The following is a 55,833-nucleotide window of genomic DNA, read 5'->3' as shown; positions in this document are numbered from 1 at the left end:
TGACGCTGTCGGACGCGCTCGACGACCTGACCCCGGCCCACCGGGAGGTGCTCGTCGAGACGTACTTCAAAGGGCGTACCGTCAATGAGGCGGCTCAGACCCTGGGGATACCGAGCGGCACAGTGCGCTCCCGGGTGTTCTACGCGCTGCGTTCGATGAAGCTGGCACTGGAGGAGCGGGGGGTGACGGCGTGATGAGTGGATACGGGGGATACGGCGCGGGGGGTCCGGGTATGTCTGGCCCCATGCAGGGATCTCAGGGGCCAGAGGGACCCACGGGCCCGAACGAACACGAGACCGTCGGCGCCTACGCCCTCGGGATTCTCGACGACGCCGAAGCAACCGCTTTCGAGGCCCATCTCGCGAGCTGCGAGTGGTGCGCCCAGCAGCTCGACGAGCTGGCCGGGATGGAGCCGATGCTCGCGGCGCTCGCCGACCTGCCCGGCACCGGCACGCCCGCGATCGGCGAGTCCCTGTCCGCGAAGCCCAGCCCGCGGCTGGCGGAGAGACTGGTCGACGAGGTCGCCGAGCGCCGCGCGCAGAAGCGCCGGCGCGGTTTCTACATGGTCGCGGCGGCGGCCGCGCTGATCGTCGGCGGACCGTTCGTCGCCGTGGCGACCAGCGGGGGCGACGACGGCGGCGGCCGGCCGGTCTCCGCCCACGCCACCAGCCCCGCCAAGGCGTCCTTCGACGAGATCGACGACAAGGTCACCGCCGTCGACCCGGGCACGCAGGTCAGCGCGACCGTGGCACTGGAGAAGAAGGCCTGGGGCACCCACGCCGTCCTGGAGCTGAAGAACGTCAAGGGCCCGCAGAAGTGCTCCCTGATCGCCGTCGGCAAGAACGGCGAACGCGAGACGGTCACCTCCTGGTCGGTCCCGAACTGGGGCTACGGCATCCCGGGCGCCACGACGGAACAGGCCAAGCAGCCGCTGTACGTCCACGGCGGCGCAGCCTTCACCCCCGAGGAGATCGACCACTTCGAGGTCATGACCTTCGACGGGAAGCGTTTGGTGGAGGTGGACGCGTAGGGCCCGCCCCCAGGGCGCCCGCAGGGCGCCTTAGGGGCGCGGGGAACTGCGCGACCAGCCACACCAAACCCGCACCCGCCGACGGACGGAACCCCCACTTCACTGGGCGCCCCCGTAGCCGCCGCAGGCCACTTTCGCGTACGGTGGACGGCTGCCCAGCACGTCAGAAGGGGGCCCGGTGGCCGCACAGGCTCAGCAGACTTCCGCGGTCGACTCGGTTCGGGACACCGGTCACGACTCCGTTCACGACTCCGTACGCGATCGCGAGATCGGCGTCGAACAGGAACACCTCGACAAGGTCTACCGCCGCCTGGAGGAGAAGATCCACGAGGCGGAGTTCCTGATGGAGGACGCGGCCCGCCGCGGCCAGGTCGGCACGCCCGGCGCGCTCGCCGAGCGGGACGCGCAGGTCTTCCGCGCGGGCGTCCACCTGAACCGGCTGAACAACGAGTTCGAGGACTTCCTGTTCGGCCGGATCGACCTGCTGCTCGGCAAGGACGGCAAGAAGGGCCCGGACGGCGCGTACACGGCGGTCGAGCCCGCCGAGGGTGCCGTACGCCCCGACAACACCGCCGACATCGCCGAGACCCTGCACATCGGCCGCATCGGCGTCCTCGACCAGGACTACGCCCCGCTGGTCATCGACTGGCGGGCACCCGCCGCCGCCCCCTTCTACCGCTCGACCCCGGTGGACCCGGGCCGGGTCGTACGCCGCCGGGTCATCCGCTCCAAGGGGCGCAAGGTGCTCGGCGTCGAGGACGACCTGATGCGGCCCGAGCTGAAGGCGTTCCTGGACGGCCGCGAGCTGCCGGTGATCGGCGACGGCGCCCTCATGGCCGCCCTCGGCCGGGCCCGCAGCCACACCATGCGCGACATCGTCGCCTCCATCCAGGCCGAGCAGGACCTCGTCATCCGTGCCCCCGCCGCCTCCGTGACGTACGTCGAGGGCGGGCCCGGCACCGGCAAGACCGCCGTCGCGCTGCACCGCGCCGCCTACCTGCTCTACCAGGACCGGCGCCGGTACGCGGGCGGCATCCTGATCGTCTCGCCGACCCCGCTGCTGGTGGCGTACACCGAGGGCGTGCTGCCCTCGCTCGGCGAGGAGGGCCAGGTCGCGATCCGCGCGATCGGCTCGCTGGTCGACGGCGCCGAGGCCACGCTGTACGACTCGCCGTCGGTGGCCCGCGCCAAGGGCTCGAACCGCATGCTGAAGGTGCTGCGGAAGGCCGCGCGCGGGGCGCTGGAGCTGAACGATTCACCGGACCGCCTCAGGGTCGTCGCCTTCGGCCGCCGGCTCGAACTGGAGGCCGAGGAGCTGGACCGGATCCGGCGCGCCGCGCTGGGCGGCACCGCCCCGGTCAACCTGCTGCGCCCGCGCGCCCGCAAGCTGCTGCTGGACGCCCTGTGGGAGAAGTCCGGCGCCGCCGGCCGGCACACCGACCCCGAGCTGGCCGCCGAGCTGCGCTCCTCCTTCGACGAGGACGTGACGAGCGAGGACTCCTTCACCGGGTTCCTCGACGCCTGGTGGCCGGAGCTGACCCCGGCGGGCGTGCTGGCCGCCATGGCCGACGAGAGGCGGCTCGGCCGCTGGTCCCGGCGGGTGCTCAACCCCGGCGAGGTGCGCAGGGTGGCCCGTTCGCTGAAGCGGGACGGCCATTCCGTGCACGACATCGCGATGCTCGACGAGCTCCAGGCCATCCTCGGCGCCCCCGCCCGGCCCCGGAAGAAGCGCGAGCTGGACCCGCTGGACCAGCTCACCGGCCTGGAGGAGCTGATGCCGGTGCGCGAGGAGTCGCAGCGCGAGCGGGCGGAGCGGCTGGCCGCCGAGCGCACCGAGTACGCCCATGTCATCGTCGACGAGGCCCAGGACCTCACGCCGATGCAGTGGCGCATGATCGGCCGCCGCGGCCGGCACGCCACCTGGACGATCGTCGGCGACCCGGCCCAGTCCTCCTGGTCCGACCCCGACGAGGCGGCCGAGGCCCGCGACGAGGCCCTGGGCACCCGCCCGCGCCGCCGCTTCCGGCTCACCGTGAACTACCGCAACCCGGCCGAGATCGCCGAGCTGGCGTCGAAGGTGCTGGCGCTGGCGATGCCGGGGTCCGAGTCGCCGTCGGCGGTCCGCTCGACCGGCGTGGAGCCGCGTTTCGTGACAACGAACAAGGGACACGGCACGGCCGTGGGGGAGTCGCTGCGGGAGACCGTCCGCGCGGAGGCCGCACGGCTGCTGGAGAGGGTCGACGGCACGATCGGCGTCGTCGTCGCGATGAACCGGCGTGAGGAGGCGCGGCGCTGGCTGGCCGGTCTCGGCGACCGGGTGGTGGCGCTGGGCAGCCTGGAGGCGAAGGGTCTGGAGTACGACGCGACGGTCGTCGTCTCGCCGGCGGAGATCGCCGACGAGTCCCCGGCGGGCCTCAGGGTGCTGTACGTCGCCCTGACCCGGGCCACCCAGCAGCTGACGGTGGTCTCCGGGGAGCGGGACGAGCCGGACGCGGCCGGAGTGCCGGACCTGCTCAGGGACTGACCGGGGGATGTTCTCCCGTACGGGAATGGCCGTCCGGGATCGTTTGTTAGCCTGGGTGTGACACCGGCTCGATCCAAGCCCCCGGGCCCAACCTTCGTCCCTTAGAGGGACCACTTGCCGCGAGGCGAGCATGGCGGGTCGGTGTCATGACCGTACGAAGAGGCCCACGTCCGATGTGACGTGGGCCTCTTTGTTGCCGTTCGACTGGCTGATCGATTCTCGTATCGTGGAAGATGTTTTCCGAAGTCGCGCGCAGCCCTGTGAACAAAACGTCCGCAATCCGGGGCGGCTACCACGTACTGAGGGGTAGGTGCGACGATCGGACGGCACAACTTCGCGACACGGTGAAAGCAGAGGAAGTCGGCCATGGCAACGGCGCCCAGCGTCTCCTACTCGATGACCATCCGGCTGGAGGTGCCCGCGAGCGGAACCGCCGTCTCGCAGCTCACCACCGCCGTGGAGTCCTCCGGAGGCTCGGTGACCGGCCTCGACGTCACCGCGTCCGGTCACGAGAAGCTCCGTATCGACGTGACGATCGCCGCCACGTCGACCGCGCACGCCGACGAGATCGTCGAGAAGCTGCGCGGCATCGAGGGTGTGACGCTCGGCAAGGTCTCCGACCGTACGTTTCTGATGCACCTCGGCGGCAAGATCGAGATGGCGTCGAAACACCCCATCCGCAACCGTGACGACCTCTCCATGGTCTACACGCCGGGCGTGGCCCGCGTCTGCATGGCCATTGCCGAGAACCCCGAGGACGCCCGCCGCCTCACCATCAAGCGCAACTCCGTTGCGGTCGTGACGGACGGCTCCGCCGTGCTCGGCCTGGGCAACATCGGCCCCAAGGCCGCGCTGCCCGTCATGGAGGGCAAGGCGGCCCTCTTCAAGCGGTTCGCCGGTATCGACGCCTGGCCCATCTGCCTCGACACCCAGGACAGCGACGCCATCGTCGAGATCGTCAAGGCGATCGCCCCCGGGTTCGCCGGCATCAACCTCGAGGACATCTCCGCGCCCCGCTGCTTCGAGATCGAGGCCCGGCTGCGCGAGGCCCTCGACATCCCCGTCTTCCACGACGACCAGCACGGCACCGCGATCGTCGTGCTTGCCGCCCTCACCAACGCGCTCCGCGTGGTGAACAAGGGAGTTGGCGACGTCCGCGTCGTCATGTCCGGCGCCGGCGCGGCCGGTACGGCCATCCTCAAGCTGCTGATCGCCGCCGGCGTGAAGCACGCCGTCGTCGCCGACATCCACGGCGTGGTGCACGCCGACCGCGAGGACCTGGTCGACGCCGCCCCCGACTCCCCGCTGCGCTGGATCGCCGACAACACCAACCCCGAGGGCATCACCGGCACCCTCAAGGAGGCCGTGCGCGGCGCCGACGTCTTCATCGGCGTCTCCGCCCCGAACGTCCTCGACGGCGACGACGTGGCCGCCATGGCCGACGACGCCATCGTGTTCGCGCTCGCGAACCCGGACCCCGAGGTCGACCCGGCAATCGCCCGTCAGACGGCCGCAGTTGTGGCCACCGGCCGCTCCGACTTCCCGAACCAGATCAACAACGTGCTGGTCTTCCCGGGCGTCTTCCGCGGCCTGCTGGACGCCCAGTCCCGCACGGTGAACACCGAGATGATGCTCGCCGCCGCCAAGGCCCTCGCGGACGTCGTCACCGAGGACGAGCTGAACCCGAACTACATCATCCCGTCCGTCTTCAACGACAAGGTCGCGGGCGCCGTGGCCGGCGCCGTGCGGGACGCGGCGCGGGCGGCGGGCGCCACGGCGTGACAGCCCCCGGCACCTTGAAAACCCCGGGTCCCCCCGGCACGTGAAAACCCCTCGCGCGGCCGGGCCGGGGCTGTGAGGATCGCCACGATGCGTCGCCGCCACGGCGCGTCGTGGAACCATGCGGGTCCGCCCGGCCTCTAGGGTGGGCGGGCCGTCGGCCGTCCTCGGGTGGACCGGGCCGGTCAGTGGCGCTCTTCGTGTGACTCCCAAGGGTGTTCTCACGACTCCAACGGGTGCCGGATTGGCTTTCCCGCCGCAGGTAGGGGCAGGATGCGTCCCTGGGCGTCGCGAGAGTCCAACGACGGACCCGGGTCCGGGACCCGTCCGAGGGCCCTGGCACCATCGGCCTCGCTGTGCCCGATATGCGGCTCCGCCGCGTGGCACGCCCCAACAGCAAGAAGAACACGGGAGTAACAACATGAACCGCAGTGAGCTGGTGGCCGCGCTGGCCGACCGCGCCGAGGTGACCCGCAAGGACGCCGACGCCGTGCTGGCCGCGTTCGCCGACGTCGTCGGCGACATCGTCTCCAAGGGGGACGAGAAGGTCACCATCCCCGGCTTCCTGACCTTCGAGCGCACCCACCGTGCCGCTCGCACCGCGCGCAACCCGCAGACCGGTGAGCCGATCCAGATCCCGGCCGGGTACAGCGTGAAGGTCTCCGCGGGCTCGAAGCTCAAGGAAGCGGCCAAGGGTAAGTAAGGGCGCGTTTTCGCCGTGCCGGCTTAGCGCCGTGGGCGACTGCGGGCCGTTTGTGGCTGGTCGCGCCCACGCGGCGGAGCCGCATATCGATACGGCCCCGCGCCCCTTTAGGGCGCTGCACTGAACACGGATGGGGCGGTCACCCGGATTCGGGTGGCCGCCCCATCGGCGTACGTACGGGAGCTGCTGTCTAGCCGAGGGCCTTGCCCGGGAGTTCCACCTTCGCGCCCAGCTCCACGAGCTTCTCCATGAAGTTCTCGTAGCCGCGGTTGATCAGGTCGATGCCGTGGACGCGGGACGTGCCCTGGGCCGCCAGGGCCGCGATCAGGTACGAGAAGCCGCCGCGCAGGTCCGGGATGACCAGGTCGGCGCCCTGGAGGCGGGTGGGGCCGGAGACGACCGCGGAGTGCAGGAAGTTGCGCTGGCCGAAGCGGCAGTCGGAGCCGCCGAGACACTCGCGGTAGAGCTGGATGTGCGCGCCCATCTGGTTCAGGGCGGAGGTGAAGCCGAGGCGGGACTCGTAGACCGTCTCGTGGATGATCGACAGGCCGGTCGCCTGGGTGAGGGCGACGACCAGCGGCTGCTGCCAGTCGGTCTGGAAGCCGGGGTGGACGTCCGTCTCCAGGGCGATGGACTTCAACTGCCCGCCCGGGTGCCAGAAACGGATGCCCTCGTCGTCGATCTCGAAGGCGCCGCCCACCTTCCGGTAGGTGTTCAGGAACGTCATCATCGAGCGCTGCTGGGCGCCACGGACGTAGATGTCGCCCTCGGTCGCGAGCGCCGCGGACGCCCAGGAGGCGGCCTCCAGGCGGTCCGGAAGGGCGCGGTGGGTGTAGCCGCCGAGCTTGTCCACACCGGTGATGCGGATCGTGCGGTCGGTGTCCATCGCGATGATGGCGCCCATCTTCTGCAGGACGCAGATCAGGTCCTCGATCTCCGGCTCCACGGCCGCGTTCGAGAGTTCCGTCACGCCCTCGGCGAGCACCGCCGTCAGCAGCACCTGCTCGGTCGCGCCGACCGACGGGTACGGCAGCCGGATCTTGGTGCCGCGCAGCCGCTGCGGGGCCTCCAGGTACTGGCCGTCCGCCCGCTTCTCGATCGTCGCGCCGAACTGCCGCAGCACGTCGAAGTGGAAGTCGATGGGCCGGCCGCCGATGTCACAGCCGCCGAGGCCCGGGATGAAGGCGTGGCCGAGGCGGTGCAGGAGCGGGCCGCAGAACAGGATCGGGATGCGGCTGGAGCCCGCGTGCGCGTCGATGTCCGCCACGTTGGCGCTCTCGACATGCGTCGGGTCGAGCACCAGCTCGCCCGGCTCCTCGCCCGGACGGACCGTCACCCCGTGCAGCTGGAGCAGTCCGCGCACCACGCGTACGTCGCGGATGTCCGGCACGTTGCGCAGCCGGCTCGGAGCGCTGCCCAGCAGGGCGGCGACCATGGCCTTCGGCACGAGGTTCTTCGCGCCGCGGACACGGATCTCGCCCTCCAGCGGGGTTCCGCCGTGGACAAGCAGGACATCGTCGTTGACGGTCATGAATCTCGCGTTCCGTTGGAGTGTTCCGGGCAGGGCAGGAGAGACAGAGTAATCGCCGTGGACCCCCCTCCTGTAAGCCCGATGGCAGCTTGGTCACGTCATAGGTGTGTCACAACACGAACCGTTCCCTATCGGGCACATGGGGTCACGGCCGCCCCCGTGCGCGCGGGGCGCACCGGTGCGCCCTGCCGTGCGTTCGCCCGCGGATCCGGATTGCCTCCCCATGCCGGGGGAAGATGCGGGATCATGTCTGGCATGACCGAGGTGTCCTCGCTCACAGGGCGGCTGCTCGTGGCAACGCCCGCCCTGGCGGACCCGAACTTCGACCGTGCGGTGGTGCTCCTTCTCGACCACGACGAGGAGGGCTCCCTCGGTGTCGTCCTCAACCGTCCGACGCCAGTGGACGTGGGCGACATCCTGGAGGGCTGGGCGGACCTGGCCGGCGAGCCCGGCGTGGTCTTCCAGGGCGGCCCGGTGTCACTGGACTCGGCCCTCGGGGTCGCCGTCGTCCCCGGCGGAGCGTCCGGGGAGGCCGCCCCGCTGGGCTGGCGCCGGGTGCACGGCGCGATCGGTCTCGTCGACCTGGAGGCCCCGCCGGAGCTCCTCGCCTCGGCCCTCGGCTCCCTGCGGATCTTCGCCGGATACGCCGGCTGGGGCCCCGGTCAGCTGGAGGACGAGCTGGTGGACGGCGCCTGGTACGTGGTCGAGTCGGAACCCGGCGACGTCTCCTCCCCGGCCCCGGAGAGACTCTGGCGCGAGGTGCTGCGCCGGCAGCGCAACGAGCTGGCGATGGTGGCGACGTATCCGGACGACCCTTCGCTCAACTGAAGCATGTGAGCTTCAGTACTCTTGGGTTCTATGAGCACTCTCGAGCCCGAGCGCGGGACTGGTACGGGGACCCTCGTAGAGCCGACGCCGCAGGTGTCCCATGGTGACGGCGACCACGAGCGCTTCGCCCACTACGTCCAGAAGGACAAGATCATGGCGAGCGCCCTCGACGGCACCCCCGTCGTGGCGCTGTGCGGCAAGGTCTGGGTGCCGGGCCGCGACCCCAAGAAGTACCCCGTGTGTCCCATGTGCAAGGAGATCTACGAGTCCATGGGCGCCGGCGGTGACGACAAGGGCAAGGGCGACAAGTAACCCTTCCGCTGTGCCCTGCTGATCTTCGCGAGGCCCCCGAGGCGCATTTTGCGCGCCTCGGGGGCCTTTGTGCTGTCCGGGCGTTGCACGGGATGCGTCCGCCGGTCACAGAGTGGTTGAGACCTCTTGTCGGCATGTTCATGCACTTCTAGCCTCCACAGTGTTGTGCACAGCAAAACGCTTATTGCATATGCTGCAACGCTCGGAGGACTGCTCCATGAAGCTCCCCGCCCGACTGGCCGTGCTCCTCGCCGTCATGGCCGCCACCGCCTGCGCCCCACAGACCTCGGACACCTCCGCCTCCGGCGAGGACGACAGAACCGGCACCCTGCGGGTCTGGCTCTTCCAGGAGGTCGACAACCAGCCCAAGGAGCGGGTCGTCGACGCGGTCGTGGACCGCTTCGAGAAGGCCCACGACGGCACCGAGGTGTCCGTCGAGTACATCCCCGTCGAGACCCGCGCCCAGCGCGTCAAGGCCGCCTTCAACGACCCCGCGTCCGCGCCCGACGTCATCGAGTACGGCAACACCGACACCGCCGGCTATGTGAAGGACGGCGGCCTCGCGGACGTCGGCGAGGAGTTCGCCGCCTGGCCCGAGGCCGCCGACACCGACCCGACGGCCCGGCAGGCGGTGACCGTCGACGGCAGGGTCTACGGCGCCCCGTTCTTCGTCGGCGTCCGCGCCCTCTACTACCGCACCGACGTCTTCGACGACCTCGGCCTCGAAGTGCCGAGAACACTGGACGAGTTGACCGATACGGCGCAGCGGATCCGGGCCGCCCGGCCCGACCTGTACGGCCTCGTCGTCGGCGGTGCCTACACCTACGGCGCCCTGCCCTTCGTCTGGGCCCACGGCGGCGAACTCGCCACCGGCGAGGACGGCTCGTACACCGCCGCCGTCGACAGCCCCGCCGCGCGGCGTGGCATCACGGCGTACACCTCCCTCTTCGGCGACGACAACTGCCCCGCCGCCAAGTGCGCCGGCATGACCGGCAACGACACGGTCACCGCCTTCGCGTCCGGCAAGGCGGGCATGGCCATCGCCGGGGACTTCAGCCACGCGGCCGTCGAGGCGGGGGCGGTCAAGGGCAAGTACGCCGTCGTACCGCTCCCTGGGGTGAAACCCGGGGAGATCGCGCCCGCCTTCGCCGGCGGCAACAACATCGGCGTCCTGAAGAGCACCTCGCACCGCACTCTCGCCGTCGACCTGATGAAGCGCCTCGCCTCCAAGGACACCCAGCGCGAACTCTTCGACGCGATGGGCTTCCTGTCGACCTTCACGGACGTACGGCAGGAGGTGGCCGCCGAGGAGCCGTTCGTGCGGCCCTTCGTGCGCACCCTGGCCGCCGGGACGAAGTTCGTGCCCGCCTCGCCCGCGTGGGCGCGGATCGACTCCTCGCTGGTGCTGCCGACGATGTTCCAGGAGATCGTCAGCGGGAGGAAGGACGTGGCGACGGCGTCGAGGGACGCGGCGCGGAAGATGAACGACGCGTTTGGCTCCGCCGGGTGAGCGGGGTGCCTACCGGGGTGGGGGATGCCGTGCGTCGGCGGGTGCGGGTTGTGGGTGGCTCGGCGCGCAGTTCCCCGCGCCCCTATCGGCGTTACTGCACCCCTTGGCTGTACCTTGCCCCCGCTCTCGTCATCCTTGGTGGGCTGCTCGTCTACCCCGTCTATCAGCTTGGGTTGATCTCGCTCTTCGAGTACACCCAGGCCCAGGTCAGCGGCGGAGAGCCGACCTCCTTCCAGGGGTTCGGCAACTACACGGCCCTGTTCCGGGACGAGCAGTTCTGGCAGGTGCTGCTGGCGACCGTGCTGTTCGCCGCCGCCTGTGTGGTGTGCACCCTCGCCGTGGGGTGCGCGCTCGCCGTGCTGCTCACGCGGGTGCGGGCGCTGCCCCGGCTCGCGCTGATGCTGGCCGCGCTGGGCGCGTGGGCGACCCCGGCGGTCACCGGGTCGACGGTGTGGCTGCTGCTGTTCGACCCGGACTTCGGGCCCGTCAACCGGGTGCTCGGGCTCGGCGACCACTCCTGGACGTACGGCCGGTACAGCGCGTTCCTGCTGGTCCTGCTCGAAGTGGTGTGGTGTTCCTTCCCGTTCGTGATGGTGACGGTGTACGCGGGTATCCGCGCGGTGCCGTCCGAGGTGCTGGAGGCCGCCGCGCTGGACGGTGCCTCGCAGTGGCGGATCTGGCGGTCGGTGCTCGCGCCGATGCTCCGCCCGATCCTGGCGATCGTCACCATCCAGTCGGTGATCTGGGACTTCAAGGTCTTCACCCAGATCTACGTCATGACGAACGGCGGTGGAATCGCCGGGCAGAACCTGGTGCTGAACGTCTACGCCTACCAGCGGGCGTTCGCGTCCTCCGAGTACAGCCTCGGCTCGGCGATCGGCGTGGTGATGCTGCTGATCCTGCTCGCGGTGACGCTCGTCCACTTGCGGCTGCTGCGCGGGCAGGGGGAGAAGCTGTGAATTCCGTACGCGCTCTCGTACGGCGTCCCTGGCGGCTGGCCGCCGAGGCGTCCGCGCTGCTGGTGGCCGCCGTGGTGGCGTTCCCGCTGTACTGGATGGTGCTGAGCGCCGTCCGGCCGGCCGGGGAGATCGAGTCGAGCGAGCCGCGGCCCTGGACGCTCGCGCCCTCGCTGGATTCCTTCCGGAGGGTCTTCGGGCAGCAGGAATTCGGCCGTTACTTCCTCAACAGTCTGCTCGTCGCGGGCACCGTGGTGATCGCCTCCGGGCTCATCGCGTTTCTCGCGGCGACCGCCGTGACGCGATTCCGGTTCCGCTTCCGCACCACTTTGCTGATCATGTTTCTGGTGGCCCAGATGGTGCCGGTCGAGGCGCTCACGATCCCGCTGTTCTTCCTCATGCGGGACGCCGGCCAACTCAACACCCTGGGCTCGCTGATCCTGCCGCACATCGCCTTCTCGCTGCCGTTCGCGATCTGGATGCTGCGGGGGTTCGTGAAGGCGGTTCCGGAGGCGCTGGAGGAGGCCGCGTACATCGACGGGGCGAGCCGGTCGCGATTCCTCTGGCAGATCCTTTTCCCGCTCGTCTTCCCGGGCCTGGTGGCCACCAGTGTGTTCTCCTTCATCTCGGCCTGGAACGACTTCCTGTTCGCCAAGTCGTTCATCATCAGCGACACCTCCCAGTCCACGCTTCCGATGGCCCTGCTGGTCTTCTACAAGCCGGAGGATCCGGACTGGGGCGGGGTGATGGCGGCGTCCACGGTGATGACGATTCCGGTGCTGGTGTTCTTCGTACTCGTACAGCGACGGCTGGTCTCGGGGCTGGGCGGAGCGGTAAAGGACTGACGACATGGGATTCGAGGATCTGATTCCGGCTCCGCGGAAGGCGTGGTGGGTGCCGCCCGCGCGGGGGGCGTTTCCGCTGGACGAGGAGACCGTGCTCCACGCGGAGCCCGGCACCGAGCGGGTGGCGCTCTGGCTGCGCAGCACCCTGGGTGCCGCCACCGGACTGCCGTTCGCCGAGGGCCGCGACGACAACGGCATCGTGCTGCGCGTGGACCCGGAGCTGGCGCCGGAGGCGTACCGCGTCGTCGTCGACGGGTATGCGATCCGCGTCGACGGCGGGAGCGCGGCCGGCGTCTTCTGGGGCGCGCAGACCTTCCGCCAGCTGCTGGGTCCCGACGCCTTTCGGCGGGCGCCGATCGATCCGGCGCGCCGGGAGTGGGACGTGCCGATGGTCGTGATCGAGGACTCACCCCGCTTCCGCTGGCGCGGCCTCCTGCTCGACGTCGCCCGGCACTTCATGCCCAAGGACGGAGTCCTGCGCTACCTCGACCTGATGGCCGCGCACAAACTCAATGTCCTCCACTTCCACTTGACCGACGACCAGGGCTGGCGCGTCGAGATCAGGAAGTATCCCCGGCTGACCGAGGTCGGCTCCTGGCGGGCGCGGACGAAATTCGGTCACCGTGCCTCGCAGCTGTGGGAGGAGAAGCCACACGGTGGCCACTACACCCAGGACGACATCCGGGAGATCGTCGCCTACGCCGCCGAGCGGCATATCACCGTCGTCCCGGAAATCGACATACCGGGCCACTCGCAGGCCGCCATCGCGGCGTATCCGGAACTCGGGAACACCGACGTCATCGACACCACCGCCCTCTCCGTCTGGGACAACTGGGGAATCTCTCCCAACGTACTCGCCCCCACTGACAACACCCTGCGCTTCTACGAGGACGTCTTCGAGGAAGTGCTGGAGCTGTTCCCCTCGCGCTTCGTTCATGTCGGAGGCGACGAATGTCCCAAGGACCAGTGGAAGCGCTCGGCGGTGGCGCAGGCGCGTATCCGGGAACTCGGGCTCGCCGACGAGGACGGGCTGCAGTCGTGGTTCATCGGCCACTTCGACCGGTGGCTGGCCGCGCGGGGGCGCCGGCTCATCGGCTGGGACGAGATCCTGGAGGGCGGTCTCGCGCCGGGGGCGGCGGTGTCGTCGTGGCGCGGGTACGCGGGCGGGGTGACGGCCGCGCGCGCGGGGCACGACGTCGTCATGTGCCCGGAGCAGCAGGTCTATCTGGACCACCGGCAGGACGCGGGTGCGGACGAGCCGGTCCCCATCGGCTACGTCCGCACCCTGGAGGACGTCTTCCGGTTCGAGCCGGTTCCCCCGGAGTTGACGCCCGAGGAGGCCGGGCATGTGCTCGGCACGCAGGCCAATGTGTGGACCGAGGTGATGGAGGACCCCGCGCGGGTGGACTACCAGGTCTTCCCCCGGCTCGCCGCCTTCGCCGAGGTCGCCTGGAGCGCGCTGCCCGCCCCGCACGAGCGGGACTTCGCCGGCTTCGAGCGGCGGATGGCCGCCCACTACCGGCGACTTGACGCCCTCGGGGTGGCCTACCGGCCGCCGACCGGACCGCGGCCGTGGCAGCGGCGGCCGGGGGTGCTCGGGCGTCCGCTCGACGGGCCGCCCCCGAGGCGGTAGACCGGCGGCCCCTCCGAACACGTAAGTGGAAAAATTCCGGCAGCTTCACCGAAGTGGGGCAATTCGCGCGCATCGGAGCGGCCGTGCGAAAACGGACCATCTCCCTGGTGAGGTGGGCGAATGCCTCCTAGCGGACCCCCGCGTTCGGGCCCTGCGAAGATGTGCCAGAGTTGCCACGTCCGCCCTGTCAGCACGTACCGTACGGCAGCACAGGCGGGACCAGGTGGGGCAGCGGGAAGGGGCAGCCGGTTTGACCACGCACGCACCGCAGGCGGCGCAGGCCGTCACCCTGCCCGCCACGCTCGACGAGGCCGTGGCGGCGCTCACCGCGATGCCCGCCGCGGTCCCGGTGGCGGGCGGCACCGACCTGATGACCGCCGTCAACTCCGGTCAGCTCAGGCCCGCCGGACTGGTGGGACTCGGCCGTATCAGCGAGATCCGCGGCTGGCAGTACCAGGACGGTCACGCTCTGCTCGGCGCCGGCCTCACGCACGCGCGGATGGGCCGCCCGGACTTCGCCGCCCTCATCCCCGCGCTCGCCGCCGCCGCGCGCGCCGCGGGCCCGCCGCACATCCGCAACGCCGGCACCCTGGGCGGCAACATCGCCTCCGCCGCCCCCACCGGCGACGCGCTGCCGGTGCTGGCCGCCCTGGAGGCGACGCTGATCGTCGCCGGTCCGGGCGGGGCGCGTCGGGAGGTTCCGGTGTCGCATCTGCTGGCCGGCATGGAGATGCTGCGCGGCGGCGAACTCATCGGCTACGTGCGCGTGCCCCTACTGCACGCGCCGCAGGTGTTCCTGAAGGCCACCGGCCGCACCGGCCCCGGGCGGGCCGTCGCCTCCGTCGCCCTGGTCCTCGACCCCGCGCGGCGCGGTGTCCGGTGCGCCGTGGGCGCCATAGCGCCGATGCCGCTGCGGCCCCTGGAGGCCGAGCAGTGGGTCGCCCAGCTCATCGACTGGGACAACGACCGCGCGATCGTGCCGGAGGCGCTGCACGCCTTCGGCGAGTACGTCGCCGCGGCCTGCATCCCCGACCCGGCCCCGGCCGAGGACGGCTCCGTGCCGTCGTTGCCGCCCGCCGTACTGCACCTGCGGCGCACCGTCGCCGCGCTGGCCCGACGAGCACTGGGGAGGGCGCTGTCGTGACCGACGACCAGCACGGAGACCGGCACGGAGAGGGCACGCCCCAGGGCGGCGGCCGCTGGGACCCGCTGCCCCAGGGCGACTACGACGACGGCGCCACCGCGTTCGTGAAGCTGCCCGAAGGGGGCATCGACGCGCTCCTCGCCTCCTCCGAGAGCCCGCTCGCCGCGCCCGGCCACGGCTATGTGCCCCCGCCCATAACGGTCGCCCCGGCCACCACCGCGGGCACCGACCCGGCGGCGACCGGCACCTGGGCCATGCCCGCCGACGGCGTCCAGTGGCCCGACCCGAACGCGGCCCCGCAGCAGGACGCCGGGCACGACCAGTTCACCTACGACCCCGGGGCGACCGGGCAGTGGACGTACGAGACCTACGAGTCGTACGAGTCGTACGACGAGACCGCCGAGGCGCCGCCCGCGCCCGGCCATGACGTGACCGGGCAGTGGTCGATCCCCGTCGCCGGGGGCGATCTCCCGGACGAGTCGGGCGAGTTCACCACGTCGGCCCTGGTCGAGCAGTGGGGCGGCACCCCGCCCGCCACCCTGCCCGGCGGCGCGCCCGCGCCCTGGGCGACGGAGGGCGCGGGACAGAACTGGGCGCAGCAGGCGACGGCCGGGGACGGCGGTACGCCCGCGGAGCAGCCCGCCGAGCCCACGCCCCCGCATGGCACGTACGCCGGGCACGTCCCGGAGACCGGGGCGCCGGGGGAGCCGCAGCCGTCGGCGCCCGGCGCGGGCGCTGTGGAGGCGGTGGAGACGGCACCGGACGCGGCGCCCGCCGGGGAGGCCGTTTCCGGGGCCGCTGAGGCTCCTGGGGGAGCCGAGGGTGCCGAGGGGGCCGAGGAGGCCTCCAGGGGCGCCGAGAGCCCCGCTGAGGGCCCAGGCGAGGCGTCTCCGGAGGGCGGGCACGCCGCGCACGACCCGGAGGCCGAGAGCCGGCCGGGCGACGCCGAGTCCGCCGCGGCCGCTCAGCGCCCGTCGGCCGGGGACCCGCCGCCATCCGCTGCCTCGGAAGCCGCCTCTCCGTCGGCGTCGGCCGACGGGACGGAAGCAGCCGCCGAGTCCGACCAGGCGCCCGACGCCGCCGGACCCGCCGAGGCGGCTCCCGCGCCCCCGGGCGAGGAACACCCCCTCGCCTCCTACGTGCTGCGCGTCAACGGCAGCGACCGTCCCGTCACCGACGCGTGGATCGGCGAGTCGCTGCTGTACGTGCTGCGGGAACGGCTCGGGCTCGCGGGCGCCAAGGACGGCTGCTCGCAGGGCGAGTGCGGGGCGTGCAACGTGCAGGTCGACGGGCGGCTCGTGGCCTCCTGCCTGGTCCCGGCCGTGACCGCCGCGGGCAGCGAGGTCCGCACCGTCGAGGGCCTGGCCGTCGACGGGCAGCCCTCGGACGTGCAGCGGGCGCTCGCCCGGTGCGGCGCGGTGCAGTGCGGGTTCTGCGTGCCCGGCATGGCGATGACCGTGCACGACCTGCTGGAGGGCAACCCGGCGCCGACCGAGCTGGAGACCCGCCAGGCGCTGTGCGGCAACCTGTGCCGCTGCTCCGGCTACCGGGCCGTCGTCGAGGCCGTCAAGGAGGTCGTCGCCGAGCGCGACGCGCACTCGGCGGCGGAGGCGGCCGAACACGGCCCCGAGGACGCCCGTATTCCGCACCAGGCGGGTCCGGGCGCCGGGGGCGTCAACCCGTCGGCGTTCGAGGCGTTCGAGCCGCGCGACCAGTCGTTCGGGCAGGCACACGGACAGGGACACGGACAGGGACAGGACGGAGGCCAGGCGTGAGCAACGAAGCCGCCACCGCGACCACCGCCACCGCGGCCGGCACCGCGGAGGCCGGCCCCGCCCCGGAGCCGATCCCGCACGGCCTCGGCTCCTCGCTGCCCGCCGCCGACGCGCGCGCCAAGACGGAGGGCACCTTCCCGTACGCGGCCGACCTGTGGGCCGAGGGCCTGCTGTGGGCGGCCGTACTGCGCGCGCCGCACGCGCACGCGCGCATCACGTCGATCGACACCACCCACGCGCGCGCGATGCCCGGCGTCCGGGCCGTCGTCACCCACGAGGACGTGCCCGGCAGCCCGCTGTACGGCCGGGGCAAGACCGACCGCCCGGTCTTCGCCTCCGACGTCGTACGCCACCACGGCGAGCCGATCGCCGCCGTCGCCGCCGACCACCCGGACACCGCGCGGATGGCCGCCGCGGCCGTCATCGTCGAGTACGAGGTACTCGACCCGGTGACCGACCCGGAGCAGGCCTTCGAGGCCGAGCCGCTGCACCCCGACGGCAATCTGATCCGGCACATCCCGCTGCGCCACGGCGACCCCGAGGCGGCCGGCGAGGTCGTCGTCGAGGGCCTGTACCGCATCGGCCGCCAGGACCCGGCCCCCATCGGCGCCGAGGCCGGCCTCGCCGTACCGCGCCCCGACGGCGGCGTGGAGCTGTACCTGGCCTCCACCGACCCGCACGCCGACCGCGACACGGCCGCCGCCTGCTACGGCCTGGAGCCCGAGCGCGTCAAGATCGTCGTCACCGGCGTCCCCGGCGCCACCGCCGACCGCGAGGACCAGGGCTTCCAGCTGCCGCTCGGCCTGCTCGCCCTGAAGACCGGCTGCCCGGTGAAACTCACCGCCACGCGGGAGGAGTCCTTCCTGGGCCACGCCCACCGCCACCCCACCCTCCTGCGCTACCGCCACCACGCGGACGCCGAGGGCCGGCTGGTGAAGGTCGAGGCCCAGATCCTGTTGGACGCGGGCGCGTACGCGGACACCTCGTCGGACGCCCTGGCGGCGGCGGTGTCGTTCGCCTGCGGCCCGTACGTCGTCCCGAACGCCTTCATCGAGGGCTGGGCCGTACGCACCAACAACCCGCCCTCCGGCCATGTGCGCGGCGAGGGCGCGATGCAGGTCTGCGCCGCCTACGAGGCGCAGATGGACAAGCTGGCGAAGAAGCTCGGCATCGAACCGGCGGAGCTGCGCCTGCGCAACGTCATGGCGACGGGTGACATCCTGCCCACCGGCCAGACGGTGACCTGCCCGGCGCCGGTCGCCGAACTCCTCCAGGCGGTACGGGACTTCCCGCTCCCGCCGCTGCCCAAGGACACCCCCGAGGAGGAGTGGCTGCTGCCCGGCGGCCCCGAGGGCGCGGGCGAGCCGGGCGCGGTGCGCCGGGGCGTGGGCTACGGCCTGGGCATGGTGCACATGCTCGGCGCGGAGGGCGCCGACGAGGTCTCCACGGCCACGGTGAAGGTCCAGGACGGGGTGGCGACGGTGCTGTGCGCGGCCGTCGAGACCGGCCAGGGCTTCACCACGCTGGCCCGGCAGATCGTCCAGGAGGTCCTGGGCGTCGACGAGGTCCACGTGGCACCGGTGGACACCGACCAGCCGCCGGCCGGGGCGGGCTGCCGAGGCCGACACACCTGGGTCTCGGGCGGCGCGGTGGAACGTGCGGCGAAGATGGTCCGTACGCAGCTTCTCCAGCCGCTGGCGCAGAAGTTCGGCATGTCCACCGAGCTGCTGCAGATCGCCGACGGCAAGATCACCTCCTACGACGGAGTCCTGTCGACCACCGTCGCCGAGGCGCTGGACGGCAAGGAGCTGTGGGCGACCGCGCAGTGCCGCCCGCACCCGACGGAGCCGCTGGACGACGCCGGTCAGGGCGACGCCTTCGTGGGCATGGCCTTCTGCGCGATCCGCGCGGTGGTCGACGTCGACATCGAGCTGGGCTCGGTACGGGTCGTGGAGCTGGCGGTCGCGCAGGACGTGGGCCGGGTGCTGAACCCCGCCCAGCTGGCGGCCCGGATCGAGGCGGGCGTCACCCAGGGCGTCGGCATCGCCCTCACCGAGAACCTGCGCACCCCGCGCGGAGTGATACGGCACCCCGACCTCACCGGCTACGCCCTGCCGACGGCCCTGGACGCGCCGGACATCCGGATCGTCAAGCTGGTCGAGGAGCGGGACGTGGTCGCGCCGTTCGGCGCCAAGGCGGTCAGCGCGGTGCCGGTGGTGGCGTCGCCGGCGGCGATCGCGTCGGCGGTACGGGCGGCGACGGGCCGCGCGGTGAACCGCCTCCCGATCCGCCCGCAGGCGGCGGTGGTGACGGCTCAGTAGCCCCCGGATCCACCCCGGATCCACCCCGGATCCACCCCGGACCCATCCCGGATCCGGCGGATTTGGGCTGGTCGGGCCGATTGTCAGTGGCGCCGCGTAGTGTTCTTCCCATGAGCACGACCGGCGCCGTCATCACGGCGATCAGCACTCCGGCCACCGAATCGGGCCTTGCCCTCGACCTGCCCTCGCGCCTGCTCGACCAGGAGTTCGGGCGGGGTCGCGTGGCCCGTTTCGAGGACGTCGACTTCCCCGCGACGCTCACCCACGAACCGACCCGCCGCTTCCTCCGCGAGACGGGTCTCCCCGAGGACGAGGTCCTGTTCTCCCTCGACACGGACCTGCCCCTGCCGACCCTCACCGAGTACTACACCGACGAGGAGTACACGGGAGACTTCCCCCTCGACCGACTCCCCGACGACGCCGACCAGTTGATACGCCTCGGCCGCATCGTCGGCGACGCGGGCCTGGTGGTCGACGGCGCCTCCGGCGAAATCCTCCGCTGGACGGAACCGGAGGCCCGCCTGGACCCCCTGAACCGGGACGTCTCCGAACTGGTCCTCGCCCTGTGCCTGTTGCGCGCGGGCGGCGTCGAGACGGTGGGAGGAATAGAGGCCGTGGCGGGAATCGAACCCGCGTAACCTGCTTTGCAGGCAGGTCCCTGAACCACTCGGGCACACGGCCAACGTGTTGACCTGACCGTATGGGCGGGACATCGGCGGTCTCAAGGGATTCCCGGGCGCCGCAACGGGACTGCCATACGCCGTTCACGAACCGGGGGCGTAGGACCAACGGCCGAGGAGATCACCGTCTCCCGACAGGAGCCAACCGGTGGTGTGCCCCTTACTCTGACCTGCATGGCCGCCCTGGATCCCCGCGACGCCGATGTCGCAGACACCGCAGCAGACCCCGCAGACACAGCCGAGCCGCCGAGCGACGGCGTCCTCGGCCGGCCGTACCGGGCGCTCAGCATCGGGATCGTCTCCGTCGTTCTGCTCATCGCCTTCGAGGCGACCGCCGTCGGGACCGCGATGCCGGTCGCGGCGCGGGAGCTGGACGGGGTGTCGCTGTACGCGTTCGCGTTCTCGGCGTACTTCACGACCAGTCTGTTCGGGATGGTGCTCGCCGGGCAGTGGTCCGATCGGCGTGGGCCGTTGGGTCCGTTGACCTGTGGGATCGCCGCCTTCGCCGCCGGGCTGCTGCTGTCCGGGACGGCCGGGGCGATGTGGCTGTTCATTCTCGGGCGGGCCGTGCAGGGCTTCGGCGGGGGACTCGTCATCGTCGCGCTGTACGTCGTCGTCGGGCGGGCCTACCCCGAGCGGCTGCGGCCCGCGATCATGGCCGCGTTCGCCGCGAGCTGGGTCGTGCCGTCGATCGTCGGTCCGCTGGCCGCGGGCGCGGTCACCGAGCACCTCGGCTGGCGCTGGGTGTTCGTCGGGATCCCGGTGCTCGTCGTGTTCCCGCTGGCGCTCGCGCTGCCGCAGATCCGCAGCCGGGCGTCCGGGCCGGTGGACGGTGCCGACGGCTCCGGCCCGGGCGCCTCCTTCGACGGCCGCCGCATCTGTCTCGCGCTCGGCATCTCGCTGGGCGCCGGACTGCTCCAGTACGCCGCCCAGGACCTGCGCTGGCTCTCCCTGCTGCCCGGGGTGGCGGGTGCCGCGCTGCTGGTGCCCGCCGTGCTCGGGCTGCTCCCGCGCGGCACCTACCGGGCGGCGCGCGGGCTGCCGTCGGTGGTGCTGCTGCGCGGCGTGGCGGCGGGCTCGTTCATCGCGGCCGAGTCCTTCGTGCCGTTGATGCTGGTCACCCAGCGGGGGCTGTCGCCGACGCTCGCCGGGTTCTCGCTGGCGGCCGGCGGCGGGACCTGGGCGCTCGGCTCCTGGGTGCAGTCGCGGCCCCGCCTGGAGCAGTACCGGGAGCGGCTGATGACGCTGGGCATGGTGCTGGTGGCGGCCGCCATCGCGACCGCGCCGAGCGTGCTGATCGACGCCGTGCCGGTGTGGACGGTGGCCGTCGCCTGGGGCTTCGGCTGCTTCGGCATGGGCCTGGTGATCTCCTCCACCAGCGTGCTGCTGCTCCACCTCTCCGCCCCCGAGGAGGCGGGCACCAACTCCGCCGCCCTCCAGATCTCCGACGGCCTGTCCAATGTGATCCTCCTCGCGGCCGGCGGCGCCGCCTTCGCCGCGCTCGGCGGCGGAACGGTGGCCCACGCCACCACCGAGGCCGCCGGCGCGGCCTCCCACCCGGCCGCCTTCGCCGCCGTCTTCCTGCCCATGGCGGCGGTCGCGCTGGTGGGCGCCTGGGTGACGACACGGCTGCGGGAGCGGTGAGTAACAGGGGGTGTCACCGAGGGTGTTGTGACGTGGGTCCCACCCTTGGGCGACCCGGCCTCGTTCGCGCGTTGACGGTGCCGGGCCGCCGGTAGGGTGGCCCGGTTGTCATACGTAGCCGAGCCGTTCTACCCCCCGTACGGAGACCGTGACTACCACCGCCGCTACCTCCTCCCACCACCTCTCGCCCGCCTTCCCCGGCCGCGCCCCCTGGGGCACCGCCAGCAAGCTGCGTGCCTGGCAGCAGGGTGCGATGGAGAAGTACGTCCAGGAGCAGCCGCGTGACTTCCTGGCGGTCGCCACCCCAGGCGCCGGCAAGACGACCTTCGCGCTGACGCTGGCGTCCTGGCTGCTGCACCACCACGTCGTGCAGCAGGTGACCGTGGTGGCCCCCACCGAGCACTTGAAGAAGCAGTGGGCCGAGGCCGCCGCGCGGATAGGGATCAAGCTGGACCCGGAGTACAGCGCGGGACCGCTCGGCCGGGAGTACCACGGCGTCGCCGTGACGTATGCTGGCGTGGGTGTGCGGCCCATGCTGCACCGCAACCGCGTCGAGCAGCGCAAGACACTCGTCATCCTCGACGAGATCCACCACGCCGGTGACAGCAAGTCCTGGGGCGAGGCCTGCCTGGAGGCCTTCGAGCCCGCGACCCGGCGGCTCGCGCTGACCGGTACGCCGTTCCGCTCCGACACCAACCCCATCCCCTTCGTGACGTACGAGGAGGGGCAGGACGGGATCCGGCGCTCGGCCGCCGACTACACCTACGGCTACGGCTCCGCGCTCGCCGACGGCGTCGTCCGCCCGGTCATCTTTCTGAGCTACAGCGGCAACATGCGCTGGCGGACCAAGGCCGGCGACGAGATCGAGGCGCGGCTCGGCGAGCCGATGACCAAGGACGCCATCAGCCAGGCCTGGCGTACCGCCCTCGATCCGCGCGGCGACTGGATGCCCGCCGTGCTGCGCGCCGCCGACCAGCGGCTGACCGAGGTCCGCAAGGCGATCCCGGACGCGGGCGCGCTGATCATCGCCTCCGACCAGGAATCGGCCCGCGCCTACGCCAAGCTCATCCGGGACATCACCGGACACAAGGCGACCCTCGTGCTCTCCGACGACGCGGGCGCGTCCAACCGGATCGACGAGTTCAGCAACAACACCGACCGGTGGATGGTCGCCGTCCGGATGGTGTCCGAGGGCGTCGACGTGCCGCGCCTCGCGGTCGGCGTGTACGCGACGACGATCTCCACGCCGCTGTTCTTCGCGCAGGCCGTGGGTCGTTTCGTACGGTCGCGGCGCCGCGGCGAGACCGCGTCGGTGTTCCTGCCGACCGTGCCGGACCTGCTCGGGTTCGCCAACGAGATGGAGCGCGAGCGGGACCACGTCCTCGACAAGCCGAAGAAGGACGGCGAGGAGGACCCGTACGCCGAGGAGGAGAAGCTCCTCCAGGAGGCGGAGAAGCAGCAGGACGAGGACACCGGGGAGCAGGACATGCTGCCCTTCGAGGCGCTGGAGTCCGACGCCGTCTTCGACCGGGTCATGTACAACGGCGCCGAGTTCGGCATGCAGGCGCACCCGGGGAGTGAGGAGGAGCAGGACTACCTCGGCATTCCGGGGCTCCTCGAACCCGAGCAGGTGCAGCTGCTCCTCCAGAAGCGGCAGGCGCGGCAGATCGCGCACAGCAAGAAGAAGCCGGACGCCGAGGCGGACCTGCTGGAGCTGCCCGCCGAGCGGCGGCCGGTGGTCTCCCACAAGGAGATGATGGAGCTGCGGCGGCAGCTCAACACGATGGTCGGCGCGTACGTCCACCAGAGCGGCAAGCCGCACGGGGTCATCCACACCGAGCTGCGCCGGGTCTGCGGCGGGCCGCCGGCGGCGGAGGCCACGGCCGGGCAGCTGCGGCAGCGGATCGCCAAGGTGCAGGAGTGGGCCACGCGGATGCGGTAGCCCTGCCGGGGGCTTGAGGGGTCTCTCGCGCGCCGTACGTATCAGGACAAATCGCGGCAGGTCATATCGGCCACTGCCCGGATTCTGGACGGAGCCTTCCGCTGAGCGGACCGGCTCGCTACTGTCCCGCTACGCACACGCCCCGTGGCAGCGCCGCCGCGGAGCGCAGCCGTGAAGCGACGCGGCCCGGACAGGCCGGGCCGCCGGCCGATCGGCAGCCTCTGAAGCGCGTCGTTGACGGGACTCGGCGACGCATCCGCCGCGAGGGGGCTGCCGACCTCACCACTGAAGGAGTGGGCGTCGTGACCGCGGAGACCTCTCAGACGCTCGACCGGGGACTGCGGGTCCTCAAGCTGCTGGCCGACACGGACCACGGGCTGACCGTCACCGAGCTATCCACCAAACTGGGCGTGAACCGGACTGTGGTGTACCGGTTGCTGGCCACGCTGGAGCAGCACGCACTCGTACGCCGTGACCTGGGCGGGCGTGCCCGCGTGGGGCTCGGGGTGCTGGGTCTTGGCCGGCAGGTGCATCCGCTGGTACGGGAGGCGGCGTTGCCGGCGCTGCGGGCGCTGGCGGAGGACATCGGGGCGACGGCGCATCTGACGTTGGTCGACGGGGCGGAGGCGTTGGCCGTCGCGGTCGTCGAGCCGACGTGGACGGACTATCACGTGGCGTATCGGGCGGGATTTCGGCATCCGCTGGACCGGGGGGCCGCGGGGAAGGCGATTCTCGCTGCGCGGGCCAGGCCGTCGGGGGACCCCGGGTACACGTTGACGCACGGGGAGTTGGAGGCGGGGGCCAGTGGGGCCGCGGCGCCGTTGCTCGGGGTGACGGGCGTGGAGGGCAGTGTGGGTGTCGTGATGCTGGCCGATGCGGTGCCGGAGCGGGTGGGGGCTCGGGTGGTGGAGGCGGCGCGGGAGGTTGCGGAAGCCCTGCGCTGAGAGGCGTCACGCATGCCCGCAGGCTGGGCGGGTTGCGCTCGCCCGCGGGCTGCGCCGGAGACCCCTCGCGTTAGATTGGCCCCGTGCTCACTCGTCTCACGCGTCCCCAGGCCCTCGCTGTCTGTGTTGCCCCCGTTGTGGCGCTTGTCGCCACCGCGGTGTTCGCGCCGTTGCCGTTCTCGGTGGCGCAGCCGGGGATGACGGCGGATGTGCTGGGGGAGGACAAGGGGACGCCGGTGATCACCATCCAGGGGGCGCGCACCCGGGACACCCGGGGTGAGCTGCGGATGACGACCATCGAGGCGACCGGGCCGGAGGCACGGGTGTCGCTCGGGGATGTGGTCGACGGGTGGTTCCGGAGCGATCAGGCCGTGATGCCGCGGGACGCGGTGTACCCCACCGGGGACAGCGTGAAGGAGATCGAGGAGTACAACGCGGAGCAGATGAGGCGGTCGCAGGACGCGGCGACCGATGCCGCGCTGAACTATCTCGACCGCTCCGGCGACGACATCAAGGTCGAGCTGGAGCTGGAGGACGTCGGCGGGCCCAGCGCCGGCCTGCTGTTCTCGCTCGGCATCATCGACAAGCTGGACGGAAACGGCCGGGGCGGCGACCTCACCGGCGGCCGGACCATCGCCGGGACCGGCACCATCACCGCCAAGGGCGAGGTCGGCGCCGTGGGCGGTGTGGCCCTCAAGACGCAGGCCGCCCGCCGCGACGGCGCGACCGTCTTCCTGGTGCCGGAGGCCGAGTGCTCTGACGCGAAGGCCGAGCTGCCGAAGGGGCTGCGTCTCATCCCGGTGAGCACGCTCAAGGGTGCCGTGCAGTCCCTCGTCGCCCTCGACACCGGCAAGCCGGTCCCGGCCTGCTAGGCCGTGTCCGCAAAGTGCCTCCCCCAGAGGGGGACCCCCAGCCCCGCGACGCCTGGCACGCTCCCCCGAGCTCTTCGAGCAGGGGCCCCCACTCGCCGCACCGAGCGAAATCCCAAGTACGTCCAGTACGAGGGCTTCCGCCCGGCACGCCGAGAGCACGCACCAGACGCCGCGGGGCCCGCCCTCCGGGCGGACGACGGGACTTTGCGGACACGACCTAGGCCCTCTCGTTTGGATCATCCCGGCGTCGCGGGACTAGCCCTCCTTCACGAACCCCTCCTGCACCAGCCAGTCCAGCGCCACCTGGTGCGGATCCTCGCCGTCCACGTCCACCTTGGCGTTGAGTGTCTGCGCCACGTCGTTGTTCAGCTTCTTCGTGATCGGGTCGAGGATGTCCGTGATCGCCGGCCACTCCTTCAGTGTGCTGGTGTTGATCACCGGCGCCGCGTTGTAGTTGGGGAAGAATTTTCTGTCGTCCTCCATCACCACCAGGTTCATGGACTTGACCCGGCCGTCGGTCGTGAAGACCTCCCCGTACGTGCAACTGCCCTTCGCCGCCTGGGTGTAGATGATCCCGGTGTCCATCTGGGTGATGCGGCCCGCCGGGATGTTCATCCCGTACTCCTTCTGCATCCCCGGCAGCCCGTCCGCCCGGTTGGCGAACTCGCCCTCCACGCACAGCGTGACCGCGCCGGGGTCCTTCCCGGCCAGCTCGGCGACGTCCGAGAGCGTCCTCGTGCCGTATTTCTCGAAGTTGGCCTGGTTCATCGCCAGCGCGTAGGTGTTGTTCAGGGCCGACGGCTCCAGCCAGGTCAGGCCGTTCCTCACGTCGGCGTCGCGCACCGCCTGCCACTGCCGCCGCGGGTCGGGGATGGGCTCCTTGTTGCCGAGGTACGTGATCCAGGCCGTGCCGGTGTACTCGTACACGGCGTCCGCGTCGCCCTTCTGGACGGCCTCGCGGGAGCCGATGGAGCCCTGGATGCCCGTCCGGTCGAGGACCTCCGCGCCGGCCGCCTCGAAGGCGATGCCCATGATCGCTCCGAGGATGAGCTGCTCGGTGAACGACTTGGACGTCACGGTGAGATCGGCGCCCTTGAGGGGTTCGCCCTGCCCGATCGAGCCCGGCCGTACGTCGTCGACCATCGGGGAGCCGCTGGTCAGGCCGCAGCCGGAGGCTGCCGTCAGCAGCCCGCCCGCCAGCAGCAGACACATCCGCCGTCTCATGTCCCCGCCTCCAGTCCCCGGGGCCGCAGCAGCGTTTCCGCCAGCGAGGCCAGCCAGTCCACCAGCAGGGCGAGGACGATGGTGAGGATCGAGCCCAGGATCAGCACCGGCATCCGCTGGTTGGTGATGCCCGTGGTGATCAGCACGCCCAGGCCGCCGCCTCCGCCGAAGGTCGCCAGGGTGGCCGTGCCCACGTTCAGCACCAGCGCCGTCCGTACGCCCGCGAGGATCAGCGGTACCGCCAGCGGCAGTTCCACCCGGGTGAGCACGCCCAGCGGTGACATGCCGATGCCGCGGGCCGCCTCCAGCAGGGTCGGGTCGTTCGCCTTCAGACCGGCGATGGTGTTCGACAGCACCGGCAGGACGGCGTAGACGATGATGCCGATCAGGGCCGACCGGCGGCCGATGCCCAGCCAGATCACCAGCAGCGCGAGCAGACCGATCGCGGGGGTCGCCTGGCCCACGTTGGCCAGCGCCATCGCCACCGGGGTCGCCTTCCGGAACGCCTTCCTGGTCAGCAGGACGCCCAGCGGGATGGCGATGATCAGCACGAAGAAGGTGGAGATCACGGTCAGCTGGACGTGCTGCCACAGCGCCTTGGAGACCTGACCGCCCGACAGCGCGTTCTCGGAGATGGTGTCCAGGTCCGCCCGGTCGAACCAGAGCCAGGTGGCCAGCAGCACCGCGATCAGGAAGGCGGGCAGGACGGTCAGCTTCCGCCAGCCGACCCGGCGGGGCTGCGGGCGCCGCAGATGCGGGACGGGCTCCAGCTCGGCCTCGCCGTCGTCCCGGAAGGGCAGCCCCTTGACCTCGTGCTCGCCCTCGGGGCGGCGTCCGCGGTCGGGTGCGGTCGTCACGCCTTCGCCTCCCCTCCGCGGCCCTCCCGCTCGGCGTGCGTCAGCTCCTCGCGGGCCTCCTCCAGCTCGTGCCGGTGCTCCATCGCGTCCAGCCGGTCCGCCTCCAGCAGCTCGTGCACGGAGTTCATCAGCGTCTCCATGTCGACGACGCCGGTGTACTCGCCGCGCCGCCCGGTCACCGCGACCCGCCCGGCGTTGTCCGTGAGCACCGCCTCCAGGGCGTCGCGCAGGGTGGCGTCCCGGGTCACCGTGTCGTGTACCAGGGTGCCCGCGCGGGCCAGCGAGCCCTTGGCACGCATCAGGTCGCCGCGCCGCAGCCACTTGTAGGGGCGGCCCCGCTTGTCCAGCAGCAGGATCTCGTTCGTACCGCTGCGACGGAGCTTGTCGAAGATGTCCTGGAGCGGGTCGTCGACGGTCACCGTCGGATAGTCGGTGATCTCCACATCGCCCACCCGGGTGAGGTTGAGCCGCTTCAGCGCCGCTCCCGCGCCGACGAAACCGGAGACGAAGTCGTCCGCCGGGTTGGTGAGGATCGCCTCGGGGGTGTCGAACTGGGCGATGTGCGAGCGTTCCCGCAGCACCGCGATCCGGTCGCCCAGCTTGATCGCCTCGTCGAAGTCGTGGGTGACGAACACGATCGTCTTGTGCAGCTCGTGCTGGAGCCGGATCAGCTCGTCCTGGAGGTGGTCACGGGTGATCGGGTCGACCGCGCCGAACGGCTCGTCCATCAGCAGCACCGGCGGGTCGGCGGCCAGCGCCCGGGCCACGCCCACGCGCTGCTGCTGCCCGCCGGAGAGCTGGCGCGGATAGCGGCCGTGGAACTCGCCGGGGTCCAGGCCCACGAGGTCGAGCAGCTCCTCGACCCGGTCGCGGATCCGGGACTTCGACCAGCCGATCATCTTCGGGACCAGGCCGATGTTCTGCGCGACGGTCATGTGCGGGAAGAGGCCGGCGGACTGGATGGCGTAGCCGACCTTGCGGCGCAGCTTCACCGGGTCGATGTCGGTGACGTCCTCGCCGTTGATGCGGATCCGGCCGCTGGTCGGCTCGATCAGCCGGTTGATCATCTTCAGCGTGGTCGACTTGCCGCAGCCGGACGGCCCCACGAAGATCACCGTCTCGCCCGCGCCGATCTCCATGCTGACGTTGTCCACGGAGGGGGCGGGGTTGCCGGGGTAGCGCTTGGTCAGGTTCTCCAGCTCGATGGTCGCGCCGCCGGTCGCGGTGTTCTCAGGCACGGATCCCCCTCGGGATGGTCAGCCGTCCGATCAGGACGTACGCGGCGTCGAACAGCAGGGCGAGGACGATGATCCCGAGGGTGCCCGCGAGCACCTGGTTCAGCGCGTTCTTGCTGCCCAGGGAGGCGATCCCGCGGAAGATCAGGTTGCCGAGGCCCGGCCCGGAGGCGTAGGCGGCGATGGCGGCGATGCCCATCAGCATCTGGGTGGAGATCCGGATGCCGGTCAGGATCGGCGGCCAGGCCAGCGGCAGCTCCACCCGCGCCAGCCGCATCAGCGGGGACATCCCGATGCCGCGCGCGGCGTCCACCAGCGCGGGGTCCACGCCCCGCAGTCCGACGATCGAGTTCCGCACGATCGGCAGCAGCCCGTACAGGGTCAGCGCGATGACCGTCGGGGGCACGCCCAGGCCGACGATCGGGATGAGCAGACCGATCATGGCCAGCGACGGGATGGTGAGGATGGTGGAGGTCGCGGTGGTGGCCAGGTTGCCGGCCCACTCGGTGCGGTAGGTGACCACGCCGATCAGCACACCGAGCACGGTCGCCACGACCATGCACTGGAAGACGGCGCTGGCGTGCTGCCCGGCGTCGGCGAGCAGCTGCTGGTGGCGATTGCCCAGGTACTCCCAGAAGTTCACATCGCTCACCCCACGGCTAGGACGTCTCGCGCCGGTCCTCCGCCGCCTGTTCCACCAGCGGGATGATCCGCAGCGGAACGGGGTTCTCCATGACGATCGCGGTGGAGGCCCGGACGATGCCATCAAAACCGACAACCCGGTCGATCACCCGCTGGAGATCGGCGTTGGAGCGGGCCACCAGCCGGCACAGCATGTCCCCGGTGCCGGTGGTGGTGTGCAGCTCCAGCACCTCCGGGACGGTCGCCAAGTGGGCCCGTACATCGGCTCCTTGGCCCTGCCGGATCTGGAGCGTGGCGAAGGCCGTCACCGGGTAGCCGAGGGCGGCGGGATCCACCTGCGGACCGAATCCGCGGATGACTCCGTTCGACTGAAGCCGGTCGAGCCGCGCCTGCACGGTGCCGCGCGCGACCCCCAGCCGCCGGGACATCTCCAGCACCCCGATCCTCGGCTCCCGCGCGAGCAGCACGATGATCCGCCCGTCCAGATGATCGATCGCCACGGCAGTCCCCTCCAGTGGTCATCCTGTACAGACAGCCCGTGGAAACCGGGCTCGCACTGGTCAGATTGCCCAGTGGGGACGCAAACTATTGCGCACCTTGCGGGGTGGGGGAGACGCTGCGCTTATGACGCAGACCACACACCACACTCCCGACACCGCCCGGCAGGCCGACCCCTTCCCGGTCAAGGGAATGGACGCGGTCGTCTTCGCCGTGGGCAACGCCAAGCAGGCGGCGCACTACTACTCCACCGCCTTCGGCATGAAGCTGGTCGCGTACTCCGGACCGGAGAACGGCAGCCGCGAGACCGCCAGTTACGTGCTCGAGAACGGCTCCGCGCGGTTCGTCCTCACGTCCGTCATCAAGCCCGCCACCACCTGGGGCCACTTCCTCGCCCAGCACGTGGCCGAGCACGGCGACGGCGTCATCGACCTCGCCATCGAGGTGCCGGACGCGCGGGCCGCGTACGCCTACGCCATCGAGCACGGCGCGCGCTCGGTCGCCGAGCCGTACGAGCTGAAGGACGAGCACGGCACGGTCGTCCTCGCCGCGATCGCCACCTACGGCGAGACCCGCCACACCCTCGTCGAGCGCACCGGCTACGACGGCCCCTACCTGCCCGGCTACGTCGCCGCCGACCCGCTCGTCGAGCCGCCCGCCCAGCGCACCTTCCAGGCCATCGACCACTGCGTGGGCAATGTCGAGCTGGGCCGGATGAACGAATGGGTCGGCTTCTACAACAAGGTCATGGGCTTCACGAACATGAAGGAGTTCGTGGGCGACGACATCGCGACCGAGTACAGCGCGCTGATGTCGAAGGTCGTGGCCGACGGGACCCTGAAGGTCAAGTTCCCGATCAACGAGCCCGCGATCGCCAAGAAGAAGTCGCAGATCGACGAGTACCTGGAGTTCTACGGCGGCGCGGGCGTCCAGCACATCGCGCTGAACACGAACGACATCGTGGCGACCGTGCGCACCATGCGCGCGGCCGGCGTGCAGTTCCTGGACACCCCGGACTCGTACTACGACACGCTCGGCGAGTGGGTCGGCGACACCCGGGTCCCGGTGGAGACCCTGCGCGAGCTGAAGATCCTCGCCGACCGCGACGAGGACGGCTATCTGCTGCAGATCTTCACCAAGCCGGTCCAGGACCGCCCGACCGTGTTCTTCGAACTCATCGAACGCCATGGCTCGATGGGCTTCGGCAAGGGCAACTTCAAGGCCCTGTTCGAGGCGATCGAACGCGAGCAGGCCAAGCGCGGCAACCTCTAGGACCCGCCTCCGGGACTCACCGCTGGTCCGCTGCCATCACATCCGGTGGCAGCGGACCGACGGGCGGCTCGCCCAGCGCGCGCAGGGCCGCCCGCGCGCTCGGCGCGTGCAGCGGGGAGAACCAGGGGTTGAGGCGCAGCGCCTCCTCGAGGTGCCGTCGGGCGGGGCCGTACTCTCCCAGCTCCCGCTCGATCATCCCTCGGTGGTACGCGTACAGGGCGCTGCGCACCCCGCCGCCGTTCCCCTTCTCCTTGTCCGTCGCACGCTTCGCGAACCACAGCGCCTCCTCCTCGTCCTCGCCCGCCTTGTGCAGTGCCCACCCCAGGGCGTCGGCGACGGCGATCGACGGCTGCCGCCGCCACTCGGCGCGCAACCGGCGTACGGCGGACTCCGGGTCGCCGTGGTCCGCCTCGAAGCGGCCCAGCACCAGCTCCTCGTCCGCGCCGCCCGCGGCCGCCGCCCGCACCCGCTCCCGCAGCAGGTCGTACTGCACCCGGGCCGCCTGCCCCAGCCCCAGCGACTGGTACAGCTCGCCCAGCTCCAGCGCGTACTCCGGCGCCGGCTGCATGGCCAGCGCCTCCCGGTACGCCTCCAGCGCCTCCGAGATCTGCCCCAGCGCCGCCAGCGCCCTGCCCTGCCCGGCCTGCGCGGCCCGGTGGTCGGGGTCGAGGCGCACCGCCTCCCGGAAGTGCCGCAGGGCCGCCTCCCGGTCCCCACGCTCCCATGCCAGCTGCCCGGCCCGCTCCAGCCAGGCCGCCCGTTCGGCGGGCGACCGGGCGGCCGCCGCCGCGTCCGACAGCTGGGCGGCGGCGTCCTCGCGCCAGCCCCGGTCCCAGTACACGGCCGCCGCGCGGGCCATGACCGGCGGCCCGGTCCGCAGCTTCTGCAGCCGGTCCAGGGTGCGCTGGGCCGCCTTGTGGTCGCCGAGCCCGGTGTACGCCTCGATCAGCAGCGGATACGTCGTCCACCGCTTGCGGTCCGCCGCCAGCGCGGCCTCGGCCCAGTCCCGCGCCGCCGAGAAGTCCCGCCGCGCGTTGGCCAGCGCCGCCAGCCCGTCCATCGCCTGGGCGTTGCCGTGCGGCCGCACCTTCAGCGAGGTGCGCAGCGCCCCCTCCGCCCTCGGGTAGTTCTGGGCGTCGGCGGTCCGCCGCCCCTGCTCCACATACGCCGTACCCAGTACCGCCCACGACTCGGCGTCCCGCGGATGCTTCCGCAGATGCTCCTCCCGGTCGCCGATCAGCGCCGCCAGGTCGGGCAGCGCGGCCGGCATCCCGGCGGTCACCGCGGTCCGCGCGGCGGCCGGCCCGGGCGCGGGCGGTGGCGGGCTCGGGGCCTCGGGCTGCTCCGGCGGCAGCATCATCAGCACCCCGCCGAGCACCATGCACCCGGCGAGCCCGCCGACCAGCACGTTGACGATCCGGGCCCGGCGCGAAAGCCCGCGCGGCGGGTACCCCTCGGTCTTCAGCTCGGTCCTCTCCCGCGTCCTCATGCCGCTCACTGTGCGTCAATATGACGAGCACATCCGGTCAGCCGAAGGGTGCGGCCGACGGGGTTCACACCGATGGCCCCCGGTGCGACGCTGTGATCATGAGCCGTAGCCACCTCACCGACCGGCTGCTCGCGGGACTGCCGGCCGAGGCCGTTCTGACGGACCCCGACGTCACCGCCTCCTACGCCCACGACATGGCGAGCTTCTGCCCGGCCGGCACCCCGGCCGTGGTGGTGCTGCCGCGCACCGTCGAACAGGTCCAGCACGTGATGCGCACCGCGACCGAGCTGCGCGTCCCGGTCGTCCCGCAGGGCGCCCGCACCGGCCTGTCGGGCGGGGCCAACGCCGCCGAGGGCTGCATCGTGCTGTCCCTGACCAAGATGGACCGCATCCTGGAGATCAACCCGGTCGACCGCGTCGCCGTCGTCGAACCGGGCGTCATCAACGCCGCCCTCTCCCGCGCGGTCGGCGAACACGGCCTCTACTACCCGCCCGACCCCTCCAGCTGGGAGATGTGCACGATCGGCGGGAACATCGGCACGGCCTCCGGCGGGCTGTGCTGTGTGAAGTACGGCGTGACGGCCGAGTACGTGCTCGGCCTGGACGTCGTGCTCGCCGACGGACGGCTGATGTCCACCGGCCGCCGCACCGCCAAGGGCGTCGCCGGATACGACCTGACCCGGCTGTTCGTCGGCTCCGAGGGCTCGCTCGGCGTCGTCGTACGGGCGATCCTCGGCCTGCGGCCCAAGCCGCCCGAGCAGCTGGTGCTGGCCGCCGAGTTCGCCTCCACCGCGGCGGCCTGCGACGCCGTGTGCCGGATCATGGCGGGCGGGCACGTTCCCTCACTCCTCGAACTGATGGACCGTACGACGGTCAGGGCCGTCAACGACCTGGGGAACATGGGCCTGCCGGAGAGCACCGAGGCCCTCCTGCTGGCCGCCTTCGACACCACGGACCCCGCCGCCGACCTGGCCGCCGTCGGCGCCCTGTGCGAGGCGGCCGGCGCCACCGAGGTCGTCCCCGCCGACGACGCCGCCGAGTCCGAGATGCTGCTCCAGGCGCGGAGGTCGTCCCTGGTCGCGCTGGAGGCCGTGAAGGGCACCACGATGATCGACGACGTGTGCGTGCCCCGCTCCCGGCTCGGCGACCTGTTCGACGGCGTACAGAAGATCGCGGACAAGCAGGGCCTGACCATCGGGGTCGTCGCCCACGCCGGCGACGGCAACACGCACCCGACGGTCTGCTTCGACGCCCAGGACCCCGACGAGTGCCGGCGCGCCCGCGAGTCCTTCGACGAGATCATGGCCCTCGGCCTGGAACTCGGCGGCACCATCACCGGCGAACACGGCGTCGGCGTGCTGAAGAAGGAGTGGCTGGCCCGGGAACTCGGCCCGGTGGGCCTGGAGATGCAGCGGGCGGTCAAACAGGTCTTCGACCCGCTGGGCATCCTCAACCCGGGCAAGCTGTTCTGACCCCCGCGCACTCACTGGGCGAGCAGCTCGGCGAGCCCGTCGTCGATGCCCAGCTGCTCGCCCTCCGTGCCCGGCGGCACCGCCCGCAGCGTCCGCTCCAGCCACGCCGACACCTGCGCCGCCGGCGCCTCGAGCAGCGCGTCCCCGTCCGGTGAACTCAGCGCCATCAGCACGACGCTGCGCCCCTCCGCCTTCGTCGGCCACACCCGCACGTCCCCCTGCCCGCACGGCCGGAACACCCCCTCCACCAGCAGGTCCCGGGCGAACGTCCAGTACACGGGGCAGTCCGAGTTGATGTGGAAGGCGATGTGCACGGCGTACGGGTCGTCGGTGCGGTAGCTCAGCAGGGCCGGGACGGCGATGGCGCGCTCGGGGGACAGGACGAGCCGCAGCTCGAGTTCGCGCTCCACGACGGTGTACATGGCGGTCTTCCTCTCTGTCGTACGGACCCGGCGGTGGGCCCGTACGAGGAGAGAGCGGCCAGGCGCTCGGGCATTACGCGGGTTCGCCGAACTTTTTCCGCGACTGTGGCGCCGGGGTAGCACAACCGTGCTCGAAAGGGGTGGGTACGGCGGGACAGGCGCTGAGGGTTGCGCCCGTCTGATAGATGTGGAGGCCCCCATTACACCCCCGAGCAGATACGGGACGACGGACATGAGCGCCCCAACCCCGGCCCCTGGCGACGACAGGCCCCGCGAAGGGTATTACCCGGACCCCTCCATCCCCGGATATGTCCGGTACTGGAACGGTGCCGCGTGGGTACCGGGCACCAGCCGTCCGGCACCGGCCGACGGCGAACCGCTCGCCCCGCCGCCCGGGGTGCGCCCGGCGCAGCCCGCGACTCCGTCCGTGGAGGAGACCGGGCCGCACTTCTTCGACGAGGACCCGGTCGACGAGCCCGCCCCGGCCGCGCAGGAACCCGCGGAACCCGCGCCCGCCTGGGGCGCCGACCGTTCCCACCAGTCCGGCTTCGGCGGCGACCAGGACCGCCGGGTCTCCTGGGGCTCCCCGCAGGGCGCCGACCCGCGCGTCCCGGACCCCCGCGCGGACGGCACCCCGCCGGCCGAGTCCGACGCGGAACCGGCCGCGGCGGCCGCCGGCGGCACCTTCGTCTTCCGCCGTCCGACGGCGGACGACGGGGGAGCGGACGACTCGGCGGCGGGCGGGACGCGGCAGGGCACCGGGCCGGGCTTCGGCCCGGTGACGGGTTCCGGCGCCGCCGGTCGTGCGGGCGCCGGTCGCGACGAGGGCACCATGACGTTCCGCGCGGTGGGCCCGCGCGCGACCGCCTCCGGCAAGGCGACATCGCCTCCGGCGAGCCCGGGTACGCCGGGTACGCCTGGCACTCCGGACGCGCCTGGCACTCCGGGGACGCCAGGCACCCCGGGCACTCCAGGCACCCCCACCGACCCTGCCCCCACCGGCCCCGGCTTCGGCGCCGGCAAGGCGGCGGCGGCCCGCGCCGCGGCGGCCCAGGCGGCCTCGGCTCCGGCGGCCTCCCCGCCCGCGGCGCAGGGCCCCTCGGCCTCCGCGGCCTCCTCGCCCGCCGCCCAGTCCGTTCCCGCCGCCCGCCCCGCCCCCGCCGGTCCGCAGCAGCAGCCCGCCGGTTTCCCCCAGCGCACGCCCCAGGTGCCCCAGCAGGCCGCCGCCGCCACCCCGGTGACGACCGGCGTCGGCGGCGGGCAGTCCTCCTGGGCCCAGCAGGTCCACCAGCTCGCCGGGTCCTCCGCGACCGCCGCCGACGACCAGCCGGTCGCCCCGTGGAAGCCCCCCGTCGAGGACCTGTTCCAGGCGGCCGCCCGGCGGCAGGCGGCGGCCCGCCCCGCCGGGTTCGGCAAGCGGTTGGCGGCGCGGCTGATCGACACGGTCGTCGTCGCGGGCGTCACCGCAGTCGCCGCCGTGCCTCTCGGCGGCAAGGCGCTGGACCACATCCAGGACAAGGTCGACCAGGCCAAGCTCTCCGGGCAGACGGTCACGGTGTGGCTGCTGGACGGCACCACGTCGGCGTATCTCGGCATCATCCTGGCCGTCCTGCTGGTGACCGGCGTCCTCTACGAGGCCCTGCCGATCGCCAAGTGGGGCCGCACGCTGGGCAAGAAGCTGCTCGGCCTGGAGGTGCGGGACATCGAGTCCCACGAGCCCCCGTCCTTCGGCGCCGCCCTGCGCCGCTGGCTGGTGTACAGCGTGCCCGGACTGCTCGGTGTCGGACTCGTCGGCGTGCTGTGGTGCCTGTTCGACAAGCCGTGGCGCCAGTGCTGGCACGACAAGGCGGCGCGGACGTTCGTGGCGGGCTGACACCCGGCCGGGTGTCCTCCGGCTGGGTGTCCCCCCGACGGGTGTCCTCCCGATGGGCGTACTCCCGACGGGCGTACTCCGGACGGCGGCCCGTCGGATGCGCCGCGGGAGCCGTCGGGGTCCACTCGGGCCATGAGCACCGAACCGCCCCCCGGCTCCGGCGGACAGCCCCCGGAAGACGACCCGTTCAGGAAGCAGCCCCCGTCCGGCGAGGGCTCGGGCTCGCCGTACGACACTCCGCCCGGCGGCGGCACCCCGCCCGGCGGCGGCCCTCCGCCCGGCGGCGGGTCCCCGTACGGCGGTCCGCCGCCACCGCCGTACGAGGGCGGCCCGTACGGGGGCGGCTACGGCGGCGGTTACCCCGAGGACCCGCTCGCCGGGATGCCCCCGCTCGCCGACAGCGCCAAGCGCACGCTCGCCCGGCTGATCGACATGATCCTGGTGGGCGTGGTCGTCGTGCTGCTCGGCTGGCTCTTCGACGTCGACGAGTACGACGTGGCCGGCGAGGACATCGATACGGCGAGGTCCGTCTGGCAGTCCACGATCGCGGCCGTGCTCTACATCGCGTACGACACCTTCATGATCGCCAAGTGGGGGCAGACGCTCGGCAAGAAATGGCTGAATATGCGCGTGGCCAATCTGGACAACGGCGCCACGCCCTCCGTCCAGACCGCACTGCTGCGCGCTGCGGTCCTGTGGCTCCCGTTCGCCTACTGCTGCGCCTGCATCTGGACGGCGATCTCGGGCGGCGTGAGCTACTTCGACAAGCCCTACAAGCAGGGCCTGCACGACAAGGCGGCCAAGACGGTGGTGGTCAGCACCGAGTGACCGCGCGAGCCGTCGTCAGTTGTCGGTGACCGAGGCCGCCGCCACCGGCTCCTGCGCGGCGGGCCGGGCCGCGGGGGAGGCCGGCGTGGGCTGCGGGGCCCTGCGCACCGGGACCGTCAGGGCGACCAGCAGCCCGAGGGTCAGCGCGGCGACGGCGATGAGGGCGATCCCGGCGGCCGAACTCGTCTGCGACAGCAGCAGCATGGCGAGCGTCGAGAGGATCACGGTGCAGGAACCGTAGGCGAGCTGTGCGGCGGTCGGACGAGGCATGGCAATCGTGTCCTCGGAGAAGGGGGTCTCCCCCCGTGCCTCTCGCCGTGGGGGAGGTGCGGACAGGCATATGTGTTCGGCAGTGTTCGTCAATCTATTCGCCTGCATGCCCGAGGGGAACGAAGCGTAAGCGTGAGATGACCAACAGTGCCGGAGCATGGGGGCGCATCGAGTCATGTCGTCCGCCAAGTCGAGGGTGGCACGCGCCCGTTGAACGGTCGTCCGGTGTTCGCTGAGCGAAAGCGGAACACCGCATAGTGCACTTGACCTGTCCAAGTCAAGGTCTGTCTTTTCCTCCCAACCTCTAGTCCAATGTCGTCACTTGACTACACGCGTTGATCACGCGCGCGCGGACCCTCCATGACCAGGACCCTTCCTTCCGCGCGCCCGGACGCGGGGGAGGATCTCAAGTGACCAGCAGACCCTGGACGTTCCGAGCGGCCGCGACCGCGGTCGCGCTCGCGGCGGCCACCGCCGGCTTCTCCACCTACGGTGTGGCCCAGGCCGACCCGGCCGACCCGGCCGGGAAGCCCGCCGCCATCGACCGACACGACCCGGCCTCCGTCAAGGCCCACGAGGAGCACGACCTCGAAGGCCCGTTCAGCAAGACCCAGGAGGCCCAGCGCGAAGAGGCCCTGAAGCAGGTCATATCGGGCGAGGCCGAGATAGAGAAGCGCGACGGCTCCCAGGTCGTCGAGCTGGAAAGCCGCAAGGGCGACAGCAAGTACGTCGAGCTGGGCCGGGAGAAGACGGACAAGATCTTCACCATCCTGGTCGAGTTCGGGGACAAGACCGACCCCCGCTACGGCGGCACCCCCGGCCCGCTGCACAACCAGATCGCCGCGCCGGACCGCACCAAGGACAACAGCACCGCCTGGCAGGCGGACTACGACCGCGCGCACTACCAGAACCTCTACTTCGGCGACGGCGCCGACTCGATGAAGACCTACTACGAGAAGCAGTCCTCGGGCCGCTACTCCATCGAGGGCGAGGTCCAGGACTGGGTCAAGGTCCCCTACAACGAGGCCCGTTACGGCTCCAACAAGTGCGACCCGGACAACTGCGCCTGGTACGCGGTGCAGGACGGCGTCACCGCCTGGGCCGAGCAGCAGAAGGCGGCCGGCAAGACCGACGCCGAGATCAAGGCCAAGCTCGCCGAGTACGACCAGTGGGACCGCTACGACTTCGACGGCGACGGCGACTTCAACGAGCGCGACGGCTACATCGACCACTTCCAGATCGTGCACGCCGGCGAGGACGAGTCCGCGGGCGGCGGCGCGCAGGGCGAGGACGCGATCTGGGCCCACCGCTGGTACGCGTTCAGCAGCGACCAGGGCGCCACCGGCCCCGACTTCAACAAGCTCGGCGGCACCCAGATCGGCTCCACCGGCATCTGGGTCGGCGACTACACCATCCAGCCGGAGAACGGCGGACTCGGCGTCTTCGCCCACGAGTACGGCCACGACCTCGGTCTGCCGGACCACTACGACACCCAGGGCGGCGAGAACTCCACCGGGTTCTGGACCCTGATGTCCTCCGGCTCCTGGCTCGGCCGGGGCCAGGGCACCATCGGTGACATGCCCGGCGACATGACCGCCTGGGACAAGCTCCAGCTGGGCTGGCTCGACTACGACACGGCGAAGGCCGCGACGAAGTCGAAGCACAAGCTGGGCGTCGCCGAGTACAACACCAAGAACGCCCAGGCCCTCATCGTCACCCTGCCGAAGAAGGCGGTCACCACCGAGATCGTCACCCCGGCCGAGGGCGCCAAGCAGTGGTGGAGCGGCAGCGGCGACGACCTGCGCAACACCCTGACCCGCTCGGTCGACCTGACCGGCAGGACGTCGGCAGCGCTGACCCTCGACGGCTGGTACGAGATCGAGAAGGACTTCGACTACCTCTACACCGAGGTGTCCACCGACGGCGGCGCCACCTGGACCGCCCTGGACGGCACGGTGGGCGGTCAGCCGATCCCGCGCGACGGCAGCGGCAAGCCGGCCCTGACCGGCACGGTCGACGGCTACCAGAAGCTGTCGTACTCCCTCGACGCCTACGCGGGCAAGAAGTTCGACCTGCGCTTCCGCTACCAGAGCGACGGCGGCGTGGCCCTGAAGGGCTTCGCGGCCGACAACGTCTCCGTCGTGGCCGACGGCACCGCGCTGTTCAGCGACAACGCCGAGGGCGACGACGCCGGCTGGACGAAGAAGGGCTTCGAGCGCATCGGCGCGTCGTTCACCGCGGAGTACGACCAGTTCTACATCGCCGAGAACCGGCAGTACGTGTCGTACGACAAGACCCTGAAGGTCGGTCCGTACAACTTCGGCTTCGCAAGCCGTCCGGACTGGGTGGAGCACTACCCGTACCAGAACGGCCTGTTGATCTGGAAGTGGGACACCTCCCAGAAGGACAACAACACCAGCGAGCACGAGGGCGTCGGCCTGCTGCTCCCGGTGGACTCCCACCCGGCGCCGCTGAAGTGGGCCGACGGCACGCTGATGCGCAACCGGATCCAGTCGTACGACGCGCCGTTCAGCCTGTACCGCACGGACGCCCTCACCCTGCACAAGGCGGACGTCGCGACCCGGATCCCGTCGTCGAAGGGCGTGCCGGTCTTCAACGACCACACGAACAGCTACTACGACGAGTCGACCCCGACCGCCGGCGTCAAGATCACTGACACCAACACCAAGATCAAGATCGTCAAGGAGGCCCTGAACGGCTCCACGATCACGGTCCAGGTCGGCCCCGCGGTGAAGTAGTCGGCATTTCCGCAGGTCAGGAGCGTATCGGCGGCAACCCCTTGGCGGGTTGCCGCCGATCGTGTTCAGATGCGTCCTGTGGTTCTCTTATTGACACCGGCTGACACGGGGATGTGACTGCATGGCCGCAGGAGGTTTCTGCAAGCTGCCGAACGGCACGGTGGTGGTGGCGCTGAACCTGCCCAGCCCCGCCGCCCAGAGCCCCGGTAGCGTCCGGGTCCTCGTCCACGCCCAGAACCGGGCGCGCGCCCTGACCAGGCTGCGCAACCTGGGCCTGCGCGCGGTCTACCTGCGGGGCAACGCGGCCCCGCCGACCCCGGACGAGATCACCGCCGTCCTGCACCACCCCGACGGCCTGATATGGCGTACGGCCCCTGACAACGGTGTCGTGATCACGGAGCTGTGGCGCCCGATCCGGTCGCTGCTGCGGCAGCCCGCGGCACAGACCTGACGCCGGCCGCCGCGCGACGGCGGGCTACTGGACGACCGGCTTCCCGGTCAGCTCCACGCCCGCCTCGCGCAGCTCCTCCAGCGCCCGCTCGGTGGTCTCCTGGGCCACCCCGGCGGTCAGGTCGAGGAGCACGTGCGTACGGAAGCCCTCCCGCGCCGCGTCCAGCGCGGTCGCCCGCACACAGTGGTCGGTCGCGATGCCGACCACGTCGACCTCGTCGATCTCCCGGGCCCGCAGCCACTCGGCGAGCGGCACCCCGTTCTCGTCGACGCCCTCGAACCCGCTGTACGCCGCCGCGTACGCGCCCTTGTCGAAGACGGCGTCGATCGCCCCGGAGGCGACGGCGGGCGCGAAGTTCGGATGGAAGCCGACGCCCTCGGTGCCCGCCACACAGTGCGCGGGCCAGGAGTGGACGAAGTCGGGGTCGTCCGCGAAATGGCCGCCGGGCGCGATGTGATGGTCGCGGGTGGCCACCACATGCCGGTATCCGGCGGGGGCCTGCCCGATCAGCTCGGTGATCGCGGCGGCCACATCGGCGCCTCCGGCCACCGGGAGGCTGCCCCCCTCGCAGAAGTCGTTCTGCACGTCGACGACGATCAAGGCGCGGCGCATGGTCGGTGTCCTTCGGCTATGGAGTCTCGGAGGTCCACAGGATGAACTTCCGAGCCTAGAGACTTCGGTCGCGGTGCGGGAGGGGGCATCGGGGGGCGTACGGAGCGGCCTTCGATCAGCTGCCCTTCTCGCCGTGCAGGTATTCCGTCGGAATGACGGGTTCCCCACGGGAGAGCTGGGTAGCGGACAGCGGCAGATTGGCTCGTGCGGAGGCATGGCGCCGGCGCGGGACGTCCAGCGGCTCCCGTGCGACCACCTGTCCGCCCTTGACCAGCTCCACCAGCAGCTGCCGGCCGGCCAGCGCGTCCGGGACCGGTCCGGTACCGACCACCTCGGCCTCGGCGACGCCCTGCTCGTCCAGCCGCCGCGCGGCCCACTTGCGGCCGCCGATGGAGGTCTTGCCGCCGGTGGACTTCTTCGCCACCGGCACCAGCGGCGCCGCCGGGTCGGCGGAGTCGGCGCGGGCGACGAGCTTGTAGACCATCGAGCAGGTCGGGTGCCCGGACCCGGTGACCAGCTGGGTGCCGACGCCGTACGCGTCGACCGGCGCCGCCGCGAGCGAGGCGATGGCGTACTCGTCGAGGTCCGAGGTCACGATGATCCTGGTGTTCGTGGCGCCCAGCTCGTCCAGCTGCTGCCGCACCCGGTGCGCGACCAGCAGCAGGTCGCCGGAGTCGATGCGTACGGCGCCCAGCTCGGGACCGGCGATCTCCACCGCCGTACGGACGGCCTCGGCGACGTCGTAGGTGTCCACCAGCAGGGTCGTGCCGCGGCCCATGGAGTTCACCTGGGCCTGGAAGGCGTCGCGCTCGCGGTCGTGCAGCAGGGTGAAGGCGTGCGCGGAGGTGCCGACGGTCGGGATGCCGTAGCGGAAGCCGGCCGCCAGGTCGGAGGTGGAGGCGAAGCCGCCGACGTACGCGGCGCGGGCGGCGGCGACGGCGGACAGCTCGTGGGTGCGCCGGGCGCCCATCTCGATCAGCGGGCGGTCACCGGCCGCGGAGGACATCCGGGAGGCCGCCGCGGCGATCGCCGAGTCGTGGTTGAGGATGGAGAGGATCACCGTCTCCAGCAGCACGCACTCGCCGAAGCTGCCCTCGACCCGCAGGATCGGCGAGCCCGGGAAGTACACCTCGCCCTCGGGGTAGCCCCAGATGTCCCCGCTGAAGCGGTAGCCGGCGAGCCAGTCCAGGGTCTCCTCGCCGACGATGCCGCGCTCGCGCAGAAAGCCGAGGACGCCCTCGTCGAAGCGGAAGTTCTCGACGGCGTCCAGCACCCGTCCGGTGCCCGCGACCACGCCGTACCGGCGCCCTTCCGGCAGCCGCCGGGTGAAGACCTCGAACACGCTCCGCCGCCCGGCGGTGCCCGCCTGCAGGGCGGCCTGGAGCATCGTCAGCTCGTACTGGTCCGTGAAGAGCGCCGTCGAGGGAACCTCCACCGGCAGCCCAAGGTCCGCTGTGTTCATGGCAACCGATGCTACTCCCATTTCGTCAGTGTGACGATTTCTGGTGCCCGTGGCAGCATGGTCGTGTGACGTCAGCCGCTCCCATCGAGATCGAACGCACCGAATCGTCGGAAGAGGTCTCCGCTGTTCCCGAGCCGGACGTCCCCTGGGTCACGATCGTCCACAACGACCCGGTCAATCTGATGAGCTATGTGACGTATGTCTTCCAGACGTACTTCGGCTACTCCAAGGACAAGGCCACCAAGCTCATGCTCGACGTCCACCACAAGGGCCGGGCGGTCGTCTCCAGCGGGAGCCGCGAGGAGATGGAACGCGACGTGCAGGCCATGCACGGCTACGGTCTGTGGGCCACCCTCCAGCAGGACCGCAAGTAGCCGGTCGGAAGCAGCGAATCCCTCCATGCCAGGAACCTTCGAACCGCTCCCCGGCGGCGGCGCGGCCGTCGCCCTCGACGACGTCGAGATCTCCATCATCCGCTCGCTGGCCGTCCAGCTGCTCGAGCTCATCGGGCCCGGTCCCGCCGAGGACGCCCCCGCCGACCCGCTCGCCGAACTGTTCGCCGAGGGCCCGAGCGAGCCGCCCGCCGACCCGGTGCTGCAACGCCTCTTCCCGGACGCCTACAGCGACCCGGAGGGCACCCTCGACCCCAAGGCCGCCGAGGAGCAGAAGGCGTACTCCGCCGAGTTCCGCCGCTACACCGAGAACGACCTCAGGGCCGGCAAGCGGGAGAACGCCCTCGCGGTCATCCGCTCCCTGGACGCGCTGACGTCCGCCGGTGACGGCGGGGCGGTGCTGCAGCTGTCCCCCGATCAGTCCCGGCAGTGGCTCGGCGCCCTCAACGATCTGCGCCTCGCCATCGGCTCCCGGCTGGAGATCACCGACGAGGACGACACCGATCTGCTCTACCGGCTGCCGGACGAGGACCCGCGCAAGCCGATGGTCATGGCCTATCTGTGGCTGGGCGGGCTCCAGGAGACCCTGGTCTCGACGCTGATGCCCTGATTGATCCGGTTTGGGTGTCATGAGTGTCCGCTCAGCGGACGCTCAAATCCGGATAACGATCCTGTCACCTCAGCGGCGGCTTATGCCCCGCTGAGGTGTCCTTTGTCCACTTCTTCCTATGGCGTGCGCCACATGCCACCTGGGCGATCATTGTTGCGGCCGTGATAAATCTTCACGACCGCCCGGCGAACACCACCCATGTCCCGCCGGGTGCGCCACCGAGCCGACAACCGTCGGCCAGGCAGGAGCGGCCCCGGGGAGGGACCGCTCAGCTCCATCAATCCGGGGGGATCGTGACCCGATCCGAGGCCGACGAGAGGCCCGGGTCGGTATGGAGAAAGGCGCACCACACATGACCTCTGTGCAGGTCGACAAGGAGAACACCTCCGAAGAGGGGTACGAGCGCGGGCTCGGCAGCCGACAGGTCCAGATGATCGCCATCGGCGGTGCCATCGGCGTCGGCCTCTTCCTGGGTGCCGGGGCGAACATCGCCAAGGCCGGCCCCAGCCTGATCTTCATGTACGCCCTCGCGGGCGTCATCATCTTCTTCATCATGCGGGCGCTCGGCGAGCTGCTGCTCTACCGGCCCGTCTCCGGCTCCTTCGCGGAGTACTCCCGCGAGTTCCTCGGCCCGTTCTTCGGCTACTTCACCGGCTGGACGTACTGGCTGATGTGGGTCGTCACCGGCATGGCCGAGCTGACGGCCGCCGCGATCTACGTCAACTACTGGTTCCCGGAGATCCCGCGGTGGGTCACGGCGCTGGTCTTCCTGGTGATCCTGTTCGGGGTCAACCTGATCTCCGTCAAGCTCTTCGGCGAGCTGGAGTTCTGGTTCTCGATGGTCAAGGTCACGGCCCTGATCGGCATGATCGTGATCGGTCTCGGCGTGCTCACCTTCGGCTTCAGCGCCGCCGGTGACACCGCCGCCGTCTCCAACCTGTGGGCCTTCGACGGCTTCTTCCCCAAGGGCATCGGCTCGTCCCTGATGACCCTGCAGGGCGTCATGTTCGCCTACCTCGCGGTCGAGCTGGTCGGTGTCGCGGCCGGTGAGTCGGAGAACCCGGAGAAGACCCTCCCCAAGGCGATCAACACCCTGCCCTGGCGCATCGCGCTGTTCTACGTCGGTGCCCTCACCGTCATCCTGTGCGTGGTGAAGTGGACCGAGTTCGCGGCGGGCGTCAGCCCGTTCGTGAAGGCCTTCGCGGTGATCGGCATCCCGGCCGCCGCCGGCATCGTCAACTTCGTCGTGCTGACCGCCGCGCTGTCCTCCTGCAACTCCGGCATGTACTCCACGGGCCGCATGCTGCGGAACCTGGCCGAGAGCGGCGAAGCGCCCAAGGCCTTCCAGAAGCTGTCCTCGACCAAGACGCCCGCCCTCGGCATCTTCGTCTCCGTGGTCTTCATGGGCATCGGCGTGATCCTGAACTACATCGTCCCGGAGAAGGCCTTCGGCTACGTCGTCTCCGTCGCCACCGGCGCCGGCATCTGGACCTGGCTCATGATCCTCATCAGCCACGTCCTGTACCGCCGCGCGGTCGACGCCGGCCGGCTGCCCGCCTCCTCCTTCCCGGCGCCGGGCGGCGCGGTGTGCTCGTACATCGCCATCGCGTTCCTGCTCTTCGTCACGGCGCTGATCGCGATCGACGCCGACTCCCGGGTCAGCCTCTACGTCATGGCGGTCTGGGCCGCCGCCCTGGCCATCGGCTGGTTCGTGCTCAAGGCACGCAACCCGCAGGTCGCCGAGCGCCGCGAGCCGCAGCTCGACAAGGTCGGCTGACCTCCCAGGCGTTCGCCTCGCGGACGTCCAGCCGCCGGGGACACTCGTGGCGTCCCCGGTGGCTGCCGCTCAGGACGTCCGGCATGTGGGCCGTTCCGTACCAACCCTCGGTACGGAACGGCCCTTCTGCTTATCCTGACGGACATGCTGACCATCACCCAGGCCCTCGTCGACCAGATCGTCGCCCACGCGCGCAAGGACCACCCCGACGAGGCGTGCGGCGTCGTGGCGGGCCCGGCGGGCTCGGACCGCCCCGAGCGCTTCATCCCCATGCTGAACGCGGCCATGTCGCCCACCTTCTACGAGTTCGACTCGGGCGACCTGCTCAAGCTCTACCGCGAGATGGACGACCGCGACGAGGAGCCGGTGGTCATCTACCACTCCCACACCGCGACCGAGGCCTACCCGTCCCGCACCGACATCTCCTACGCCAACGAGCCGGGCGCCCACTACGTCCTGGTCTCCACCGCCGACACCGACGGCATGGGCGAGTTCCAGTTCCGCTCGTTCCGGATCGTGGAGGGCGAGGTCACGGAGGAAGAGGTCAAGGTCGTAGAGGCGTACTGATCTCAGGTCTGATCTCAGAATTCGGCCGATATTCGTCCGGCATATGGGATCACACTCCGGGAGCCGGTCCGGGAATCGATACGATGAGCCCATGGTTCTGTACGACGTGAGCGAGAAGGCGCCGAGCATCCTGCTCGTGGCGCGGCTGCACGTCGATCTGTGCAGGCTGAACAGCGCCATCTGTTGACACACCCTGCCGCCGTACGGCCGTGCGCCGCGGCGCGCCACTGCGCGCCCACACACCCGACGACACCTTCCGACAGGAGCCCTGAGCCATGGCCATCGAGGTCCGCATCCCCACCATCCTCCGCCAGTACACCGACGGCCAGAAGGCGGTGGAGGGCAGCGGTGACACCCTCGCCGAGCTGTTCGCCGACCTCGAGACCCGGCATGCGGGCATCCACGCCCGGATCGTGGACGGTGACCAGCTGCGCCGGTTCGTCAACGTCTACCTGAACGACGAGGACGTCCGCTTCCTGGACGGCATCAACACCAAGCTCGCCGACGGCGACAACGTCACGATCCTGCCGGCCGTGGCCGGCGGTATGGCCTGATCACCGATGCGCTACGACTCCCCGCTGGCCGCGGTGGGCAACACCCCCCTGGTGCGCCTGCCGCGGCTGTCGCTGTCCGCCGACGTCCGGATCTGGGCCAAGCTGGAGGACCGCAACCCCACCGGCTCGGTCAAGGACCGCCCCGCCCTGCACATGATCGAGCAGGCGGAGAAGGACGGCCGGCTGACCCCGGGCTGCACCATCCTGGAGCCCACCTCCGGCAACACCGGCATCTCCCTCGCCATGGCGGCCAAGCTCAAGGGCTACCGCATGGTGTGCGTGATGCCGGAGAACACCTCCCAGGAGCGCCGGGACCTGCTCGGCATGTGGGGCGCCGAGATCATCTCGTCGCCCGCCGCGGGCGGCTCCAACACCGCCGTACGCGTCGCCAAGGAACTGGCCGCCGAGCACCCCGACTGGGTGATGCTCTACCAGTACGGCAACCCGGACAACGCGGGCGCGCACTACGCGACGACGGGCCCGGAGATCCTCGCGGACCTCCCCTCGATCACCCACTTCGTCGCGGGCCTGGGCACCACGGGCACGCTCATGGGCGTCGGCCGCTACCTGCGCGAGCACAAGCCGGACGTCAAGATCGTCGCGGCGGAACCGCGCTACGACGACCTCGTCTACGGCCTGCGCAACCTCGACGAGGGCTTTGTCCCCGAGCTGTACGACGCCTCCGTCCTGACCACCCGCTTCTCGGTCGGCTCCGCCGACGCGGTCACCCGCACCCGGGAACTCCTCCAGCAGGAGGGCATCTTCGCCGGCGTCTCCACCGGCGCGGCCCTGCACGCCGCGATCGGCGTCGGCAAGAAGGCGCTGAAGGCGGGCGAGAGCGCGGACATCGTGTTCATCGTGGCCGACGGCGGCTGGAAGTACCTGTCGACGGGCGTCTACACGGCGGCGACGACGGAGGAAGCGATCGAAACCTTGCAGGGCCAACTCTGGGCGTAGGGGCGGCTAGGCCAGGTGACGGACCTGGTCCCACAAGACCGGGTCCACCACCCCCACCCGGCGACGAAAGTCGCACACCGGCACCTCACGAAGCTCGTCCGTCTCCAGGAAGCTCGCCCGCCCCCGGGTATCGCCGACGGCACCGGGCGGCAGCGGGATCACCCCGGCGCGCTCGTCCCGGTACTTGCTGGTGATCTTCGCGACGGTCGCCCGCCGTCCCCGCACCGACAACACCAGACAGGGCCGGTCCTTCATACCGGGCCCGTCCTCGAAGGGCACGTCGGCCCACCAGATCTCCGCCGGCTGCGGCCGGACACCGTCCCGGCCCGGCGGCCGTACCCGGAGGCCGGGGCGCCGCCGGCCCCAGCCGTCCACGAGCGCGGCGACGAGCGCGAGCAGTACCACCGCCGCGAGCGCCAGCCACCAGGACGTGTCCATACCGACGACGTTACCGGCGCACGTTCCAGACCGCGCGCCCTCCACAGCGCCGTGCGAGCCCCGCGTCCAGCCGAACCGGTGACAACACAGGTGAGTTCGCCCACAACGGCGACTGCCGGAGGAGCGACCGGAGGTTTTGCGCCTTACGCTCGACGGACCGCACGACCCCCGTTTCTCACCACCCGCCAGCGGAGGTTTCTGCTTCATGAAGCTCACCGTCGTCGGCTGCTCGGGGTCGTTCCCGTCCGCGGAATCGGCCTGCTCGAGCTACCTCGTCGAGGCCGACGGCTTCCGGCTGCTTCTCGACATGGGCAATGGCGCCCTGGGCGAGTTGCAGCGCCACTGCGGTCTCTACGACCTCGACGCGATCTTCCTCAGCCATCTGCACGCCGACCACTGCATCGACATGTGCGCGTACTTCGTGGCGCGCTACTACCGGCACGACGGCGGACGCTGCGACCCGCTCCCCGTCTACGGCCCCGAGGGCACGGAACACCGGCTGACCGTCGCGTACGCCGACACCCCGTCCGCCTCCTCGATGAGCGAGGTCTTCGACTTCCACACGGTCAAGCCGTCGACGTTCGAGATCGGCCCGTTCACCGTGCACACCGAGCGGGTGGCCCACCCGGTGGAGGCGTACGGCATCCGCATCGAGCACGGCGGCCGCTCCCTCACCTACTCGGGCGACACCGGCGTGACCCCGGCCCTGGACGAACTCGCCCGCGACACGGACCTGTTCCTGTGCGAGGCCGCCTTCACGCACGGCAAGGAGAACATCCCCGACCTTCACCTCAACGGCCGCGAGGCAGGCGAAACCGCGGCCCGCGCAGGCGCCCGCCGCCTGGTCCTCACCCACATCCCCCCGTGGACCGACCCCCAGGTCAACCTGACCGACGCACGGGCGGTGTACGACGGGCCGGTGGAACTGGCGGTGCCCAGGAGGTCGTACGAGATCTAGCACCCGCATACGCGAAGGGCCCCGGAACCTTGTCGGTTCCGGGGCCTTCAGGTGTTCAGGCGGGACTCACGCCTTCGTGAGGTCCTCGACCTCCTCCTCGGGCTCGCGGCCCGGCGTGGTGAGGTTGAACTTGATGATCGCGAAGCGGAAGGTCACGTAGTAGATCGCGGCGAAGACCAAGCCGATCGGAATGATCATCCATGGCTTGGTGGCCAGGTTCCAGTTGAGGAAGTAGTCGATCGCGCCGGCCGAGAAGCTGAAGCCGTGGTGCACGCCCAGCGCCCAGGTGACGGCCATGGAGATGGCGGTCAGGGCCGCGTGGATGACGTACAGCACCGGAGCGATGAACATGAACGCGAACTCGATCGGCTCGGTGATGCCGGTGACGAACGAGGTCAGTGCGAGGGAGACCATCATGCCGCCGACAGCCTTGCGGCGCTCGGGGCGGGCACAGTGCGTGATGGCGAGGGCGGCGGCCGGCAGGGCGAACATCATGATCGGGAAGAAGCCCGTCATGAACTGACCGGCGGTCGGGTCGCCGTGGAAGAAGCGCGGCAGGTCACCGTGCCAGACGGCGCCGGTGGAGTCCGTGAAGGAGCCGATCTCCTGCCAGGCCACCGTGTTGACGAACTGGTGCATGCCCACGGGGAGAAGCGCCCGGTTGATCGCGCCGAAGACGCCCGCGCCGGCCGCGCCGAGCCCGGTCATCCACTCGCCGAAGTCGGTGATGACGCCGCCGATGGGCTCCCACACCAGGCCGAAGACGACACCGACGGCGGTGCCGATGAAGGCCATCAGGATGGGCACGAGCCGGCGGCCGTTGAAGAAGCCCAGCCAGTCGGGGAGCTTGGTGCGGTGGAACCGCTGCCAGACGACCGCGGCTATCAGGCCCATGATGATGCCGCCGAAGACCTTCGGGTCGTTGTAGGTGGCGGCGATGTCCGCACCCTTGGTGACCTTCGCCTCGGTGATCGGGAACGCGGTCAGCACGTTCTTGTAGACGAGGAAGCCCACCAGCGCGGCCAGAGCGGTGGAGCCGTCGGCCTTCTTGGCGAATCCGATGGCGATGCCGACGCAGAACAGCAGGGGCAGGTTCGCGAAGACGGCGTCGCCGGCCGTGGCGAACACGTCCGCCACCTTGCCCCAGCCCAGGCCGTCCTTGCCGAAGACGTCCGGCTGGCCGAGTCGCAGCAGGATGCCCGCTGCCGGCAGAACGGCGATCGGGAGCTGAAGACTGCGGCCGACCTTCTGAAGGCCCTGGAAAAGGCCGGATCCCCACTTCTTCGTGGGGGCCGCCGTTGAGGTGGCGGTGCTCATAGACTTCCTCCATCGGGTGGTGGTCTACACCACTCAGTGGTGTAGACCTGTTGTAGCACGATGAAGGACGGATAAGGAACCCGTGATTCCTGCTACGGGTCCGCTACCCCCAGTGCCGGTGACCAGGCCTTTGCGGCGCGTGGTTCAGACCTTTGTGACGTCCTCGACTTCCTCCTCCGGCTCCCGCCCCGGAGTCTTCAGATCGAATTTCGTGATCGCGAAACGGAAGATCGCGTAATAGACGACGGCGAAAACCAGGCCGATCGGAATGATCAGCCAGGGTTTCGTCGCGAGATTCCAGTTGATGATGTAGTCGATCAGGCCCGCGGAGAAGCTGAAGCCGTCCTTGACGCCCAGCCCCCAGGTCACCGCCATCGAGACACCGGTGAGCAGCGCGTGGATCGCGTACAGGACCGGCGCGATGAACAGGAACGAGTACTCGATGGGCTCGGTGATGCCGGTCACGAAGGACGTCAGCGCCACCGAGAGCATCAGACCGGAGACCTCCTTGCGGCGACCGGGCTTCGCGCAGTGCGCGATCGCCAGGGCCGCGGCCGGCAGGGCGAACATCATGATCGGGAAGAAGCCGGAGGTGAACTGCCCGGCGGTCGGGTCGCCCTCCAGGAACATGGTGATGTCGCCGTGCACCACCTTGCCCTCGGGTGTCGTGTACGTGCCGAACTGGAACCAGATCGGCACGTTGAGGAACTGGTGCAGGCCGACCACCAGCAGCGCCCGGTTGGCCACGCCGAAGACACCCGCGCCCCAGGCGCCCAGGGCCTCCAGCCAGTCGCTGAAACTCTCCAGCCCCCGGCCGATCGGCGGCCAGATCCACAGGCACAGCGCGGCGAACACGATCGCCACGAACGCCATGATGATCGGCACCAGCCGGCGCCCGTTGAAGAAGCCCAGCCAGTCGACCAGCCTGGTGCGGTGGTACCGCTGCCAGAAGAACGCCGACAGCAGGCCCATGATGATGCCGCCGAACACGCCGGGGTTCTGGTACTCGGCCGGTGTCGGGGGATCGCCGGCCGTGGTCGCGCACACACCGCTCAGCGGGCCCGCGCTGACGAAGGTGCCGGTCGCGCAGTCCATCGGGAACTGGCGCAGGACGAAGTAGTAGACGAGGAAACCCGCCACCGCCGCCAGTGCCGTCGAGCCGTCCGCCTTCTTCGCCATGCCGATGGCCACGCCGATGCAGAACAGCAACGGCAGCCCGAGCGAGGGGTCCAGCAGGGCGCCGCCCGCACCGTCCATCACCTTGGCCGCAACGGTCCAGCCGAGCCCCTCGTCGCCGAACACATCCGGCCGTCCCAGCCGCTTGAGGATGCCCGCGGCCGGCAGCACGGCGATCGGAAGCTGGAGGCTGCGGCCCATCTTCTGCAGGCCCTGGAACAGGGAATTCCAGCGGGCGCGGGCAGGACTGACGGCGTCGGCACTCATGAATGTCCTTCCGAGCGGTTTGGCGACCGTCTGTCAGGTGGTGTAGACCAGTCATGGACGATTGTGTTGCCGTGACGTCATCCTGCGGTCGAGGTGGCCTGAACGCTCGCGAAGCTGGGCCGACTGTGGGTTACTACGGCACAGCGGACGAATCGGCGCACATCCTGTCGGATCAGGGAGAAAGAACATGGCCAGCAAGGCTGAGAAGATCGTTGCCGGGCTCGGCGGCATCGACAACATCGAGGAGATCGAGGGCTGCATCACCCGGCTCCGGGTCGAGGTCGGCGACAGCTCGCTGGTCGACGAGACGGCCCTCAAGGGCGCCGGCGCCCACGGTGTCGTCAAGATGGGCACCGCCATCCAGGTCGTCATCGGCACCGACGCCGACCCGATCGCCGCGGAGATCGAAGACATGATGTGAGCCGAGGCTCACGGTCTGAGGGGCCCTCCGGGGCCCCTTTCGCATGCGGGGGAAGGGCGCCTTCCCCATACGACTAGGCTCGACCCATGTCTCGAATCGACGGCCGCACCCCCGAACAGCTCCGCCCGGTCACCATCGAGCGCGGCTGGAGCAAGCACGCCGAGGGCTCCGTCCTCGTCTCCTTCGGCGACACCAAGGTGCTCTGCACCGCCTCCTTCACCGAGGGCGTCCCGCGCTGGCGCAAGGGCAGCGGCGAGGGCTGGGTCACCGCGGAGTACGCGATGCTGCCCCGCTCCACCAACACCCGCGGTGACCGGGAGTCCGTCAAGGGCAAGATCGGCGGCCGTACGCACGAGATCTCCCGCCTCATCGGCCGCTCCCTGCGCGCCGTCATCGACTACAAGGCGCTCGGCGAGAACACCATCGTCCTCGACTGCGACGTCCTCCAGGCCGACGGCGGCACCCGCACCGCGGCCATCACCGGCGCGTACGTGGCACTCGCGGACGCCGTCGCCTGGGCCCGCGGCAAGAAGCTGATCAGGCCGGCCCGGCAGCCGCTGACGGGCACCGTCTCCGCCGTCTCGGTCGGCATCGTCGCCGGCGTCCCGCTGCTCGACCTCTGCTACGAGGAGGACGTGCGCGCCGAGACCGACATGAACGTCGTCTGCACCGGCGACGGACGCTTCGTCGAGGTCCAGGGCACCGCGGAGGCGGAGCCCTTCGCCCGCGACGAGCTGAACGCGCTGCTGGATCTCGCGGTCGCCGGCTGCACCGAACTGGCGGCGGCGCAGCGCGCGGCGCTTGATACGGTCGCCGAAAAGTAAAGGGCACACCAAATCCGGTGCTCGGCGTGGGCAACCGCGCCGGGCGCCACCGCGTCTTGAGCAGTACGGGCGCACGGATTCAACCCCGTGCGCCCGGCCAGTCCGGGGCCCCGTGGGCCTGCGCCAGGGAGGGAACGAAAAAATGGCCGTGAGCCGTCGCCGTCGTAGCCGTACCGCCATCGCCGCCACCGTGGCTGCCGTCGGACTGACGCTCGGGCTGACCACCGGCTGCGAGGCCGTGAGCAAGGCGATGGACTGCGTCCAGACCGCCGACGCCATCGCCGACAGCGTCACCGATCTCCAGCAGGCCGTCGACAACGCGGCCAACGACCCGACCCAGATCGACGAATCCCTCGACTCGATCGAGAAGAACCTGGGCGAGATCGGCGACAAGACCGACAACGCCGACGTCAACAAGGCCGTCGACGACCTCCAGAAGGCCGTGGACAACGTCCGCACCTCCGTCGACAACGGCGACGCGACCCCCGACATCACCCCGATCACGGACGCGGCCGGCGAACTGACGAAGGTCTGCACCCCGTAAGGCGACCACGGCGGGTCATGGCGCCTCGGTGATACTGAACGCCATGACCCGCTTGATCCTCGCCACCCGCAACGCCGGAAAGATCACCGAACTGAAGGCGATCCTCGCCGACGCCGGACTGCCCCACGAACTCGTCGGCGCGGACGCCTACCCCGACGTCCCCGACGTCAAGGAAACGGGCGTGACGTTCGCCGAGAACGCGTTGCTGAAGGCCCACGCCCTCGCCCAAGCCACCGGCCTCCCGGCGGTCGCCGACGACTCCGGCCTCTGCGTGGACGTCCTGAACGGCGCGCCGGGCATCTTCTCCGCCCGCTGGTCCGGCCGCCACGGCGACGACAAGGCGAACCTGGACCTCCTCCTCGCCCAGCTCGCCGACATCCCCGACAACCACCGCGGCGCCCACTTCGCCTGCGCGGCGGCCCTCGCCCTCCCCGACGGCACGGAACGCGTCGTGGAAGGCCAACTCCGCGGCACCCTCCGCCACACCCCCGCCGGCACCGGCGGCTTCGGCTACGACCCGATCCTCCAGCCCGAGGGCGAGACCCGCACCTGCGCGGAACTGACTCCGGAGGAGAAGAACGCGATCAGCCACCGGGGGAAGGCGTTCCGGGCACTCGTACCGGTGGTCCGGGAGCTGCTCGGGGCCTGAGTCAGCCGAAGGGGGGCGTTGGGTGGGCCCGGTGGGACTCGAACCCACGACACACCGGACCTAAACCGGCGCCCTCTAGGCCAGCTGGGGTACGGGCCCAACGCCGCTACTTTACTGGTCGCGCGGGGCCTTCATGCGACGTGGTCGGGAGTAGGTCCGCGTCTGGCTGTGACAGGACGGGCACAAGTACCTCAGGTTCTCCCGCCGGTTGTCGAGTCGATCGCCGTTGACGTGGTCGATCTCCAGCACGAGCCGTTTTCCCTGTCAGGTGTCACCGAGGCCGCACTCGGCGCAGACGTGCGGTACACGGAGGTCGTCGAGGGCGCGTCGCAGGAGGGTGGTCTTCGTCCTGGGCGACCCCGTCGGCATCCGCCGAAGGATGTCGTCGGCGGATTGGCGACGGGGCGAGGCGACTCCTCTGCGATGGCCCTGGCCGGTGAAGTGGGCAGTGGAGATGCGATGTTTCTCCAGGCTCTGCTTCACCCGTCGGCGGTTGCCGCCGTTGTCCGACAGACCGAGCGCGCCGAGGATTCCGGCCAGGCTGCGGGAACCGGCCGCGGCGGCCTTGAGCGGCTCTGCCGCGATGAGCCGTGTGCTCTGTCCCCGGCCCGCGGTGAAGTGGCTGATGTCGATCTCCCAGTGAGCGAGCTTTTTCCGGAGGTGGCCGTAAAGGCTGTCGCCGGGCGGCACGCCCAAGTGGTCGAACATCTCGCGCATGCTGGTCGAGCGGGCCGCCGCCTCCGTGAGCGTCTCGCGCGTGTACGAAGTCCGCTTCCGGGCGGGTAGAGGCTCGTGGACGAAGTGCGAGGTCTCGATCCCGTAGTGCTCGATCCGTTTGCGTACATAGCGAAGCGTCTGGCTGCCCAAGGGTGCGTTCAGACGGCGCAGCAGGTCGACGAGGCTGGTGGAAACAGCCGCCGCGGCGGCCAGGGTCTCCTGGGGGAAGCGCGCCCGGCTCATGGCCGCCTCCGCTTGCGTCCGCGGTAGGTGTCTGTGACCGCATGGCAGTTGGGGCACAGCAGACGCAGATTCTCCGGCCGGTTGTCCCATCACTCCCCGTTGACGTGATCGACCTCCAGGGTGAGGGGCCTGCCGTTCCACTCAGGGCCGGTGCCGCACGTGGCGCAGCACTCGTCACGCCCGATCCGCAGCAGCTCCCGGCGCAGTCGTTCTCCGGAGATCCTTCCAGCGTCGGGGGTGCCCAGGGAGAGGCGGGCGCCGCGCGAGCCGCCGCTTGGGAGAGCCCGGACCGGCGCGAAGTGCGATGTGTCGATGCCGAGCGCCGCGACCCTGCGTGCGATGTGGGCCTGGTTGCCGCCGACCTGGTTGAGGCCCAGGTGGCGTACGACGTCCCGCATGCTGTTCGAAGCGGCCACCGCAGCGCGCAGGCGCTCTTCGGTGTGGCGTACATGGTTCGTCGCGAGGTGGGCGATGTCGATGCAGGCCTCGGCCATCTTCCGGCGCAGGTATCTGCGTGTACCGGGTGTCGGACGCCCTCCGCACCACCGGACCGCGTCGTCGATGTGTCGCGTCTCGCGGGCCGCCTCTTCGAGCAGCTCGCGGGTGTACCTGGCGCCCATTGCCCCCTCCGGCTGGATCAAGCGTTCCCCTCTCGCACGGATCAACGATCCGGTCGGAGGGTGGTCACGCCCGTGCAGACGCAGGGCCGGAGGGGGTGAGTCGGGGCTGTCAGATCCCCAGATCCTTGATGATCTTTGCCACGTGGCCGGTGGCCTTCACGTTGTACAGGGCCCGTTCGACCTTGCCCTCCTCGTCGATGACGACCGTGGAGCGGATGACGCCGACGACCGTCTTGCCGTAGAGCTTCTTCTCGCCGTAGGCGCCGTAGGACTCCAGGACCTGCTTGTCGGGGTCGGCGAGGAGGGTGACCCGCAGGGATTCCTTGTCGCGGAACTTGGCGAGCTTCTCGGGCTTGTCGGGGGAGACGCCGATCACGTCGTAGCCCGCGCCGGCCAGCAGCTCCAGGTTGTCGGTGAAGTCGCAGGCCTGCTTGGTGCAGCCGGGGGTGAGGGCGGCGGGGTA

At 70.9% G+C, this 55,833-nt stretch carries 54 protein-coding genes, 2 tRNA genes and 1 pseudogene (2 of these 57 cut by a window edge); 37 read left to right on the top strand and 20 right to left on the bottom strand.

Annotation, left to right across the window (positions count from 1 at the left end):
• The 5 genes from ACZ42A_RS17290 to ACZ42A_RS17270 all read left to right on the top strand — a co-directional run.
• Positions 1–194, top strand: the end of a protein-coding gene (locus tag ACZ42A_RS17290) for a sigma-70 family RNA polymerase sigma factor (protein ID WP_050782511.1). 331 nt of this gene lie to the left of the window's left edge; 194 of the gene's 525 nt are visible here — the last part of the coding sequence; the start codon falls outside the window, past its left edge; it ends in the stop codon at positions 192–194.
• A 50-nt stretch (positions 195–244) separates the two neighbouring features.
• Positions 245–1,030 (top strand): anti-sigma factor family protein, encoded by a 786-nt coding sequence (locus ACZ42A_RS17285; RefSeq protein ID WP_468528032.1) that lies wholly within the window; start codon positions 245–247, stop codon positions 1,028–1,030.
• 178 nt (positions 1,031–1,208) lie between these two features.
• A complete protein-coding gene (locus ACZ42A_RS17280) occupies positions 1,209–3,554 on the top strand; it encodes a HelD family protein (RefSeq protein WP_468528031.1) in 2,346 nt (781 codons plus the stop codon).
• Positions 3,555–3,920: 366 nt separating this feature from the next.
• Positions 3,921–5,336, top strand: coding sequence for an NAD-dependent malic enzyme (locus ACZ42A_RS17275; protein ID WP_468528030.1), 1,416 nt, complete (start codon positions 3,921–3,923; stop codon positions 5,334–5,336).
• A gap of 418 nt (positions 5,337–5,754) precedes the next feature.
• Positions 5,755–6,036 (top strand): HU family DNA-binding protein, encoded by a 282-nt coding sequence (locus ACZ42A_RS17270; protein WP_003990598.1) that lies wholly within the window; start codon positions 5,755–5,757, stop codon positions 6,034–6,036.
• 190 nt (positions 6,037–6,226) lie between these two features.
• Here ACZ42A_RS17270 and murA read toward each other — a convergent pair whose 3' ends face one another.
• Positions 6,227–7,567, bottom strand: coding sequence for a UDP-N-acetylglucosamine 1-carboxyvinyltransferase (murA, locus tag ACZ42A_RS17265; protein ID WP_165999223.1), 1,341 nt, complete (start codon positions 7,565–7,567; stop codon positions 6,227–6,229).
• 255 nt (positions 7,568–7,822) lie between these two features.
• Here murA and ACZ42A_RS17260 point away from each other — a divergent pair, with 255 nt between their 5' ends.
• The 10 genes and pseudogenes from ACZ42A_RS17260 to ACZ42A_RS17215 all read left to right on the top strand — a co-directional run.
• Positions 7,823–8,395, top strand: coding sequence for a YqgE/AlgH family protein (locus ACZ42A_RS17260; protein ID WP_468528029.1), 573 nt, complete (start codon positions 7,823–7,825; stop codon positions 8,393–8,395).
• Positions 8,396–8,425: 30 nt separating this feature from the next.
• On the top strand, positions 8,426–8,707 hold the full coding sequence (locus ACZ42A_RS17255; protein ID WP_043501286.1) for a DUF3039 domain-containing protein: 282 nt from the start codon (positions 8,426–8,428) through the stop codon (positions 8,705–8,707).
• Between the two features lie 217 nt (positions 8,708–8,924).
• Positions 8,925–10,217 (top strand): extracellular solute-binding protein, encoded by a 1,293-nt coding sequence (locus tag ACZ42A_RS17250; protein WP_468528028.1) that lies wholly within the window; start codon positions 8,925–8,927, stop codon positions 10,215–10,217.
• Between the two features lie 41 nt (positions 10,218–10,258).
• Complete coding sequence (locus tag ACZ42A_RS17245) at positions 10,259–11,176, top strand: carbohydrate ABC transporter permease (RefSeq protein WP_468528027.1); 918 nt, start codon at positions 10,259–10,261, stop codon at positions 11,174–11,176.
• Complete coding sequence (locus ACZ42A_RS17240) at positions 11,173–12,018, top strand: carbohydrate ABC transporter permease (protein ID WP_468528026.1); 846 nt, start codon at positions 11,173–11,175, stop codon at positions 12,016–12,018. The genes ACZ42A_RS17245 and ACZ42A_RS17240 overlap by 4 nt, the downstream gene beginning before the upstream one ends.
• A 4-nt stretch (positions 12,019–12,022) precedes the next feature.
• Entirely contained in the window at positions 12,023–13,651 is a 1,629-nt protein-coding gene (locus ACZ42A_RS17235) for a beta-N-acetylhexosaminidase (RefSeq protein WP_468528025.1), read from the top strand.
• A gap of 250 nt (positions 13,652–13,901) precedes the next feature.
• Entirely contained in the window at positions 13,902–14,795 is an 894-nt protein-coding gene (locus ACZ42A_RS17230; RefSeq protein WP_468528024.1) for an FAD binding domain-containing protein, read from the top strand.
• Entirely contained in the window at positions 14,792–16,570 is a 1,779-nt protein-coding gene (locus ACZ42A_RS17225; RefSeq protein ID WP_468528023.1) for a (2Fe-2S)-binding protein, read from the top strand. Before ACZ42A_RS17230 ends, ACZ42A_RS17225 begins: the two co-directional genes overlap by 4 nt.
• Positions 16,567–18,891, top strand: coding sequence for a xanthine dehydrogenase family protein molybdopterin-binding subunit (locus ACZ42A_RS17220; RefSeq protein WP_468528022.1), 2,325 nt, complete (start codon positions 16,567–16,569; stop codon positions 18,889–18,891). The genes ACZ42A_RS17225 and ACZ42A_RS17220 overlap by 4 nt, the downstream gene beginning before the upstream one ends.
• 131 nt (positions 18,892–19,022) lie before the next feature.
• Positions 19,023–19,466, top strand: a pseudogene (locus tag ACZ42A_RS17215) (SUKH-4 family immunity protein); the annotation flags it as partial.
• A 34-nt stretch (positions 19,467–19,500) separates the two neighbouring features.
• Here the strand turns inward: ACZ42A_RS17215 and ACZ42A_RS17210 are convergent.
• A tRNA-Cys gene (locus ACZ42A_RS17210) sits at positions 19,501–19,572 on the bottom strand.
• Between the two features lie 173 nt (positions 19,573–19,745).
• Here ACZ42A_RS17210 and ACZ42A_RS17205 point away from each other — a divergent pair.
• From ACZ42A_RS17205 to ACZ42A_RS17190, 4 genes are all read left to right on the top strand, one after another.
• Positions 19,746–21,215, top strand: a complete 1,470-nt coding sequence (locus ACZ42A_RS17205; RefSeq protein ID WP_468528021.1) for an MFS transporter — start codon at positions 19,746–19,748, stop codon at positions 21,213–21,215.
• A gap of 148 nt (positions 21,216–21,363) precedes the next feature.
• Positions 21,364–23,157, top strand: a complete 1,794-nt coding sequence (locus tag ACZ42A_RS17200; protein WP_468528020.1) for a DEAD/DEAH box helicase — start codon at positions 21,364–21,366, stop codon at positions 23,155–23,157.
• A gap of 302 nt (positions 23,158–23,459) precedes the next feature.
• Positions 23,460–24,101, top strand: coding sequence for an IclR family transcriptional regulator (locus ACZ42A_RS17195; protein WP_468528019.1), 642 nt, complete (start codon positions 23,460–23,462; stop codon positions 24,099–24,101).
• A gap of 83 nt (positions 24,102–24,184) precedes the next feature.
• Positions 24,185–24,973 carry a S16 family serine protease gene (locus ACZ42A_RS17190; RefSeq protein ID WP_468528018.1) on the top strand — a complete coding sequence of 263 codons (789 nt, stop codon included), beginning with the start codon at positions 24,185–24,187 and terminating at the stop codon, positions 24,971–24,973.
• A 255-nt stretch (positions 24,974–25,228) separates the two neighbouring features.
• On the opposite strand, the gene ACZ42A_RS17185 is transcribed toward ACZ42A_RS17190, so the two are convergent.
• Genes ACZ42A_RS17185 through ACZ42A_RS17165 form a run of 5 tightly spaced genes read right to left on the bottom strand, consistent with a single transcriptional unit; the run spans position 25,229 to position 29,431 of the window.
• Positions 25,229–26,197 (bottom strand): glycine betaine ABC transporter substrate-binding protein, encoded by a 969-nt coding sequence (locus ACZ42A_RS17185; RefSeq protein WP_468528017.1) that lies wholly within the window; start codon positions 26,195–26,197, stop codon positions 25,229–25,231.
• Complete coding sequence (locus tag ACZ42A_RS17180) at positions 26,194–27,054, bottom strand: ABC transporter permease (RefSeq protein ID WP_468528016.1); 861 nt, start codon at positions 27,052–27,054, stop codon at positions 26,194–26,196. The genes ACZ42A_RS17185 and ACZ42A_RS17180 overlap by 4 nt, the downstream gene beginning before the upstream one ends.
• Positions 27,051–28,292: a betaine/proline/choline family ABC transporter ATP-binding protein gene (locus tag ACZ42A_RS17175; protein ID WP_468528015.1), complete on the bottom strand. Its 1,242-nt coding sequence runs from the start codon at positions 28,290–28,292 to the stop codon at positions 27,051–27,053. Before ACZ42A_RS17175 ends, ACZ42A_RS17180 begins: the two co-directional genes overlap by 4 nt.
• Positions 28,285–28,932 carry an ABC transporter permease gene (locus ACZ42A_RS17170; protein WP_468528014.1) on the bottom strand — a complete coding sequence of 216 codons (648 nt, stop codon included), beginning with the start codon at positions 28,930–28,932 and terminating at the stop codon, positions 28,285–28,287. The genes ACZ42A_RS17175 and ACZ42A_RS17170 overlap by 8 nt, the downstream gene beginning before the upstream one ends.
• A 16-nt stretch (positions 28,933–28,948) precedes the next feature.
• Positions 28,949–29,431: an Lrp/AsnC family transcriptional regulator gene (locus tag ACZ42A_RS17165; protein ID WP_468528013.1), complete on the bottom strand. Its 483-nt coding sequence runs from the start codon at positions 29,429–29,431 to the stop codon at positions 28,949–28,951.
• Between the two features lie 124 nt (positions 29,432–29,555).
• Here ACZ42A_RS17165 and hppD point away from each other — a divergent pair, with 124 nt between their 5' ends.
• Positions 29,556–30,701 carry a 4-hydroxyphenylpyruvate dioxygenase gene (hppD, locus tag ACZ42A_RS17160; protein ID WP_468528012.1) on the top strand — a complete coding sequence of 382 codons (1,146 nt, stop codon included), beginning with the start codon at positions 29,556–29,558 and terminating at the stop codon, positions 30,699–30,701.
• Positions 30,702–30,717: 16 nt separating this feature from the next.
• Here the strand turns inward: hppD and ACZ42A_RS17155 are convergent, their stop codons facing one another.
• Positions 30,718–32,190 carry a tetratricopeptide repeat protein gene (locus ACZ42A_RS17155; protein ID WP_468528011.1) on the bottom strand — a complete coding sequence of 491 codons (1,473 nt, stop codon included), beginning with the start codon at positions 32,188–32,190 and terminating at the stop codon, positions 30,718–30,720.
• 98 nt (positions 32,191–32,288) lie between these two features.
• On the opposite strand from ACZ42A_RS17155, the gene ACZ42A_RS17150 reads away from it, so the two are divergent.
• Positions 32,289–33,662, top strand: a complete 1,374-nt coding sequence (locus ACZ42A_RS17150; RefSeq protein WP_468528010.1) for an FAD-binding oxidoreductase — start codon at positions 32,289–32,291, stop codon at positions 33,660–33,662.
• Positions 33,663–33,673: 11 nt separating this feature from the next.
• Here ACZ42A_RS17150 and ACZ42A_RS17145 read toward each other — a convergent pair whose 3' ends face one another.
• Complete coding sequence (locus tag ACZ42A_RS17145) at positions 33,674–34,084, bottom strand: SsgA family sporulation/cell division regulator (protein ID WP_468528009.1); 411 nt, start codon at positions 34,082–34,084, stop codon at positions 33,674–33,676.
• Positions 34,085–34,316: 232 nt separating this feature from the next.
• On the opposite strand from ACZ42A_RS17145, the gene ACZ42A_RS17140 reads away from it, so the two are divergent.
• Positions 34,317–35,957: an RDD family protein gene (locus ACZ42A_RS17140; protein ID WP_468528008.1), complete on the top strand. Its 1,641-nt coding sequence runs from the start codon at positions 34,317–34,319 to the stop codon at positions 35,955–35,957.
• Between the two features lie 132 nt (positions 35,958–36,089).
• Positions 36,090–36,785 carry an RDD family protein gene (locus ACZ42A_RS17135; protein ID WP_468528007.1) on the top strand — a complete coding sequence of 232 codons (696 nt, stop codon included), beginning with the start codon at positions 36,090–36,092 and terminating at the stop codon, positions 36,783–36,785.
• Positions 36,786–36,800: 15 nt separating this feature from the next.
• Here the strand turns inward: ACZ42A_RS17135 and ACZ42A_RS17130 are convergent, their stop codons facing one another.
• Complete coding sequence (locus tag ACZ42A_RS17130) at positions 36,801–37,055, bottom strand: hypothetical protein (RefSeq protein ID WP_468528006.1); 255 nt, start codon at positions 37,053–37,055, stop codon at positions 36,801–36,803.
• Positions 37,056–37,465: 410 nt separating this feature from the next.
• Here ACZ42A_RS17130 and ACZ42A_RS17125 point away from each other — a divergent pair, with 410 nt between their 5' ends.
• Positions 37,466–39,814 carry an immune inhibitor A domain-containing protein gene (locus tag ACZ42A_RS17125; protein ID WP_468528005.1) on the top strand — a complete coding sequence of 783 codons (2,349 nt, stop codon included), beginning with the start codon at positions 37,466–37,468 and terminating at the stop codon, positions 39,812–39,814.
• A gap of 121 nt (positions 39,815–39,935) precedes the next feature.
• The gene (locus ACZ42A_RS17120) at positions 39,936–40,265 is read left to right on the top strand and encodes a hypothetical protein (RefSeq protein ID WP_468528004.1); all 330 of its coding nucleotides are present in this window, start codon (positions 39,936–39,938) and stop codon (positions 40,263–40,265) included.
• Positions 40,266–40,289: 24 nt separating this feature from the next.
• On the opposite strand, the gene ACZ42A_RS17115 is transcribed toward ACZ42A_RS17120, so the two are convergent.
• Positions 40,290–40,877: an isochorismatase family protein gene (locus tag ACZ42A_RS17115; RefSeq protein ID WP_468528003.1), complete on the bottom strand. Its 588-nt coding sequence runs from the start codon at positions 40,875–40,877 to the stop codon at positions 40,290–40,292.
• Between the two features lie 115 nt (positions 40,878–40,992).
• Positions 40,993–42,339 (bottom strand): nicotinate phosphoribosyltransferase, encoded by a 1,347-nt coding sequence (locus ACZ42A_RS17110; protein ID WP_468528002.1) that lies wholly within the window; start codon positions 42,337–42,339, stop codon positions 40,993–40,995.
• An 8-nt stretch (positions 42,340–42,347) separates the two neighbouring features.
• On the opposite strand from ACZ42A_RS17110, the gene clpS reads away from it, so the two are divergent.
• The 7 genes from clpS (at position 42,348) to ACZ42A_RS17075 (ending at position 47,196) form a co-directional block, all read left to right on the top strand.
• Positions 42,348–42,713, top strand: coding sequence for an ATP-dependent Clp protease adapter ClpS (gene clpS, locus ACZ42A_RS17105; RefSeq protein ID WP_468528001.1), 366 nt, complete (start codon positions 42,348–42,350; stop codon positions 42,711–42,713).
• Between the two features lie 25 nt (positions 42,714–42,738).
• Positions 42,739–43,341 (top strand): DUF2017 domain-containing protein, encoded by a 603-nt coding sequence (locus ACZ42A_RS17100; protein WP_468528000.1) that lies wholly within the window; start codon positions 42,739–42,741, stop codon positions 43,339–43,341.
• A 352-nt stretch (positions 43,342–43,693) separates the two neighbouring features.
• Complete coding sequence (locus ACZ42A_RS17095; RefSeq protein WP_468527999.1) at positions 43,694–45,118, top strand: amino acid permease; 1,425 nt, start codon at positions 43,694–43,696, stop codon at positions 45,116–45,118.
• Between the two features lie 144 nt (positions 45,119–45,262).
• Positions 45,263–45,685 (top strand): M67 family metallopeptidase, encoded by a 423-nt coding sequence (locus ACZ42A_RS17090; protein WP_468527998.1) that lies wholly within the window; start codon positions 45,263–45,265, stop codon positions 45,683–45,685.
• Between the two features lie 91 nt (positions 45,686–45,776).
• A complete protein-coding gene (locus ACZ42A_RS17085) occupies positions 45,777–45,872 on the top strand; it encodes a putative leader peptide (RefSeq protein WP_312023458.1) in 96 nt (31 codons plus the stop codon).
• A gap of 88 nt (positions 45,873–45,960) precedes the next feature.
• Entirely contained in the window at positions 45,961–46,239 is a 279-nt protein-coding gene (locus tag ACZ42A_RS17080; protein ID WP_468527997.1) for a MoaD/ThiS family protein, read from the top strand.
• Positions 46,240–46,245: 6 nt separating this feature from the next.
• The gene (locus ACZ42A_RS17075) at positions 46,246–47,196 is read left to right on the top strand and encodes a PLP-dependent cysteine synthase family protein (protein WP_468527996.1); all 951 of its coding nucleotides are present in this window, start codon (positions 46,246–46,248) and stop codon (positions 47,194–47,196) included.
• 6 nt (positions 47,197–47,202) lie between these two features.
• Here ACZ42A_RS17075 and ACZ42A_RS17070 read toward each other — a convergent pair whose 3' ends face one another.
• Entirely contained in the window at positions 47,203–47,634 is a 432-nt protein-coding gene (locus tag ACZ42A_RS17070; RefSeq protein WP_468527995.1) for a type II toxin-antitoxin system PemK/MazF family toxin, read from the bottom strand.
• Positions 47,635–47,839: 205 nt separating this feature from the next.
• Between ACZ42A_RS17070 and ACZ42A_RS17065 the strand changes: the two genes are divergently transcribed.
• A complete protein-coding gene (locus ACZ42A_RS17065; RefSeq protein ID WP_468527994.1) occupies positions 47,840–48,592 on the top strand; it encodes an MBL fold metallo-hydrolase in 753 nt (250 codons plus the stop codon).
• A 66-nt stretch (positions 48,593–48,658) separates the two neighbouring features.
• On the opposite strand, the gene ACZ42A_RS17060 is transcribed toward ACZ42A_RS17065, so the two are convergent.
• Positions 48,659–49,909, bottom strand: coding sequence for a PTS transporter subunit EIIC (locus tag ACZ42A_RS17060; protein ID WP_468527993.1), 1,251 nt, complete (start codon positions 49,907–49,909; stop codon positions 48,659–48,661).
• A 144-nt stretch (positions 49,910–50,053) separates the two neighbouring features.
• Positions 50,054–51,352 carry a PTS transporter subunit EIIC gene (locus ACZ42A_RS17055; RefSeq protein ID WP_468527992.1) on the bottom strand — a complete coding sequence of 433 codons (1,299 nt, stop codon included), beginning with the start codon at positions 51,350–51,352 and terminating at the stop codon, positions 50,054–50,056.
• A 187-nt stretch (positions 51,353–51,539) separates the two neighbouring features.
• Here ACZ42A_RS17055 and ACZ42A_RS17050 point away from each other — a divergent pair, with 187 nt between their 5' ends.
• From ACZ42A_RS17050 to rdgB, 4 genes are all read left to right on the top strand, one after another.
• Complete coding sequence (locus ACZ42A_RS17050) at positions 51,540–51,773, top strand: PTS sugar transporter subunit IIB (RefSeq protein WP_468527991.1); 234 nt, start codon at positions 51,540–51,542, stop codon at positions 51,771–51,773.
• An 86-nt stretch (positions 51,774–51,859) separates the two neighbouring features.
• Entirely contained in the window at positions 51,860–52,597 is a 738-nt protein-coding gene (rph, locus tag ACZ42A_RS17045) for a ribonuclease PH (RefSeq protein ID WP_468527990.1), read from the top strand.
• 142 nt (positions 52,598–52,739) lie between these two features.
• Entirely contained in the window at positions 52,740–53,141 is a 402-nt protein-coding gene (locus tag ACZ42A_RS17040; RefSeq protein ID WP_468527989.1) for a hypothetical protein, read from the top strand.
• Between the two features lie 43 nt (positions 53,142–53,184).
• Complete coding sequence (gene rdgB, locus ACZ42A_RS17035) at positions 53,185–53,790, top strand: RdgB/HAM1 family non-canonical purine NTP pyrophosphatase (RefSeq protein WP_468527988.1); 606 nt, start codon at positions 53,185–53,187, stop codon at positions 53,788–53,790.
• 23 nt (positions 53,791–53,813) lie between these two features.
• On the opposite strand, the gene ACZ42A_RS17030 is transcribed toward rdgB, so the two are convergent.
• The 5 genes from ACZ42A_RS17030 to bcp all read right to left on the bottom strand — a co-directional run.
• Positions 53,814–53,889 (bottom strand) — tRNA-Leu (locus ACZ42A_RS17030).
• 12 nt (positions 53,890–53,901) lie between these two features.
• A complete protein-coding gene (locus ACZ42A_RS17025) occupies positions 53,902–54,039 on the bottom strand; it encodes an HNH endonuclease (RefSeq protein ID WP_468527987.1) in 138 nt (45 codons plus the stop codon).
• A gap of 15 nt (positions 54,040–54,054) precedes the next feature.
• Complete coding sequence (locus tag ACZ42A_RS17020) at positions 54,055–54,750, bottom strand: HNH endonuclease signature motif containing protein (protein ID WP_468527986.1); 696 nt, start codon at positions 54,748–54,750, stop codon at positions 54,055–54,057.
• 89 nt (positions 54,751–54,839) lie between these two features.
• Entirely contained in the window at positions 54,840–55,370 is a 531-nt protein-coding gene (locus ACZ42A_RS17015) for an HNH endonuclease (protein WP_468527985.1), read from the bottom strand.
• Positions 55,371–55,479: 109 nt separating this feature from the next.
• Positions 55,480–55,833: the 3' portion of a thioredoxin-dependent thiol peroxidase gene (gene bcp / locus ACZ42A_RS17010; RefSeq protein WP_468527984.1), read on the bottom strand. The gene runs 114 nt beyond the window's last position; 354 of the gene's 468 nt are visible here — the last part of the coding sequence; its start codon lies off the right edge, out of view — the gene reads right to left on this strand; its stop codon occupies positions 55,480–55,482.

It is taken from the genome of Streptomyces sp. NPDC030838, assembly GCF_055572035.1.
Note: the sequence above shows the minus strand (reverse complement) of the source record. Positions and strands in the feature narration are given on the sequence as shown.

Excerpts from the sequence above, each read along its gene's own strand:
- ACZ42A_RS17095 (WP_468527999.1), top strand. The coding sequence starts at position 43,694 with ATGACCTCTGTGCAGGTCGACAAGGAGAACACCTCCGAAGAGGGGTAC.
- ACZ42A_RS17065 (WP_468527994.1), top strand. The coding sequence starts at position 47,840 with ATGAAGCTCACCGTCGTCGGCTGCTCGGGGTCGTTCCCGTCCGCGGAA.
- ACZ42A_RS17090 (WP_468527998.1), top strand. The coding sequence starts at position 45,263 with ATGCTGACCATCACCCAGGCCCTCGTCGACCAGATCGTCGCCCACGCG.
- clpS (WP_468528001.1), top strand. The coding sequence starts at position 42,348 with ATGCTACTCCCATTTCGTCAGTGTGACGATTTCTGGTGCCCGTGGCAG.
- rdgB (WP_468527988.1), top strand. The coding sequence starts at position 53,185 with ATGACCCGCTTGATCCTCGCCACCCGCAACGCCGGAAAGATCACCGAA.
- ACZ42A_RS17055 (WP_468527992.1), bottom strand. The coding sequence starts at position 51,352 with ATGAGTGCCGACGCCGTCAGTCCTGCCCGCGCCCGCTGGAATTCCCTG.
- ACZ42A_RS17275 (WP_468528030.1), top strand. The coding sequence starts at position 3,921 with ATGGCAACGGCGCCCAGCGTCTCCTACTCGATGACCATCCGGCTGGAG.
- rph (WP_468527990.1), top strand. The coding sequence starts at position 51,860 with ATGTCTCGAATCGACGGCCGCACCCCCGAACAGCTCCGCCCGGTCACC.
- ACZ42A_RS17250 (WP_468528028.1), top strand. The coding sequence starts at position 8,925 with ATGAAGCTCCCCGCCCGACTGGCCGTGCTCCTCGCCGTCATGGCCGCC.
- ACZ42A_RS17235 (WP_468528025.1), top strand. The coding sequence starts at position 12,023 with ATGGGATTCGAGGATCTGATTCCGGCTCCGCGGAAGGCGTGGTGGGTG.
- ACZ42A_RS17115 (WP_468528003.1), bottom strand. The coding sequence starts at position 40,877 with ATGCGCCGCGCCTTGATCGTCGTCGACGTGCAGAACGACTTCTGCGAG.
- ACZ42A_RS17060 (WP_468527993.1), bottom strand. The coding sequence starts at position 49,909 with ATGAGCACCGCCACCTCAACGGCGGCCCCCACGAAGAAGTGGGGATCC.
- ACZ42A_RS17100 (WP_468528000.1), top strand. The coding sequence starts at position 42,739 with ATGCCAGGAACCTTCGAACCGCTCCCCGGCGGCGGCGCGGCCGTCGCC.
- ACZ42A_RS17130 (WP_468528006.1), bottom strand. The coding sequence starts at position 37,055 with ATGCCTCGTCCGACCGCCGCACAGCTCGCCTACGGTTCCTGCACCGTG.
- ACZ42A_RS17260 (WP_468528029.1), top strand. The coding sequence starts at position 7,823 with ATGACCGAGGTGTCCTCGCTCACAGGGCGGCTGCTCGTGGCAACGCCC.
- ACZ42A_RS17015 (WP_468527985.1), bottom strand. The coding sequence starts at position 55,370 with ATGGGCGCCAGGTACACCCGCGAGCTGCTCGAAGAGGCGGCCCGCGAG.
- ACZ42A_RS17085 (WP_312023458.1), top strand. The coding sequence starts at position 45,777 with ATGGTTCTGTACGACGTGAGCGAGAAGGCGCCGAGCATCCTGCTCGTG.
- ACZ42A_RS17155 (WP_468528011.1), bottom strand. The coding sequence starts at position 32,190 with ATGAGGACGCGGGAGAGGACCGAGCTGAAGACCGAGGGGTACCCGCCG.
- ACZ42A_RS17285 (WP_468528032.1), top strand. The coding sequence starts at position 245 with ATGCAGGGATCTCAGGGGCCAGAGGGACCCACGGGCCCGAACGAACAC.
- hppD (WP_468528012.1), top strand. The coding sequence starts at position 29,556 with ATGACGCAGACCACACACCACACTCCCGACACCGCCCGGCAGGCCGAC.
- ACZ42A_RS17140 (WP_468528008.1), top strand. The coding sequence starts at position 34,317 with ATGAGCGCCCCAACCCCGGCCCCTGGCGACGACAGGCCCCGCGAAGGG.
- ACZ42A_RS17150 (WP_468528010.1), top strand. The coding sequence starts at position 32,289 with ATGAGCCGTAGCCACCTCACCGACCGGCTGCTCGCGGGACTGCCGGCC.
- ACZ42A_RS17270 (WP_003990598.1), top strand. The coding sequence starts at position 5,755 with ATGAACCGCAGTGAGCTGGTGGCCGCGCTGGCCGACCGCGCCGAGGTG.
- murA (WP_165999223.1), bottom strand. The coding sequence starts at position 7,567 with ATGACCGTCAACGACGATGTCCTGCTTGTCCACGGCGGAACCCCGCTG.
- ACZ42A_RS17110 (WP_468528002.1), bottom strand. The coding sequence starts at position 42,339 with ATGAACACAGCGGACCTTGGGCTGCCGGTGGAGGTTCCCTCGACGGCG.
- ACZ42A_RS17120 (WP_468528004.1), top strand. The coding sequence starts at position 39,936 with ATGGCCGCAGGAGGTTTCTGCAAGCTGCCGAACGGCACGGTGGTGGTG.
- ACZ42A_RS17075 (WP_468527996.1), top strand. The coding sequence starts at position 46,246 with ATGCGCTACGACTCCCCGCTGGCCGCGGTGGGCAACACCCCCCTGGTG.
- ACZ42A_RS17185 (WP_468528017.1), bottom strand. The coding sequence starts at position 26,197 with ATGAGACGGCGGATGTGTCTGCTGCTGGCGGGCGGGCTGCTGACGGCA.
- ACZ42A_RS17020 (WP_468527986.1), bottom strand. The coding sequence starts at position 54,750 with ATGAGCCGGGCGCGCTTCCCCCAGGAGACCCTGGCCGCCGCGGCGGCT.
- ACZ42A_RS17255 (WP_043501286.1), top strand. The coding sequence starts at position 8,426 with ATGAGCACTCTCGAGCCCGAGCGCGGGACTGGTACGGGGACCCTCGTA.
- ACZ42A_RS17040 (WP_468527989.1), top strand. The coding sequence starts at position 52,740 with ATGGCCGTGAGCCGTCGCCGTCGTAGCCGTACCGCCATCGCCGCCACC.
- ACZ42A_RS17070 (WP_468527995.1), bottom strand. The coding sequence starts at position 47,634 with ATGGACACGTCCTGGTGGCTGGCGCTCGCGGCGGTGGTACTGCTCGCG.
- ACZ42A_RS17135 (WP_468528007.1), top strand. The coding sequence starts at position 36,090 with ATGAGCACCGAACCGCCCCCCGGCTCCGGCGGACAGCCCCCGGAAGAC.
- ACZ42A_RS17080 (WP_468527997.1), top strand. The coding sequence starts at position 45,961 with ATGGCCATCGAGGTCCGCATCCCCACCATCCTCCGCCAGTACACCGAC.
- ACZ42A_RS17145 (WP_468528009.1), bottom strand. The coding sequence starts at position 34,084 with ATGTACACCGTCGTGGAGCGCGAACTCGAGCTGCGGCTCGTCCTGTCC.
- ACZ42A_RS17205 (WP_468528021.1), top strand. The coding sequence starts at position 19,746 with ATGGCCGCCCTGGATCCCCGCGACGCCGATGTCGCAGACACCGCAGCA.
- ACZ42A_RS17050 (WP_468527991.1), top strand. The coding sequence starts at position 51,540 with ATGGCCAGCAAGGCTGAGAAGATCGTTGCCGGGCTCGGCGGCATCGAC.